The sequence below is a fragment of the Vitreimonas sp. genome (assembly GCF_035627415.1).
Lineage (GTDB): Bacteria > Pseudomonadota > Alphaproteobacteria > Caulobacterales > Aquidulcibacteraceae > Vitreimonas.
Genome location: NZ_DASPLU010000005.1, coordinates 168042 through 223569, shown reverse-complemented (window position 1 = coordinate 223569; position 55528 = coordinate 168042). Strand labels below are relative to the sequence as shown.

Sequence of the window (55528 nt, the reverse complement as noted above, 5' to 3'; positions counted from 1 at the left end):
ATGATCATCGCCGTCGACGGCCCCACCGCATCCGGCAAAGGCACGATCGCGAAGCAGCTTGCGGCGCGGTACGGGCTGAAGCGGCTCGACACCGGCGCGCTCTATCGCGCGGTCGGCCTCGCCGTGCTCGACGCTGGGGGCGATCCGGCGAACGAGGCCGCAGCCGTGGCCGCCGCCGAGGCGCTCGATCTGGAACGCATCGACGAGACCCGGATCCGGTCCTCCGCCGCCGGCGTCGCGGCTTCGCAGGTCGCGGCCATCCCGGCGGTGCGGACGGTGCTGCGCCGGGCCCAGCGCGCCTTCGCCGCCGATCCGACCGGGGCGGTGCTGGACGGGCGCGACATCGGCACCGTGATCTGCCCGGACGCGACGGTGAAGCTCTTCGTTACCGCCTCGCTGGCCGAGCGCACCCGCCGGCGCTTGGCGGAACTTCAGGCGCGCGGCGAGACCATCGGCTTCGCCGAATTGGAGCGTCAGATTTCGGAACGCGACGCGCGGGACATGAACCGCCAGGATTCCCCCCTGCGGCAAGCCGAAGGGGCTCACTTGCTGGATACGACGTCCCTATCTATAGAGGCCGCGGCAGAGGCCGCTTTCGCACTCGTCGACGCGGCGCTTTCGAGCTCCAAAACTTGATCGGGGCTCGTTTTCCTCCCCCGCTTGCGGGGGAGGTGCTGAGCGAAGCGAAGCGGAGGGGGACGTTGCACAACTCCCCCCTCAGTCAGCTTCGCTGACAGCTCCCCCGCACGCGGGGGAGCAAAAGATCGGACTAAGAGGACGGCGCCATGGTGGCGCCGAGACCGCCGGAGCCAACCGGCTGGCCCTTGTTGTTGTTGGAGTCAGTACACGTATGGCGTCTCAAGCCCAAGCAACCCTCAACCCCACGCGCGACGATTTCGCGTCGCTCCTGGACGAAAGCTTCACGTCCCGCGGCATGGTCGAAGGCCGCGTCATCCCCGCCACCGTCGTCGCCATCGAGCATGACTTCGTGGTGGTCGACATCGGCCTCAAGACCGAAGGCCGCATTCCGCTCCGTGAATTTCTCCTCGACGAAGCGCACGGCCAACCGAAGGCCGGCGACATCGTCGAAGTCTATCTCGATCGCATCGAAAACGCGCTCGGCGACGCCGTCGTCAGCCGCGAGAAGGCGCGCCGCGAAGAAGCCTGGACGCGTCTCGAAAAGTCGTTCGCCGCACAGGAAGCCGTGAACGGCGCCCTCGTCGGCCGCGTGAAGGGCGGCTTCACCGTCGATCTCGGCGGCGCCAACGCGTTCCTGCCGGGTTCGCAGGTCGACATCCGCCCGGTGCGCGACGTCGGCCCGCTGATGAACATCGTGCAGCCGTTCGCGATCCTGAAAATGGACCGCCAGCGCGGCAACATCGTCGTCTCGCGCCGCGCCGTGCTCGAAGAGAGCCGCGCTTCGGAACGCGCCGAGATCGTCGGCCAGCTGCGTGAAGGCGAAGTGCGCGAAGGCGTGGTCAAGAACATCACCGATTACGGCGCGTTCGTGGATCTCGGCGGCATCGACGGCCTCTTGCACGTCACCGACATGAGCTGGAAACGCGTCAACCACCCGAGCCAAGTGCTCAATGTGGGCGACACGGTGAAAGTCCAGATCGTCAAGATCAACCCGGACACCCAGCGCATCAGCCTCGGCATGAAGCAGCTGATGAGCGATCCGTGGGACGGCGTCGACGCCAAGTACCCGGCCGGCGGCAAGTTCACCGGCCGCGTGACCAACATCACCGACTACGGCGCGTTCGTCGAACTCGAACCGGGCGTCGAAGGCCTGGTGCATGTCAGCGAAATGAGCTGGACCAAGAAGAACCTGCATCCGTCGAAGATCCTGAGCACCAGCCAGGAAGTCGACGTGCAAGTGCTCGACGTCGACGGCGAAAAGCGCCGCATCTCGCTTGGCATCAAGCAGGTGCAAGCCAATCCGTGGGACGCCTTCGTCGCCGAGCATCCGATCGGCTCGATCATCGAAGGCGAGGTCAAGAACATCACCGAGTTCGGTCTGTTCGTCGGCCTCAACCCGGAGCTGGACGGCATGGTCCACCTCTCCGACATCGCTTGGGACGCCCAAGGCGAAGAAGCCCTCGCCCGCTACAACAAGGGCGATGTGGTGAAGGCCAAGGTGCTCGACGTCGACGTCGAAAAGGAGCGCATCTCGCTCGGCATCAAGCAAGTCGCCTCTGACCCGATGGCCGACGCCGACTACCGCAGAGGCCAGATCCTCACCGTCGAGGTGGTGGATGTGGCGACCGGCGGCATCGAAGTCGCCTTCGGCGAAGGCAACGCGCTGCGCAGCTTCATCCGCAAGTCGGACCTTTCGCGCGATCGCCAAGAGCAGCGCGCCGACCGCTTCTCGGTCGGCGACCGCTTGGACGCGATGGTGACGGGCTTCGACAAGTCGAGCCGCAAGGTGTCGCTCTCGATCAAAGCCATGGAACTGGCCGACGAGAAGGAAGCGATCGCGCAGTTCGGCTCGTCGGACTCGGGCGCTTCGCTCGGCGACATTCTCGGCGCCGCGCTGAAGAACAAGCAATAAAGCACACCGCCATCGGCGGCGGCTCGGAAAGCCCGGCGCTCACGCGCCGGGCTTTTTGCTTGCCTCAGCCGCGTCTCGGAACAGCGCCACCGGCGCCGCGTTTCATCGGCGCACCAGACGAGGAGCTCCCTATGAAACGCACCATCACGCGGCTTTACGACAACCGCACCGACGCGCTCGAAGCCGCACACGAACTCGAGCGTATGGGCATCGACGACGACGATGTCAGCATCATCGCCAGCAACAAGGACCGCTGGTACAACGCCAAATCCAAGCACGACCGCGACGCCGACGGACGCGACGATCGGGTCGAGGGCATGAGCAAGGGCGCGGCGACCGGCGGCGTGCTCGGCGCCGGCGCCGGCCTCTTGGCCGGTCTCGGCCTGCTCGCCATTCCGGGCATCGGCGAAGTCGTGGCGGCCGGCTGGATCGCGACCACTTTGACCGGCGCGGCCGCCGGCGCAGTCGCGGGCGGCGCTGTCGGCGGCCTGGTCGCGGCGCTGACCGAAGCCGGCGTGCCGGAGGAAGAAGCGCATGTGTTCAGCGAAGGCGTCCGCCGCGGCGGCACGCTGCTGACGGTGCGTGTCGATGACGACGACGCCCCGCGCGTCGAAGCCGCGCTCGGCCGCTACCGGCCGACCGACATCCGCACCCGTGGCGACGAATATCGCCGCGCCGGCTGGACCCGGTTCGATCCGAACGCGACGCCGCCGGTCTGAGCATTGCTGGTGCGCGACTAGGCCCGGCACGCTGACGCCGGGCCTTTTTCTTTCTGCTTTCAATCCATTCGCCAGTTGACGCGGGGCCAGCAGCAGTCCTCTATCTCCCTGGGCCGGAGAGGGGAATTTCCGCGATGCTGCGCTCGGAACTGGTGAGCCGCCTGCAGGAAGAGATGGCGCCGTTGAAGGCGGCCGAGATCGAGCACGCGGTCGATGTCGTGCTCGAGGAAATCGCCACCGCGCTCGCCACGGACGGCCGCGTCGAGCTGCGCGGCTTCGGCGCTTTCTCGGTGCGCAAGCGCGAGGCCCGCACCGGCCGCAACCCGCGCACCGGCGCGACCGTGAAGGTCGAAGCCAAGCGCGTGCCGTTCTTCAAGCCAGGCAAGGAACTCCGGCTCAAAGTGAATGGCGGCGAAGAGCCCTAGGCGCGGGCCGCACGCGGGGCGCGCTTCTTAAGCCACGCCGCCGCCTTCAGCAGCACGGCGCCGCCGAGCAGCGTGAGCGCCGGAATCGCCAGCCACGGCTTCGCATCGAGCCGGCCCAAGTACGACACCGTGAAGATCAGCGCGATCGCCAGCCCGCCGACCGTATGCAGCGTCTTCCAATTGCGCGGCCCCAGCGTGCGCACGGACCAATCGTTGGACGTGAGCGCCATTAGCGCCACGAACACGTAGCCCGCGCCGCCGCCGTAAATTGTCGTCGCTTTCGGCTCGGCCCCGAAGATCAGCACCACCACCAGCAACGCGGCCAAGTGAACGAAGTGCGCGGCCGCGAAACTGAGGCCGATCGCGCGCCGACGCCGCAGCATCACGCTGCGCCAGCCGCCCGGCCACAATGTCGCGAGCGCCGAAGCCGACCACGCCGCCACGAACAGCGGAAAAGAGAACCGCGCCGTGTAACGCGCGGCAGCGCCTGCTCCCTCCGCAGTCCAGCCGCCGAACTCGGCGTAGCCGTACGCCGCGATCAAGGCGGCGACGATTGCGGCCGTGGCGACGATCGCAACGGTGGAAACGGCCCGCGCTGACTGCATGCTCTCCTCCCGCCGAAGCCACTCCGCAGCGGACCCGCCTCGCGTTACGCCCCGCACTTGGCAAATCACGCCGCGCGCTGCATTCAATACCGCTATTCGGGAGTGCGCGCATGTCCGTGTTTAAAGAATTTCGCGAGTTTGCCTTGAAGGGTAACGTCGTCGATCTCGCTGTCGGCGTGATCATCGGCGCGGCGTTCAACGGCATCGTGCAGTCGCTTGTGAACGACGTCGTCATGCCGCCGATCGGCTGGATCACGGGCGGATTGGATTTCTCCGACCTCGCCGTGACGCTGCCGCGCTCGCCGCTCGCGCCGCCCGACGCGGAGCTGGTGACGATCAACTACGGCAAGTTCATCACGACGCTGATCAGCTTTCTCATTGTGGCTTGGGTGATCTTCCTCTTGGTGAAAATGATCAACCGGATGAAGCGCAAGGAAGAAGCCAAGCCCGCCGACGCGCCTGAGAAACCGGAAGACATCAAGCTGCTGGGTGAGATTCGGGATTTGCTGAAGGAGCGGAAGTAAGCTCGGGATTGGGCTTGTTGAACGGAGCGTCGCCTTCCTTCGTCATTCCGGACGCGCGAAGCGCGATCCGGAACCCAGGGGGTGACAAGGCGCCGTGCGTTTGCCCCTGGGTTCCGGGTTCATCGCTTCGCGATGCCCGGAATGACGACTACTGCGAAAGCAGCGTTTCGAGATAATCCTGTTTAGCTCAAGCCATAGGAGCAAGCGCCATGACCACCCGGATCGCTTCGTGCAGTTGCGGGCAGCTTCGCGTGACGTGTGAGGGCGAGCCGGTGCGCGTCTCCATCTGCCATTGCCTCGATTGCCAGAAGCGCAGCGGCAGCGTGTTCGCGACGCAGGCGCGGTTTCCGCGCGAGGGCGTGACGATCGAGGGCGACACACGCCAGTGGTCGCGGCGCGGTGACGGCGGCGGAACGGCCACTTTCAATTTCTGCCCGGTGTGCGGCTCGACCGTGTGCTGGAGCGCCGACTTTGCGCCGGACGTCTTCTACGTCACCGTGGGCGCCTTCGCCGACCCAAGCTTCCCGCCGCCGACCGTCTCAGTTTACGAAGAGCGGAAACATCCCTGGGCGCTGGCGGCGGGAGAGCTGCCGATGGAGCGGCAGTTTTAGGCGAGTCGAAATTTTCGCTATTGGCTGTGAGTTCAACTGCTGCGCTTGGGGACCACGCACTCAATCCGCGCTCAGCTTCGGATCGCCGCCTTTGCGGCCGTTCTCCAGCCAATCGTTCAACCCCGGCGGCAGTTCTTGCGCTGCATAGCTGCGATACGTCGCGATGTCCTCCGGCGTCAGCACGCCCTTCCAGCGCCCATTGACGCCCTTGTCCAAGAACGTCTGGTGCCCGCCTTTGACCGCGATCTCGATGCCCGGCAGCAACGAGGGGCCGTCGCTCTTCATCTTGTCGAATGTCGCCGCTTCCACGAGCTCCGGCCACAGCGCGTCCGGCGTGTCGATGTCGAGGAACGTCGAGATGCGTTTCATCTCGCCCAGCAAGTCGGCTTTCAAATCGTTAAAGTGCACCAGCAGAAGGTTCTCCCGTTGGCGTTCGCTCCAATAGCTGCGCTCGATATCGAAGACGGCATCCACCGTCGGCGTGCCGGGCGGTGTTTCGTTCGCGATCCAGGAGAGGAAGAAGTCGCGCGGATTTTCGGGCGTCGGCGGCGGCGTCACGTCGGCCTCGCCATCTGCTTCAGCGACGCGGGCGATGCCTTCGATCGCGCGCGGCGTGAAGTTCAGGAAGTGGTTGTGGAACGAGAAGCAGGCGTCGAGCCCGTCACGCGCCGTATGGATGTATTTCACGTCGTCATAGATCGGCAGCGCATCGAACGGCAGATGCGATTTCAGCGCCCGGCGATGCGTCTGCGCTTCCAGCATCGCAATCATCGCGTCGATCGGAATCTGGTAGCGGCAGTCGACCCACGGATGCGTCGTCATGATCGGCGCCGGCGCGGCCGACTGGAAGATGAGCATGCTGACGATGCGCTGCGTCCACGTCGTGCCGACTTTCGGCGCCGTGGCGACAACGACATCGCCGGGCCGTGGCGTGTAACGGTCCCAATGCTTGCTGTCGCGGACGCGGTCCTTGATGGCCCGTTGCGGTGCGCGCGCCAGCATCATGATAAATCTCCCCTTCGACCCGTCAGCTCCCCTCTAACTTCGTCTCCCGGCCAACTGTTCCGCCAAATGTCCCAGCAGGACGCTCCTGGCGAGCGGACTCTGGCTGCCAAGCCCTACACGGTCCGGTAAATCTGATCCGGGCGCTTCCGCCTTCGCTAAGAGCTGCAGCGGACAAAGCGTAGTCACCCACGATCCGCGACCACGGCGCCGTCACGCCCTATTGCCTTACTGCCCTACTGCCCTACTGCCTTCCCCCATGGCTGACGCGAAAATCTGCGGGATCACGACACCAGAGGCGCTCGACGCGGCGATCGAGGGCGGGGCGCGGTTTGTCGGCTTTGTTGTCTATCCGAAGAGCCCGCGTTTTCTGACACTGGATAAGCTCGCAGCGCTGGCGGCGCGGGCGCGCGGGCGGGTCGAGACCGTGCTCGTCACCGTCAACGCCGACGATGCGCTGATCGCGTCCGCCGCCGCCGCAGCGCAGCCGGACTGGATCCAGCTGCATGGGGTCGAGACGCCCAAGCGCGTGGCCGAGGTGCGCCCGTTCGCGCGGCGCGGCGCGATCAAGGCCGCCGGCATCGCCAGCCGGGCCGACCTCGAGACCACCCGGCCCTATGAGCCTGTCACCGACATGTTCCTGTTCGACGCCCAGGCCCCCAAGGACGGCCTGCCCGGCGGCAACGCCCTGGCCTTCGACTGGACCGTCATGTCCGGGGCCAGGATCGGCCGGCCCTGGCTGCTGGCGGGCGGGTTGACGCCGGGGAACGTCAAGCAGGCGATCGCCGTCTCCGGGGCCGACCTTGTGGATGTGTCCTCTGGCGTGGAGAGCGCCCCCGGCCTAAAGGACCCCCTTCTGATCGCCCAATTCCTGGCGGCCGCGGAAGTTTAAACTCGCCCCATGGACGTGCGCCGCAACTGGCAGGACTTGCCCGATTCCGAAGGCCGCTTCGGCCCCTACGGCGGGCGGTTCGTCGCCGAGACTTTGATGCCGCTGGTGCTCGACCTGGAGCGCGCCTATCGCGCCGCCCAGGCCGATCCGGCGTTCGCCGCGACCATGGCCAACTTCTGGACCCATTATGTGGGCCGTCCCTCGCCCTTGTATTTCGCCGAGCGCCTGACGGCACATCACGGCGGAGCGAAAATCTACTTCAAGCGCGACGAGCTCAATCACACCGGCGCTCACAAGATCAACAATTGCCTCGGCCAGGTGCTCTTGGCGCGGCGCATGGGCAAGACGCGGATCATCGCCGAGACCGGCGCCGGTCAGCACGGGGTGGCGACGGCGACAGTATGCGCGAGGTTTGGCTTGCCGTGCGTCGTGTTCATGGGCGCGACCGACATCGAGCGGCAGAAGCCCAACGTCTTCCGGATGAAGCTCCTGGGCGCGGAGGTGCGCCCGGTGACGAGCGGCGCGGCGACGCTGAAAGACGCGATGAACGAAGCGCTGCGCGATTGGGTCACCAACGTCGCCGACACGTTCTACTGCATCGGCACCGCGGCGGGCCCGCACCCCTATCCGGAAATGGTGCGCGATTTTCAAAGCGTGATCGGGCGTGAAGCGCGGGCGCAGATTCTGGAGCGCGAGGGGCGCTTGCCGGATGCTGTGATGGCGTGCATCGGCGGCGGGTCGAATGCGATCGGGCTGTTTCATCCGTTCATCGCCGACGAGGCCGTGCGCCTGATCGGCGTGGAAGCGGCGGGACGCGGGATCGATGAACGCTTCGAGCACAGTGCCGCCATCAACGGCGGCCGCCCCGGCGTGCTGCACGGCAATCGCACCTATCTGCTGCAGAACGAAGACGGCCAACTCCTAGAAGGCCACTCGATCAGCGCTGGATTGGATTATCCGGGCGTTGGGCCGGAGCATTCGTATTTAGCCGATATCGGCCGCGCGCAATATTTGAGCGCGACTGATGACGAAGCGCTGGAAGCGTTCAAGCTGTGCGCCCGTCTCGAAGGCATCCTCCCAGCGCTGGAGCCCTCGCACGCGCTCGCCCGCGTGGGAGATGTCGCCCGCGAAATCGGCAAAGACGGCCTCATCATCATGAACCTCTGCGGCCGCGGCGATAAGGACGTGTTCGCGGTGGCGGACGCCTTGGGGGTGAACCTGTGAGGCTTCGCGTCCTTGCATTCACGCTCGCCGCTCTCCTTCTTTGGGCGCCGGCAACAGCGGAAGCTGAACCGGAGGGGGTTCTGCTTCCCGGCCTTCTGGATCTGCACGTGTTGCCGGGCTCCGCAGTTGTGAGCTGCCCCGCCGCTACGACTAGCGCTGAAGCTGGCGCTGCTTGCGTCAGCATAGAACGAACGGCATTGGGTCACGCGACCTTGTTTGAGTATTTTTCCGCACTCGACGCGCGCGGTTGGAACGAAGGTCTCGAGTATGCAAATCGCTTCGCCCTCGACAAAGAAATCCCAGGAAGCGACTGTGCGCGACGGCTTATCCTCACGCTCCCCGACTATGAGACATCGCCAAGCTCAGAGCGCTTTCTGCTCCGTATCGCGGCGCTGGTAGAACCAGTGTGCGGCGACGAGAGGGACACGTGACCACCGGGCGCCTCTCCACCCGCTTCACAGCGCTCAAGCGCGCCAATCGCGCGGCGCTGGTGGCGTATGTCATGGCGTCCGATCCGGATCATGAGACGTGCTTGGAGATTCTGCGCGGCCTCCCAGCCGCCGGCGCCGACATCATCGAACTCGGCTTTCCCTTCACCGATCCAATGGCGGACGGCCCGAGCATTCAGCGCGCGGCGCTGCGGGCGCTCAAAGCCGGCGGCAGCTTGCGCAACACGCTCGAACTCGTGCGCCGCTTCCGCGAACACGACAAAGACACCCCGCTCATCCTGATGGGCTACGCCAATCCAATCGAAGCGATGGGCTACGCGCCGTTCGCGGAGGCCATGCGCGAGGCCGGCGCCGACGGCGCGATCATTGTCGACCTCCCGCCCGAGGAGGACGGCCCGCTCCGCGCCGCCTTCGCCGCCAACGGCCTCTCCATCATCCGCCTCGCCACGCCGACCACCGACGATAACCGCTTAACCAAGGTGCTCGAAGGCGCGTCCGGGTTCCTCTATTATGTCTCGGTCGCCGGAATTACCGGCGCCAAGGCTGCGGCGGCCGACGCCGTGCGCAGCGCCGTGGAGCGGCTCAAGCGCGCTACCGATCTGCCCGTCGCGGTCGGCTTCGGCGTGCGCGAACCGGAGGCGGCGAGAGCAATTGCAGAAACCGCGGACGCCGTCGTCGTCGGCTCCGCGTTTGTGGATGAGATCGCCGCAGCGCCTCCGGGCCAGGCGGCGGAACATGTCTTGCGCAAGGTGCGGCTTCTGAGTGAAGCTGTGCGCTCTGCCAAAGACAAACGCGCTTTGGAAGGAACTCCTGCATGAATTGGCTGTCGAACTTCGCGCGGCCCGGCCTCAAGAAAAAAGGCGACGAGGACAAGCGCGACACGCCAGACAATCTCTGGGTCAAGGACCCGCTCTCGGGCGAGCTGATCTATCGCGCCGAACTCGAGACCTCGTGCTGGGTGATGCCGTCCGGCTTTCACATGCGCATCGGCCCGGACGCGCGCTTCAAGCAGATGTTCGACGACGCCGCCTGGCAGGTGATCCCGCTGCCGAAGGTCGCCGCCGATCCGCTGAAGTTCAAGGACGACAAGAAGTACGTCGATCGCCTGAAGAGCGCGCGCGCGAAAGTGGGGCGCGAAGACACGATGGCGGCGGGCTATGGCCGCATCGGCGGCGCCCACGCTGTGGTGCTGGTGCAGGACTTCGAATTCATGGGCGGCTCGCTCGGCATGGCCGCGGGCGAAGCCTTCGTGTGCGCGGCGGAAGCGGCGGTGCGCCGCAAGGCGGCGTTGGTGATGGTGACCGCCTCCGGCGGCGCGCGCATGCAGGAAGGCATTTTGTCTTTGATGCAGATGCCGCGCACGACGCTCGCGATCCAGATGCTGCATGAGGCGAAACTGCCCTACATCGTCGTGCTCTCCGATCCGACCACCGGCGGCGTGACGGCGAGCTACGCGATGCTGGGCGACGTGCACATCGCCGAACCCGGCGCGCTGATCGGCTTCGCCGGCCCGCGTGTGATCGAGCAGACCATCCGCCAGAAATTGCCGGAAGGCTTCCAGCGCTCGGAATATTTGCACAACAAGGGCATGGTCGACATGGTGGTCGACCGCCGCCAGCTGAAGACGACGATCGCGACCTTGCTCTCGGTGCTGATGCACAAGCGGGCGATGGCGCTGAGCGAAGGCGGCGAGACGGTGGAGCTGGTCGAGCTCGCGCCGGAGGAAGAAGCGCCGAAAGCTAAGCGCAAACCGGCAAAGCAACAGCAGCCGCGCGCGAAGGCGGCGGAGTAGCTACTCACCCATTCCCGGATTGCCGAAGGCAATTCCGGGACCCATAAACACATAGGTTTTGTGGCGTCGCGCAGGCGCGCCCAAACTTATGACCTGGGTGTTTATGGGTCCCGGGCTCGGCGCTCCGCGCCGCCCCGGGAATGGGTAGTGTGTGAACGATCCCGTACAACACGCTTACGAACGCCTGTTCGACCCCGAATTCGGGCACGGCAAGCCGTTCGCGCGCGAGCCGCTACTGGCGGCGCTGGAGGCGCTTGGCTCGCCCCAAGCAAACTTAGGCGCGCCCGTTATCCACGTCGCTGGCACCAACGGCAAAGGCTCGACCATCGCCTTCATGCGCGCAATTGCGGAAGCGGCGGGGCTTCGCGTTCATGCCTTCACGAAGCCGCACTTGCTTCAGCTCAACGAGCGGTTCGTCGTGGCCGGCGAGACCGTCAGCGATGAGGCGCTGATCGATGCAGCACAGCGGGTGCATTCCGTCGGGCCGCAACTATCGCAATTCGACGCACAGGTAGCTGCCGCTTTCCTTCTGTTCGACGAGACTCGCGCCGATGTCGTCCTGCTCGAAGCCGGCATGGGCGGGCGTGACGATTCCACCAACGTCGTGCCTTGGCCCGCGATAACGGTCATCACGCCGGTCGCGCTTGACCATCAAGACGCACTCGGCGCCTCGCTCACCGAGGTTGCTGTGCACAAGGCGGGCATTATCAAGCGCGCTTCGCCGGCGGTCATCGCCGACCAAGAGGGCGCGGCGCGAGAGGTGATCGAAGAGTACGCAGAAGAGATCGGTGCGCCCCTCTATCGGAGAGGCGTGGAATGGGACGCCTACGCCAGCAATGGGCGTCTAATCGTGCAAACCGAAGCTCGCGCGCTAGATTTGCCGCTCCCCTCGCTTTACGGCGCACATCAGATTGACAACGCGGGGCTTGCCTGCGCTGCGCTGCTTGCGCCGTGGCGATACGATTTCAGCGACGAAGCATTCGCCGCCGGCGTAGCCAACGCGCGCTGGCCGGCGCGCCTTCAGCCGCTCACGCGCGGGCCGTTCAGCGCGCCGATCCGGGCGACTGGCGGCGAAGTGTGGGTCGACGGCGGCCACAATGCGCACGCCGCGCAAGCGCTGGCGCGCGCGTTGAAGCAGATGAAAGCTCGGCGCGTCGGCGAGAACGTCGTGATCGTCGGCCTGCGCAAACGCAAGGACACGGAAGCGTTCGTCGAAGCGATCGGCGCCGGCGCGGACCGCATCATCGCCGTGCCGCTCGCGGAAGAGCACGCCGCGCCGGAGGAGATCGCGCAGCTTGCGTCGAAGCGCGGCGTTGCCGCGCAGACCGCGCCCTCGCTCGAAGCCGCCATGCAAAACGCGGCGCAGTCGCCTGCGCCGCGCGTGCTGATCTGCGGTTCGTTTTTGCTAGCGGTCGAAGCGCTGGCGCTGGAGAGCGCTTAGAGCCGTTCGCTCGATCGCGCCGCTTACCCATTCCCGGGGCGACGCGCAGCGTCGAGCCCGGGACCCATAAAAACAACTGCCGCAGTTCACACTGAAACGGCCTTGTTTATGGGCCCCGGAATGCTCGCTTCGCGAGCCTCCGGGGATGGGTGAGTTCTTGCGTCAAATAGAAGGGCAAAGGCGCCGAGTGCGGGCGATATTAAACGCTCTCGTTCAGCCACTCGACGATCTTCGACTTCGGCATCGCGCCGACCTTGGTCGCGGCGACTTTGCCGTCCTTGAACACCATCAGGGTCGGAATGCCGCGCACGCCGTATTTGCCGGGCGTCATCGGATTTTCATCGATGTTGAGCTTGGCGACGGTGACGCGCTCGCCCATTTCGGCGGCGATCTCTTCCAGCGCCGGGCCGATCTGCTTGCAGGGGCCGCACCATTCCGCCCAGAAATCGACGAGCACCGGCGTGCCGGATTTCAGCACATCGGAATCGAAACTATCGTCGGTGATCTTGGTGGTGGCCACGGCAGAGTTCTCCTGCGGAATGTAGGAATCGTCGGCTTTAGGTAGGCCTGCCCGGGAGGCGTTTCAACTGGCCCGGAACGTCTCGAAAACAGCGTCGAGGCGCGCCTGCGGCAGCTCCATCAGGTGCGGCGTTTCGGTCCACAGCAGTGCGCAGGAAACGGTCTTGCCGGGGAAGATTTTGCGCAGCACTTCGCGGTAGAGCGCGAGCTGCAGCACGTAAGCGTCGGGCGTCTTGGCGACGTCGGTCGGCGACGGGCGGTCGGTCTTGAAGTCGAGCACGATCACGCGTTCGTCATCGACGACGAGACGGTCGACGATGCCGCGCACCGGCCGCCCCCCGGCGTCGCCGACGATCGGCGCCTCGGCCCGGCTCTTCGCTCCGAACACCGCGGCGAAGCGTTGATCCTCGATCACCGCGAGCGCTTCGCGCGCAAAAGCGTCGGCTTGATCTTCGTCGACGCCTTGCCGCTCGAGCCACGCGCGCGCGGCTTTCAGGCGCTGCGCCGGCGCGACCTCGGGCAAACGTTCGAGCAAACCATGGATCAAGCGGCCGCGCCGGAAGCGCTTCTGCCCGTCGCCGCGCGGCGAGAACAACGCTGGATCGACACGATGCAAACGCGACGGCGCCGCGATCTCGATGCGCTTGGCGCCCGGCGCCGGCGTCAGCGCCCAAGCCGGCAGCGCCGCCGCTTCACGAACGTGCGCCGCGCGCGCGTCCGCAATGAAAATTTCGCCGAGCCGTTTGCCTTTGCCGAACGGCGTCTCGATCTCCGTCGCGCCGAGATCGCCCAGCGCCTCCTCCACCGCCGCGCGCCAGCTCACATCGGGCGCTTCGCCGCTCTTCCATTGCGGGCCGCAGACGATCAGCCGGTCGCGCGCGCGCGTCATCGCCACGTAAAGCAGCCGCCAGTGCTCGCCCAGCGCGCGCTTCTTGTGCGCTGCGCGCGCTTCGGCGCAGGGCTTATCGTCGCCCTTCGCGCTCGTCGAGACGAACGGCCCTTCCTCGTCATCGAACAGGAGTCCATTGTCCGGCGCATCGCCGACATCGCCGGTCGTGTCCGGCAGGATCACCACCGGCGCTTCGAGGCCCTTGGCGCCGTGCACGGTCATCACTCGGATCGCGCCGGTTTCGGCTTCCAGTTCGCGCTTGATCTGGCCGGCGTCGGATTCGATCTCATAGAGGAAACGCTGCAGCGTCGGCGCGACGTGGCTCGACGGTCGCGCGGCGCGCTGCAGCAGTTCTTCGAGCGGATCGCGCGTTTCCGCGCCGAGGCGCGAGAACACGCGTTTCCAGCCGGACGGGCCGCCGCCGTGCGCGGTCTCCAGCGCCCAGCTCAGGAACGCGAACGCATCGGCGCCGCGTCGCGCCGTCAGCTCCTGCACGAACGCGCGCGCCGACGCGTACTTCTCGTCGCGCGCCTGCATCAGCCGATCGTAGAGGCGCGTGTGGCCGCGATCGTAGGCGAGCGGAAAGATGTCGTTATCGTCGTCGGCGAGATTGCACCACGGCCCTTTCAGAACGCACGCGAGCGCGAGATCGTCGGCCGGATCAAGCGCAACCTGCATCAGCGCCAAGCAATCCTGCACGACGAGTTCGTCGCGCAGAATCATGCGGTCGGCGCCGGCGACCGGCAACCGCTCACGCTTGAACGCCTTGATCAGCTCGCGGAACACCGCGCCGCGCTTGCGCACCAGCGCCAGCACGTCGCCGGCTTGCACGGGCCGGAGCTCGCCCTTGTCCCACACCGCCTCCCGCGTCTCGATCATCGCCTTCACGCGTTTGGCGATCTCTTTGGCGAGGATCGCCGGCGCGCTGGTCTCGCGCTCGACATCCATCGGCGCATCCCACGGCAGCGCCTCCTGCGCCTCGGGGCGCGGCGTGAACGGCCAGACCTCGACGACGCCGCCTTCGCCCGCGCGCGCGGCCAGGTGCTTCACTTCATCGTGCGCGCCCGGCCCCTCGATCAGCGGCTTGTCGCGCATCGTCTCGTCGACGACGTCGAGAATCTGTTGCGCCGAGCGGAACGAGGTGCGCAGCTCCGGCGCCACGAAGTTGGCGCCTGCCGCCTCGGCGCGGGCGAGCAGGTTCTGCGCTTCAGTGAGGAAGCGCGCCGGATCGGCGCCCTGGAAGCCGTAAATGCTCTGCTTCGGATCGCCAACCGAGAACACGGTGCGCGGCTTCTCGCGCGCGCCGAGACCGGCGAAGAACTCGTCGCGCAGCGGCGTGATCAGCTCCCATTGCGCGGGCGAGGTGTCCTGGCCCTCGTCGATCAGGATGTGATCGAGGCCGCCGTCGAGCTTGTAGAGCACCCACGGCGCCGCTTCCGAGCGCTGCAGCAGCGCCTGCGCATGTTCGATCAGATCGTCGAAATCGAGCGCCCCGGCGCGCGCCTTGGCCTCGCCGTAAGCTTCGTCGAGGCGCAGCGCGAGCGCCAGCGCCGCGACCGCGTCCTCGGCCCGCTCGATGGCGTTGAGCGTTGTGCGCGCGTCGGCAGCCGCTTCGGCCAAGCCGCGCACGAGCGGCTCAAGCCACGGATGCGCCTTCTTCGTCGCCGCGGTCGCAAAGCTGCCGCGCAATTCGCCACTGGCGTTCAGCGCGAAGTTGAAGCAGGCCTGCATCGCGCCGGCGCCGTCGGTGCGCGCGACACAGTCCAGCACCGCCTTCAGCCGTTCTCCCGTTCGGCAGTCGTTGACGCTTCCTTCGCAGAGTTTGGCGGTCGCCTCGCGCAAATCGTCCCAGCGCCAGCGCGCGAGGAAGTCACGGGTGAAATCCTCCGCCGTTTGCGTAACGCCGTGCCGGTCGCGCAGCGCACGAGCGGCGAAGAGTTCGCCCTGGTGCTTCTGCGCATAGCGGTGGAAATCGGCGCGCCGCAGCGCCAGCCGGTCGAGCAGACCTTCGAGGTGATCGCTGTAGAGCTTCTTGGCGAAGCGCCGGAACGCATCGCGCGGGCCGTCTTCGGACAGCGCCGCGGCCGCGCGCGCCTCGCCCAGCAGCGCCGCTGCGCGCGCTTCATCGGCGATGTCGAAGCCAGGCGGCACGCCGGCTTCCAGCGGGAAGCGCGCCAGCAGGCGTTCGCAGAACGCGTGGATGGTCTGGATGCGCAGGCCCCCCGGCGTCTCCAGCGCCTGCGCGAACAGCGCCCGCGCGTAGCCGAGATTGGCGTTCGGCGCGCCGAGCTTGTTCAGCTCCTGCGCAAGCGTCGCATCGTCAGCGACGCACCAGGCGCCCAGCCGCTCGAACAGGCGCCGCTGCATCTCGGCGGCCGCGGCCTTGGTGTAGGTGATGCAGAGAAAGGCCGAGGGCTTGGAGCCTTCCAGCAGCAGCCGCGCAATGCGGTCGACCAGGACCTTGGTCTTGCCCGAGCCGGCGTTGGCGGTGACGAACACCGAATAGAGCGGATCGGCCGCCCGCGCTTGCGCCAGTGTCGCTTCGGCGACGGGATCGAGGTCCTCGCTCATTCGTCGCCTGCCTCGTCGGCCCATTCTTTGCGCCGCGCGAGCAGGTCGTAATCGTCGTACGGCTTCAGGAATTGCACGCGCGGCTTGGAATAGAACGGCTGCTGGGGATCAGCGTATTTCGCCAGCAGCGCGCGCAAATTCGTCAGCGCCTTCTCCGCCGCCAGCACCGGCCCGCCTTCGGCTTCGACCATCTGCGGCGCCGGCTTGGAGCCGCCGAACTGCCAATAGACCAGCTCCGTCGGCGTCGCCTTCGGCACGTCCTTGATAAAGCCGCCCATCAACATCGCCGCTTCGAGCAAAAGCTGAGGCGTCAAGCCGCTATTGACCTGCTCGTTCGTCGGCGGCTTGCCGGTCTTGAAGTCGAGAATGGCGCCGTGTCCCGGCGCGATCTCGATGCGATCGGCGACGCCCGTCAGCAGCACGTCGCCGACCGGCATTTCGCCGCGCACTTCGCGATAGATCACGGCCTCGCGTCCGCGCCGCTCGGCGAACCAGGCGATCAGCGCCTGCACCGAAGCGAGCAGCCGCTCACGTTCCGCCGCACGGCGTTCCGGGGCGATGCCGTGCTTGCGCAATTCGTCGTCGAGCAGGCGCGACAGCTTCGCCGGATCGTCGCCATCGCCGAAGCTTTCGATCGCAGCGTGCACGGCAGTGCCGCGTTGGGCCGGGCCCGCCGGCGCGCCAATCGGCTCGAGCGCGTCGAGCTTCAGGATGCGCCGCGCATAGACCGCGTAAGGATCGCGGATCAGCGTCTCCACTTGCGTGACGCTGATCTGCGTCAGCCGCTTGCCGGCGGGCGGACGCGGGCAGACCGGCTTGGCCGGAGTCACTTCAGCCGGATGATCGAGCGCCTTGGCGTAGGCGATATAGTCGTCCGCCCGCGCGATCTCCGCCTCTGCGCCCTGCACCAAAGTCTTCAATCGCCACAGCCAGCGCGAGGCGAGCGTGGGCGAGCCTTCGCGGCGCAGCGCGCGCGTCATCACCACGTTCGGCGCATTGGCGAGCTGGGCGAAATCATGCGCCGCAAGGCCGATGCGCGCATCGAGCGACGGCAGACCGAGCTTGGCGCGCATGGCGCGCGAGAGGAACGGATCTTCGCCGGCCGGCGCGGGCCAGACGCCCTCGTTGAGACCGGCGAGAATCATCAGCTCGCGCCGTTGCAGCCGCGCTTCGAGCAAACCCCAGATGGCGATCGGCGCATCGGCCGCAGCCGCAGCCGGCGGGACCTCCCGCCCTTCCATGAGCGTCAGCAGCACGCGCGGGGCGGCGTGCGCCCGCATCGCCTCGAGTTCGCCGCCATAAAAGTTCGCTTCGCGCAGCAGCGCCGCCGCCGCTTCGCCGTCGCGCCCCTGCCAGATCTCGTGTTCGGTCAGCGTCTCGGCGCACTGGCTGAGCGCATCGGCGAACTCGGCGAGCGTCAGCTCCTTGTGCGTCATCAGCGTGCGTAGCGGCGCAAGCGCGTCGATCAAAGCTTCGACGATCGCCCGCGCGTGCGGCCAAATTTTCTCCAGCTTCTTCGGATCGCGCGCATCGAACCGGATCAGCTCTTCCAACTTCTCATAGCGCCGCGCGCCGCGCAGCGCATTGTGTTCGAGGATCGTCAGTCCGAACTGGTCGCGGCCGGTGATGACGCGCGGATGCTTCAACAGCGCCGCTAGGGCGACCTGATCGCCGGCGTCGCGCGCAAGTTCGCAGAGCAGCGCGATGAGGCGTCCGGCGTCGGTCTCGCGCAGCGGGCTGCCGTGCGACACCGCCGGCTCGATGCCCCAGCGCGCCAGCTTGGATTCGATCCGCCGCGCCAGCCGCGCATCCGGCGTGACAACGGCGGCCCCACCGCCCGGCTTCTCCAAAGCTTCACGCAGCATCAGCGCAATCGCGGTCGCTTCCTGCTCTTCCGTCTCGGCTTCGAGCAGCCGAAGGCCTGCGGCGCCTTCGGCAACGAAGCGCTTGCCGCCGGCAAGTTCGAGCCGCGCCAGCCAGTCGGCCGTCTTCTCCGCCGGCGCCAGCGCTTCGCGCATCAGCACGCGCCGCGCGCGGCCGCCGGCGGATTCGATCGCCAAAGCCGGGATCGCGTCGCGTTCGACGCCAAGCGCTTTCAGCGCGCCCTTCAGCGCATGCTGCGGGTGCTGATCGCCGACCAGCTTCCACGATTCCTCATCGAGATCGGTGTCGACGCCGGGCAGCACGACAACGCCGCGCGGCAGGCCCGCCACCACCCACATCAGCTCGCGCGTCGTCGACTGCGAGCCGGTCGAGCCGGCGACGATGATCGGCCGCTTCGGCGGGCTTTCGCGCCAGCGTTGCGCCAGCGCGCGGCGGAGCGCCGCCCCATGTGCGGCCGGATCGCTCTTCCCCCGCTCCTTCAGATGCTCGGGCCAATATTGGGCGATGATGCCGAGAAACGCCGCCGAACTCGCCCAATGCCGCGCGAGCTCGATCTCCTCGACCAGAGTCGGCAGCTTGTCCCAGGCGACGCGATCGACGGTGGCGGCGCTGTCGAGCAGCTTGCCGAGTTCGTCGGCCAGCGCGATCGCGCGCGCCGGATCGTCGTTCGCCGCCTCGGCGATGCCGCGGCGGCGGATCAGCGACGCGAGCTGCATGCGCCGCTCGATCTTTTCGATCGGCGGCAGAATGTCGGACGAAAGCGGATCGGCGCCCCACACATCCGGATCGTCGTCCGCGTGCGGATCGCCGAGCGGGCGGATCGTCGGCAGCAAAGCCGCGCCGCCCAAGCGCTTGGCGAGCGCATCGATGAGCCCGCGCGCGGCGCGCCGGTTCGGCAACAGCACCAGCGCGTCCGCCAGGGCGAACGGATCGTCGCGGCGCGCAAGCTCGGCGACCATCGCTTCGGCGAGCGTTTCCAAGAACGGCGCGGACGCGGGCGCGGCGCGGATGCGCGGCGCCGGGCCGCCGAACAGAGGTTCGGGCAACCCGAGCGGCAGCAAGCTCACGGACTGAGCGCGCCGGCGCTCAGCCGCGCTTCCGCCTGCACGCGCGCTTCGGGATCGCCGACATGCATCCAATAACCGCCGAGCGGCGCGCCATGGAGGCGTCCTTCGCCAGCAAGGCGCCGCCATATGCGCGTGAACGAGAACGGTTCGAGCGGCTCGCGGTCGACGATCGAAGGATCGATGATCTGCGCGCCCATATAGGCCCACGGCGTATGCGGCATCGCATCTCGGAAGCTGAGCGCGCCGTGCTCGTCCATGAAGAAGTCGCCGACGCCTTCATAGCCCAGCTGTTGGTCCATCGCCGCCAACATCAGCTTGGCGCCGCTCATCGCTGGATCGAAGCCTTGGCACAGACGGGCGACAGCGGAGCCATGCGGCTCGTCCCAGACGCTGTCGATGTTGCAGACGACGATCGGCGCATCGCCCAGAAGCGGCCGCGCCTGGCGCACGCCGCCGCCGGTTTCCATCAGCTGCGCGCGCTCGTCGGAGATGACGATCTCGACGTCGCCGCGGCGCTTCAAGTGCGCTTCCAGCATGTCGGCGAAGGCGTGCACGTTCACCACGGCGCGCTTCACGCCGGCCGCGACCAGCCGATCCAGCACATGATCGATCAAGGCGCGGCCGCCGACGGTGACCAGCGCCTTCGGTCGATCGTTGGTCAGCGGCTTCATCCGCGTGCCGAGCCCGGCCGCAAGCACCATCGCTGTGTGTGGAGTCACGCCGCTTTCTCCAGATAGGGCCGGGCGACGCTGGCGACGAAGTCGCGCGCATCGGCGAGCGCCGGATGTTCGAGCGTGCGGGCGAGATGGCCCCACTCGCGCGGCATGAAGGCGAGATAACGCTGCTTGCCGTCGCGGCCGGCGAGGCGCGCGAAAATGCCGAGGATGCGCATCGCATTAATAGCGCCCAGCACGGCGAGTTCGCGCTGGAATTCGGCCGCGCTCGCGCCGGTGGCTTCGAGATAAGCGCGGATGGCCGCGTCATGGGCGGCGGGGCTGACATCACGCCGCGCATCGTGCAGCAGCATGGCAAAGTCCCACGCCCGCCAGCCGCGCACCGCGTCCTGGAAGTCGAGCAGGCCGACGCGGCGCAAACCCTCACGCTCCGGCAGCCAGAGCAGATTCTCGGCGTGATAGTCGCGGATCGTGAACGCACGCGGAAATCCCAACGCCTTGACGATCAGCCCATCGCGCACCTGCTCCCATCGCGCGCGCGTCTTGTCGTCGATATGCACATCGGCCGCGCGGGGCAGCCAGTCGACGAACAGATCCGCATTCACTTCGAGCGCCAGCGCGTCGTAATCGAGCACGGGCCAGCTCGCATTGCCGGCGCCTTCAAGCCGCGCGGGCACAGCCGCCTGGTGCACGTGCGCGAGCACACGCGCGGCTTCTTGGTAAAGCGCGATCTCGTCGGCGCCGTTCGGGATGGCGTGGGCGTAGAGATTGTCGCCCAAATCCTCGATCACCGCGTAGCCGGCTTCGCAATCTGCGCCGTAGATCTGCGGCGGCGCGAGCCCCAAGCTTTCGAGATGATTGGCGACGGCGACGAAGGCTTCGACGCGCGAAGCGGCCAGGCGCGAGGTCGCGTTCCAGCCGAGTTCGCGCCGCTGCGCCGGCGTCGCGCTCGGCGGGCACGGCGCGCTCTCGGCGCTGCGCGGCGCGTCCATCAGCATCGCGCGGCGGCCGTCCTTGTTCAGCCGCTCGTAGCGGCGCGTGGAGGCGTCGCCCGGCAGCGGGTCGCGCTGGGCGCCGTCGAAGCCGGTCTCCGCCAACAGGCGCTGCAGCGCTTCAGATCGATCCAAGCTTCGTTCTCCATGCGCCGTGCGCGACAAGCGCTGCGCTGCGTCCCTCGCCTTGCGGCGTCAGTGCGATGTCCAATCGGTTCCGGGGCAAATGCCCTGCGAGCCGCTCCGGCCATTCGATCAGGCAGGCGGCTTCGGCGAATGCATCTTCGAGACCAAGCTCCCACGCGTCCTCGGGCTGCTTCAGACGGTAAAGATCGACGTGCCAGAGGTCGCCCTTCGCGCCCTCGTAGGTTTGGACCAAGGTATAAGTTGGGCTGGGCGCCTCTTCCTCGTGGCCGGTCCAGGCTTCGATCGCGCCGCGCGCCAGGGTGGTCTTGCCGGCGCCCAGATTGCCGGTGAGGCAGACGACGTCGCCGGGCCCGAGCCGGTCGCCCAGCCGGCGGCCCAGCGCCAGCGTCGCCGCCGCGTCAGGCAGCGCGATCTGGCGCGAATCGGTGGCGGTAGCGGCGGTCACGGGCGCGGATGCTGCCTTGCGCCCAGCGCGGCATCAAGGGCGCCTTGCGCCCGCTCCACAGAGGCTCCAAACACTAACCCGCTGTGACAACGGGCGAAATCAAACGGATCATCATCATCGGCGCCGGCCAGGCCGGGGGCGAGACGGCCCAGCGCCTCCGCCAAGGCGGCTTTGCCGGCGACATCACACTGATCGGCGAAGAGCCGGCGGCGCCTTATCAGCGCCCGCCGCTCTCCAAGGCCTACCTCAAGGGCGAACTGCCGATGGAGCGGCTGCTGCTCCGTCCGCCCAGCGTCTACGCCGAGGAGCACGTCACCTTCGTATCGCCGGTCAAGGCGGTGTGGATCGACCGCGCCAGCAGGAAGGTGCGCGTCGAAGGCGGTCGCGAATTGCCGTACGACGCTTTGGTGCTGGCGACCGGCGCGCGGCCGCGCAAGCTGCCGCTGGTCGGCGCCGATCTCGAAGGCGTGCATCTCTTCCGCACCGCCGCCGACGCCGACGCGGTCCGCCCGTCTTTGGTCGCCGGCAAGAAACTGATCGTCATCGGCGCCGGCTATATCGGCCTCGAAGTCGCGGCGGTGGCGCGCCAGCTCGGGCTCGAAGTCACCATCGTCGAGACGGCCGTGCGCCCGCTCGCGCGCGTGACCAGCCCGGAAGTGGCCGGCTTCTTTCTCGACGAACATACGCGCCAAGGCGTGCGTTTCGTGCTCGGCGGCCAGCCGGCTTTGATCAAGGGCAAGGACCGCGTCACTGGCGTTGCGCTCGCCGACGGCGGCGATCTGCCGGCCGATATCGTCATCGCCGGCATCGGCGTTACGCCGGAAACCACATTGGCGCAGCATTGCGGCCTCAGCGTCGACAACGGCGTCGTCACCGACGCCGCGTGCCGCACCTCGGACCCCAACATCTTCGCCATCGGCGATTGCGCCGCCCGGCCCATGGCGCATTACGACAACCGCGTCTGCCGGCTCGAGAGCGTTCACAACGCCGTCGAAGGCGCGAAGATCGTCGCCGCGATCATCACCGGCGCCAAGCCGCATGCCGTGGAGGCGCCCTGGTTCTGGAGCGACCAGTACGACCTCAAACTGCAGATCGCCGGCCTCTTCCAGGGTTACGACCACGTCGTGTTCCGCGGCGTCATGGCTGACCGATCCTTCGCGGCGTTCTACTACAAGGGCGATAGGCTGATCGCGGTGGATGCGGTGAACCGGCCGGGCGAGTATCTGGGGGCCAAAATGCTGATCCAGACCGGCCGGACGATTGCTCAGGACGTCATCGCCGATGAGTCGAAGCCGATGAAAGAACTGGTCGCCGCAGCGCGCTGAGAATTGAACAGGGTCCCATGCCGAAGATCACCTACATCGAGCACAACGGCAAAGAGCACGTCGTCGAAGCGCCGAACGGGCAGACCGTGATGGAAGCGGCGGTGAAGCACGCGGTGCCCGGCATCGACGCCGATTGCGGCGGCGCCTGCGCCTGCGCCACCTGCCACGTCTATGTCGATCCCGAATGGCTGGCGAAGACCGGCGAAGCCGGCTCGATGGAGCAGTCGATGCTCGATTTCGCCAACGACGTCGAAGACAATTCCCGCCTCTCCTGCCAGATCAAAGTGAGCGACGCGCTCGACGGCCTCGTCGTGCGGCTGCCGAAGAGCCAGCACTAGTGCGCCAGGTCCCGCCGCCGTTCTGGGCGCTTCTGCTGCTCGGCGCGACGTATGGCTTGAGCCTGCTGCCGGGATTGAACCAGCTGCCGCTGCTGGAGACGCGGACCATAGGTCTGATCGCAATCGCCGCCGCGCTTGGCGTGCTGTTCACGGCGATGCTGCAATTCCGGCTCGCGAACACGCAGCTCTTGCCGAATTCGCCCGTCAACAACAGCCTCGTCACCGGCGGCGTCTTCGCCCTCACCCGCAACCCGATGTATCTCGCCATGACGCTGTTCGCGCTCGGCGGCGCGCTCTGGTTCGGCCGCATTCCGATGCTGCTCGCGCCGGTGCTGATGTTCGCGGTGGCGAACTGGGTGTTCATCCCGTTCGAAGAAGCCAAGATGCGCCGCCAGTTCGGCGAGAGCTTCGACGCTTACTGCAAACGCGTGCGGCGCTGGATTTAGGGGCGCTCAGCGACACACCTGTCACACCAGCCACACCCGTCATCCTGGGGCAATGCGAAGCATTGAGCCCAGGATCCAGGGGATCAAAGAACTGGTCGTTTGCCCCTGGATCCTGGGCTCGCGCTACGCGCGCCCCAGGATGACGGGCGCACTCTCGAACTTGAGTTTGTCGCTCCGACCCTGTTCACTGCTCCCAACCACGGGGAGCCTCCATGCGCGCACTTTTCCTTGCTCTTGCGATCACAGCGTTCGGCGCGAGCGCGCAGGCGCAGGAGCTGACGCCGGAGCGCGCCGCGTTCCGCGCCATCTACGAAGAACTGGTCGAGATCGATTCCTCGCCCACCACCGGCTCATGCACACGCGCCGCCGAAGCGATGCTCGCGCACCTCCGCGGCGCCGGCTTCTCGGAAGCGGACGCCCGCGTGATCGTGCCGGAAGATCGCCCCGACGACGGCAATCTCGTCGCGGTGCTGCGCGGCTCCTCGCGCCGCGCCATGCTGCTGCTTGCGCACATCGACGTCGTCGACGCCCGGCGCGAGGACTGGGAGCGCGATCCGTTCACCTTGGTCGAAGAGAACGGCTTCTTCTACGGCCGCGGCACGGCCGACGACAAAGCCATGGCCGCCGTGTTCGTCGACATGTTCGTGCGCATGCGCCGCCAGAATTATCGCCCGCGCCGCACCATCAAGCTCGCGCTCACCTGCGGGGAGGAGACCTCGAACCGCGTCAACGGCGTCGATTATCTGCTGCGCAATCATCGCGACTGGATGCAGGCGGAGTTCGCCATCAACGAAGGCGCCGGCGGCGTGCTCGGCCCGGACGGCCGCCCGCAAGTGTTCAACGTGCAGGCGGGCGAGAAAATCCACCAGGTGATGTCGCTGACCGTCGTCAATCCCGGCGGCCATTCTTCGCGGCCAGTGCCCGACAACGCCATCTATCGCCTGAGCCGCGGCCTCGACCGGCTCTCGGCCTACAGCTTCCCGGTCGAACTCAATCCGGTGACGCGCGCCTTCTTCGAACGCATGGCCCCGATCGTCGGCGGCGACACCGGCGCGGCCATGGCGGTGATCGCGCGCAACCCGAACGACGCCGAAGCCGCCGCCGTACTGGCGCGCGATCCCTCCTACAACGCGATGATGCGCACAACTTGCGTCGCCACCCAGCTCGACGCCGGCCACGCCCCCAACGCGCTGCCGCAGCGGGCAACGGCGACGCTCTCCTGCCGCGTGCTGCAGGGGCACACGCCGGAAGAGGTGCAGGCCGAACTGCGCCGCGTGCTCGCAGACGAGCAGATCCAAGTCGAGATCGTCCGCCGCCGCGACGGCTCGCGCCCGCCGCAGCTCACGCGCGCCATTATGGGGCCAGTGGAGCAAACGGTGGCGCGGATGTGGCCGGGCACACCGATCGTGCCGGTGATGACCGTCGGCGCGACGGACGGCCGCTTCCTCAACAATGCCGGCATCCCGACTTACGGCATGAGCGGCATGTTCTCGGCGCCCGGCGAAAGCAACGCGCACGGCCTCAACGAGAAGATGCGCGTGCGCTCGCTCTACGAAGGCCGCGACTTCCTGGACACGATCGTGCGGGCCTACGCCGCGCGCTAGAACGCCGCGATTGAGACAGCCAGCTTGGCCTGCGCGAACTCGGGCGAGACCTCGTGCGCACAGGCCGGATCTCCGTCCGCGCACGCCGGCGCGATCGCGAGCGCCTGGGCATCGGCCACCGCGAACACCCGCGCGCGCTCCAGCGGCGGGCCGCCGAGCAGCTCGCCATCGGGCCCTCGCGCATCCTCCGCCAGCGTGAAGGCGATCGGCTGGAGCGGGATCAGGTGCACCGCGGATGCGGTCGAATACGGCGTGGCGCGCTCGAGTTCCGCCGCCGCCGCTTGGTCTCCGAACATGCTGGCGACCGTCGCCGTCATCGCCCGCGCCTCGTAGGCGGTCAGTCCGCCGCCAGTGACGCTCATCCCGAACGAGGAGCTGACCAGCGCCATCAGCGAAGTGAACGTCATGCCGCTATTGTTCCGCGCCGCGTCCAGGCTGCGCTTCAAAGTGGGCTTGATCGGGAACATGGCGCCCAACCAACGCGGTTCCCGCGTCGGCGTTGCGCGTACACGGAAATTTAATCGCGTCAGGCGGTCTCGGTCGGCGCCGCCGCGCAATGCTCAGCCGCCGCATTGGCGCCGGCGCTCTCGCAATAATCTGCGCGCAGCGCGTGCGCTTCGGTTTCCACCCGCGCCAGGAAACCGGCATAGGCGCCGCCGATCGCCTGCATTTCGTAGCTCTTGAGCACGCCCCCGCTCATCGCAAACGCGAACAGGCCGAACACGAAGATCGACATCGCGAACACCGCGCCGATCGCATAATCGGCGACTTGGACGAGGTGGTAAGCGCGCGGTCGCATCTGAACTTTGCTTTCGTGGTCGATGCGATGTGAACGTGCGCGCTCAAAGCGCCGTTGCGGGAACTCAAGTCACAGGCGCGTTAGTCTGTTCACGCTTTCCGTGAGCGCTTCGCGCGCGGGGCGAGATTCAGTTTGCGTTCAGGCCGCTTCGCGCGCCGCCGGCGTCGAGGCCGGCAAGTGGCACGTCACGGTGACGCCGCGGCCCGGTTCGCTCTGCAGCGCCACCCAGCCGCCGTGCATCTCCACGAACGAACGCACCAAAGCAAGGCCCAGCCCCGCGCCGCGCCGGTCGCCCGACTGGAAGCTGTCGAACGCGCGCGCCTGCGCGTCGAAGCCCATGCCCTTGCCCGTGTCCTGCACCGTGAGCCGCACCACGCCGTCGAGCCGCTCCGCAGACACCGTGATCGTGTCGCCGCGCTCGGTGTGCCTGAGCGCATTCGACAACAGGTTCACGATCACCTGCGTGATGCGCTTCTGGTCGGCGTTGATCGCGCCGATTTGCGGATCGCACTTCACCCGGATCGGCACCTCGGTGTCGCGCGCCTTCGACGCCGCCATCTGCACGCTTTCGCCGATGGTCTCGTAAATATCCATCGGCGCGATATCGAGCGCGACATTGCCGGCTTCGACCATGGCGACATCGAGAATGTTGTCGATCAGCTTCGAGAGATTGCTCGACGCTTCGATGATCGAGCCCACCTGCTCCACTTGGCGGTCGTTCAGCGGGCCGAACACGCGCGCCTGCAGCAGCTCGGCGTTGCCGTAGATCGCCTGGAGCGGATTGCGCAGCTGGTAGGAGACGTTCTCGACGAACTGGCCCTTCAGCTGATCGGCTTGCTCGAACGCTTCCGCGCGTTCGCGCAAAGCTTCTTCGACGCGGCGATCGGCAGTGATGTCCTGGAACGCGACGAGCGTCGCGCCGTCCGGCAGCGGCCGGGTCAGGAATTTCAGCACGCTCTCGTCGCTGCGGCGCATCTCGCCGCGATACTCGGTGCGCGCTTCGGGCGAGGGATCGGTGATGCGGCCGCGCACGCGCGCCCACTCGGCCTTGTCGTGGAAGAGCTGCTGGCAAAGCTCGACCACTTTTTCGAACGCCATGTCGTTCTCGAGCTGCGGCGCTTCCAGCTTCCACATGGCGTGGAACGCGGCGTTGGAGAGTTTGAGGCGCCCGTCGAGGCCGAACACGACGATGCCTTCGTGCAGCTTGTCGAGCGCCGCCTTCTGCGTCTGCACCAGTGCGTCGTACTGGCTCTTTAGCGCCACTTCGTTGGTGATATCGGAGAAGATCATCAGCATGCCGCCGTTCGGATGCGGCTGGCGCGCCACGCGCAGCATGCGGCTGTCCGGCAGCACCCAGAGGTCTTCCGGCAGATTGTTGTGCTCTTGGTAGAGCGCGAGTTCACGCGCGCGCCACTCGGCGTAGTTGGCGTGCGCCGGCAGCTTGCGCTTTTCTTTGAGGTGATCGAGCCAAGCGGCGTGCACCGGCTTGTCGGCGAGGAATGCCGGCTCCAAGCCCCACATCGCTTCGAACGCGCGGTTGTAGAACACGAGCCGCTTGCCGGCGTCGAACACGGCGATGCCTTCAGCCAGGTGGTTCAGCGTCTCGTCGTACGCGCGCTGCTGCTTCGCCAGCTGATCGCGCGCCGCTTCGCTCTCCGTCACATCGATGGCGATGCCGGCCGCGCCGCCGGCCACCGGGCTCATGCGGATGCGCAGCGTGCGCAGCTGGCCGCCGACCACGGCCGAGCGCGTCTCTTCCACCGCTTCGCCCAGCTCGATCGCCTTGCGCGCCAAATCAGTCGCGCTTTGATCCAGCTGCAAGTTGCGCGCGAGCGCCTGATCGAGCCCCTTGGCCTCGAGCGCAGCGAGATAGTTCGGGTTCGCCCATTCCAGCTTCAGCGCGCCGTTGACGCGCCAAGCCATGAACGGCGCACCGTTCCACATTTCCAGGAACGCCGCCGGATCGCGGGCGATCACTTCGTGGCCGCCGCTGCCGATGCGCCCGCCGGCCGCGCCCTCTTCGACGCCACGCACGCTCGCGTCCAGGATCCACGCCACCGCGCGCGAACCGGCGGTGCGGCCGTCGATTTCGACATAGACGCCGTCAGGCGTGGAAATCTTGATCGAGAACGCGGCGCCATCGCGGCGCAAGCGCGTGATCGCCGGCGACAGGCGCGTGGCGGCGCCAGTTGCGTCCGTGCCGTCAAAAACCGAAAGGCCCTGCAGGATGCGCACGGCGGGCTCGGCCGCGACCGCCTGATCGGAAAAGCGCAGCAGGCTCGCGAGCGCGAGCGGCGAGCCGTAAATGCGCGGCTTGCCCCAGTCGCCCTCGCCCGGATTGGTCAGCGCGTCTTCCCAGATCAACACGACGCCCGGGTGCGCGCCGAAGATGGCGTCGGCCCAGGCGATCTTGTCCTCGAGTTCGCGCGCGCGCTTCTTCCATGCATCGACGCCGCCGCGCGCGCCATCGGTGACGCGCAGCGCCCAGAGCAGCGCAGCGATGGCGATTGACGCCGAGCCGCCTGCCACGAGCAGGCTTGCGAATCCGCCGTCCAAGATGCCGACCCCTAATTCCATCACAGCGGCGAAACGAATCGCCGGACCCCGACGACCAGTCTCCCGCGTTGCGCGCGCGTTTGCACCCCGCACGCTGACGAGAACCGTTAACAAGCGCTTAAAAAGATTTACGCGCGGTTAAGTTACTAAAGTTTCAAGGCGTTAACGCCCGGCGCTGCCGCCGGCCAGGCGTCCTTGCGAATCAACCGCCGCCCGCCCGGGTGTAGTGGAACGGCATCGGCGACGAGCGCGGGATCGTGCGCACCGTATCGAGTGCCGTAGCGCTGCAAGTGTAAGTATCGGTGACGCTCTCCGGCGGCATCGAAGGCAGCGTCATGGTGCGCCGATCGCCGTCCCTCGTGGTCACGGTCGCGTGCCCGCCAAACGATTGGGCATCGGTGCAGAAATTCAATCTGCCGCCATCGGTCGACCAGCGGCCGCTGGCTTGCGCGCGCGCTTCGCCCTCGCCGCGGGCGCTGTCGTACTCCATCTCCAATTGCGCCTGGACCGCGCCAGTGACGAAGGTGCCATCGGCGCGGAAGGTGACCGTCGTGTTGGCGGTGGACGCATTGGTGATCGGCACGCCGTTGGCGCGCATCCACTCGATCGGCCCGCCGCCGGTCAGCTGCCAGTGCCCGACAACGCAGGCGTCGAGCGTGCGCACGCCGGCGCAATCGCCGCAGCCGCTTTCCATCACGCCCTCGATGTTCAGCGTGACGCGCGAGGCTGTCGCGTTGATGGCGGCGACGCGATAGCGGCCGCCGCTGCCGGAACTGGCGTCGATTTCCTCCGGCAACGTGGCCCAGCTGCCGCCCGCTTCGTCGCGGGCGCCGTGCGCCGATGCAGGGCGAACGGACGTACGCCAACGTCCGCATTGGAACGTTGCGGTCCCGCGCGCCAGCACGAACGGCTCCAGCGGCAACGCCTGCGTGCGCGTGGCGCTCCAGTCCCAGGCATCGCCGTCCGCCGGATCGAGACCGATGTCGAGGCCATGGGGATGGCGAATGGCGCGATCGAGATACGCTTCGGCGAAAGCGAGCCAGCGTTCCTGCGGAAGCGCGGCCGTCATTGCGGCGTGCTGAGCGGCGGGCGCATTTGAATCCGCCATGCCGCGAAGAAACGCCATCACGCCGGGCGGGTCTGCCTCGGCGCCAAGCCACAGGAAGAAGACGCCGGCCGAATAGGCCAGCTGATTGAGAGGCGTCGTCGGCGAGAGTTCGTCGAACGCGTCGGCGTTCGCCGGCATCTGCCCCGGTTCGGGCACAGCCAGCGCCGCGAACCACTCGGCCGAACCCTCGAGCCACCAATCGCCGCCCGCGCCCGTGCCGTTCGCGCCGGAAGCCATTTGCGCCGCCGTCAAATTGGCCACTTGCACGCAATGGAAAATCTCATGCGCGGTGAGCGATGCGGCCAATGCCGGATCGCTCGCCGGACCGATCAGGTAGAAAACAACGTGGCACTCGCCGTCGCGCGTGAACTCCGCGAGCCCGGCGATGTCGCTGAACGTCTCCGCGGTCGATCCGGGCGGGAGATCGTCCGCGAGCAGGATCGTAACGTCTTCGAGCGCCACGCCGCCGAGTCTTCCGATTGCGTCGGCCGCGCTGCGCACGCCGCGCTCGAACGCCGCCATGGTCGCATCGTCGGCGATCCAGTCTGCGTTGAGATCGTGGATGATGCGAATGTGCCGCGTGCCGCCGCTGGTTGGGACGGGAACACGCAACCGTTCAACGCAATCGAAGTCGAGGAAGCGGGGCTCAGCGTAGCGTTCGTCGAACAAGCCCCGGTAGGCCGCCGAAGAACACTCGCCGAACGCCGCCTGCGCCGGCGACATCGGCGCCAGCAGCGAGAGCGTGACGAGAACGAGCGTCCACCGCAGCCATGCGCGCATCGCAGCCTCCCCGCTTGTCGCGGCATTCAGAGACTCGCAGCCGCAAAGGTCAAGCGGAACCCGGCCCCGAGGCGGCGGAGCGGGGATAGGCGCCTGATCTATCCCCGCTTCTTCGGCGCAAAAACCGAGCCTCATCAACGCTCCGCGAAAAAATTCAGACAATCAATCCGACCGCGCCCGAACGGACGGATAATGCGCCACAGACATGACCCAAACCGCCCAACCCGCCACTCGCCACGCGCCGCTCGAATTCTGGCGCATTGCCGAATGGTTCCTGCGCACGCTGCACGGCTTGTTCGGCGCGCCGGAGGAGATCGCCGCGCAACACACGCTCACGGCCAAGGCCTACAAGCTCATGGCCCCGTGGTTCAGCGTTGGCGAGGCGATCCTGCGCCGCCTGCTGCTGATCGAAGCCGCCGCGTACGACGCTCCGGCGCCGCGCCGCATCCCGCGCGCCAAGCGCCCGCGCAAGCGTCGCTTGGTGACGTTCTACCCGGACGACGCTGCGTCCTGGCGCGTTCACTTCCGCTGCATGCCGGCGGCGGAGCGCGCCGTCGGGACTGGCGCCGCACAGCGTCCGCAGAACGCGAGGGCTTCCTTCGGCTTGCAGTTCCGATCGGCCTGGCCGCTCGCGCTGCGTTTCGAAGCGATGCTGCGCGTCTTCAATGCGCCGCAAGCCTACGCCAAGCGGCTGGCGCGGCGGCTTCGCGGCAATCCCAACGCCGTCGAGGCGGTGCTGCGCGCGCCGCCCGAATACGCGCATCGCGCCGATCGCGCCGAAGAGCTCACCGAAGCGGCAAAATCCGCGCAGCAGCGGCGCGATTCAAGTTGAGCTCGTTTTCGCTCTCGACACGATCGAGCCTGGGCGCGCCCGCGTTCCGGGATCGCGGCCGCGCGCCCCAAGCGAACGTTCAGCCAGCGCGGCGCAGCTTCTTCACCGCTTCGCTCGCCTTGTGCAGCGTCGGATTGTAAGGCCGCGCGCGGCGGCCCGGCTCTTTCAGCTTCGTCGAGCCCTCGATGCGGAACACGAACGGCATCTTGTAGCTCGCGCCGAAACGCACATGCACGTCGTATTTGGGCTGGAAGCGCGCCAGCGTCAGCGCTTCCTTGGCGGCGGTGTAGAACACATCGGAAGGCCAGGCGTCGACGCAATTGATGTTCTTGGCGCGGCCGTTAGCGCCGACTTCGAACTCGACAATCGCCATGCCCTCGACGCCGAGCCTGCGGGCCGATCTCGGATAACGCGCGCGGATCGGTCCCGCCGGCTCCCACGGCATCCCGCCCTCGCCCTCTTCTTCGTCCTCGGGCGCCTCAGGCGCACGCCAGACGACGCAGCACGGGCCCGACGGCAGACGCAGCCGCACACGCTGCATCTCGCGCCGCTCCTCGACCCAGCCGCGGATCCAGTCGGCGAGGTTCACCAGCAGCAGCACGAGCGCGAGCACCACCCCGCCCGAGGCGGTAAGCGCAAGGCCCCCGTTCCAGCCGAATTCGCGCAGCGCCCCGGTGATGGCGAGATGCACGATGACGACGAACAGAAACAGCCCGCCGTAAAACAGCGCGCGCAGCGTGAACGCCGATGCCGTCCGTGTCGCTCTGACCAGCATGTGCGCTTCAGGCCCTCCAGTGCCGCGTTCATGCCCGCCAGCGGACCGCCGCGCAATGCGGCGAAGCGGTTCCGGCTGCGCGCGGGGGGCCGCGTTGAACCGAGCGCCGCCGAATCTATCTTGTGGATTGCCGGCGTTCGCGCGGCGAAGCCGGCGCAAGGCATTCACGGAAGGAGCAAGCGATGAATAACCTCGTTCCAGGCCGTCGCTCCCGCCCCGGCGCCATGAGTCCGTTCCTGGCGCTGCAACAGGAGATGAACCGGCTGTTTGACGACGCTTTCACCGGCGCGCTGTCGCCGTTCGGCGAAGACGGACGCAGCTTCGGCTGGCCCTCGGTCGAAGTCTCGGAAACCGACAAGGAGGTGAAGATCACCGCCGAACTTGCCGGGCTCGAAGAGAAGGACATCGAGATCAGCGTCGATGACGACACGCTGACGCTTTCGGGGGAACGCCGCACCGAGACGGACGACAAGGAGCGCCGCTACAGCGAACGCTATTACGGCCGCTTCGAACGGCGCCTGACTCTGCCGGCCGCCGTCGACGACCAGAAAGCGAAGGCGACATTCAAGAACGGCGTCCTCACGGTGACTCTGCCGAAACGCGACAACGGAGGCGCGAAGACGAAGCGAATCCCGATTCAGGCATGAACAACCAAGAGGGAGCGGAACGGGCGCCGCTCCCTCCAGTCACGCGCTTCAGCGGACTGCGTAGTAAGCGCCGACGCCGTAGTAGCAGGGGTTTTGCGCGCAGGTGTACATCTTGGCCCTCAACCGATACGTGCGGCCTTCGAGCGCCCCGAACGTCACCGTCGGGCTTGCGTCGACGGACGCGTCGGATGCGACCGTGTTTCCGTCCTCATCGATCACGTACAGATCGAGATCGGTGCAATTCTGGTCGCAGAAGCCGCTGACGGTCACCGTTCCTTGCCAATCGCCGATCAACGGCGACACCCGCTCTTCGTCGTCGTTCAGCGAACCCACTTCGCCTTGATAATAGGTGTGTCCTTCGCCCGCTGGACGATCAGTCTCGCGCCGCACCGTCTCCTGCGCCAGCTGCTCGAGCATCGATACAACCTTGGCGCTCACCTGCGCCTGCGCCGCCCCGGCCGTCGCCATTACCGCTGCGGCTACGGCGGCGATGATCCATCCCCGCATCTTACGCCTCCACCAGTCCCTGCATCGGGCAGCAGAAAGCAAAATGACGAAGCTGGCAACCCTGCGCGCGCGATCGCGCGTGCATTGGATGCGTTTCTGACGCCGCGACGAAGCAAAGTCCGGCCGACGCAGATGCGCCGGCCGGTGGTTCAGCATCAGTAGCGATAATGATCCGGCTTGAACGGGCCGGCTTGTGGCACGCCGATATAATCGGCCTGCTCTTTGCTCATCTTCGTCAGCTTCACGCCGAGCTTGTCGAGGTGAAGCGTCGCCACCTTCTCATCGAGGTGCTTCGGCAGCGTATAGACCTGGTTCTTATAGGCCTTGCCGTTGGTCCAGAGTTCGATCTGCGCCAGCGTCTGGTTGGTGAACGAGGCCGACATGACGAAGCTCGGGTGACCGGTCGCGTTGCCAAGATTCACCAGGCGCCCTTCCGACAGAAGAATGATCTTCTTGCCGTCCGGAAACTCGATGTGGTGCACCTGCGGCTTGATCTCGTCCCACTTGTAGTTCTTCAGGCCAGCGACCTGAATCTCGGAGTCGAAGTGGCCGATATTGCAGACGATGGCGTTGTTCTTCATCGCCCGCATGTGATCGACGGTGATGACGTCCTTGTTGCCGGTGGCGGTGACGAAAATGTCGGCGTGCGGCGCCGCATCTTCCATCGTCACGACTTCATAGCCTTCCATCGCCGCCTGCAGCGCGCAGATCGGATCGACTTCCGTCACCTTCACGCGCGCGCCGCCTTGGCGCAGCGAAGCGGCCGAGCCTTTGCCGACATCGCCATAGCCGCAAACCACCGCGACCTTGCCCGAGAGCATCACGTCGGTGCCGCGGCGGATGGCGTCGACCAAGGATTCACGGCAGCCGTAGAGATTGTCGAACTTCGACTTGGTGACGCTGTCGTTGACGTTGATGGCCGGGAACGGCAGCTCGCCCTTCTTCGCCATTTCATAGAGGCGATGCACGCCCGTCGTCGTTTCTTCCGAAACGCCCTGCACCGAAGCACGGATCGCTTCGTAGAAGCCGGGCTTGGCCTTCAAATACTTCTTGATCGTCGCGAACAGCGCCTGCTCTTCTTCGTTCGAGTGGTGCTCGAGGAAGTCAGCGTCCTTCTCCGCCTTCGGACCCATGACGCAGAGCAAGGTCGCATCGCCGCCGTCGTCGAGGATCATGTTGGCGTACTGGCCGTTCGGCCACTCGAAGATGCGGTGGGCGTAATCCCAATATTCGTCCAGCGTCTCGCCCTTCACCGCGAACACCGGCGTGCCCTTCGCTGCGATCGCGGCGGCGGCGTGGTCTTGGGTCGAGAAGATGTTGCACGAAGCCCAGCGCACTTCGGCGCCCAAGGCTTGCAGCGTCTCGATCAGCACCGCGGTCTGGATCGTCATGTGCAGCGAGCCGGCGATGCGCGCGCCTTTCAGCGGCTGTTTCGGCCCGAACTCTTTGCGCACCGCCATGAGGCCCGGCATTTCGGTCTCGGCGATCTCGATTTCCTTGCGGCCCCAATCGGCGAGGCTGATGTCTTTAATGACGTAATCTGTAGCGCTCATCGCGCGCCCTCCTTCGAAAGCTCGCGAGCGTCGTTTCCAAACCTGGAAGTCCGTCGAGCCTGGCGGCAATTGCCGTCGCAACGCTCCTCGGCGAACGCGGCGCTTCTAGCAAAGCGCGCAGCGGGCTGTAAACGTGCCCGGGCGCCCAAAAGAAGAGCCGCCGGGAGTTCCCCGGCGGCCCAATGTTTTCAGCCTGTTAGCTTCGCCGCTTACGGCATGCCGGGCGGCGGGCTCGGATTGCTCCAGCGCTCCAGCAGCCGCTTGGCCGCATCGCGTCCACCGATGCCGAAGGCAATCGCCACCGCCACCGCCACCGACCCCAGGATGAGGCCGAACGCCAGCACGATGATGTCGTTCGCGAGGCCCATGAACCGCAGCCCCACCGCGGTCGCGAGCGCGATCACGCCCCAGCGCACCAAGGTCGAGATGATCTCCGATGTCGGCTTGCCTTCGCGCCGCGCCGCAGCGGCAAGGATGTTCGCGAGCAGAATGCCGAGCGCAATGATCACCGCGCCGAACAAGACCCGGCTCGCCAGCACCAGCACTTCGCTCAGCATCCCGGCCATCGCGGCGAAACCGAGCAACCGCGCCGCTTCGACGGCCGCGAACAGCACGATGCCGATCAGCACCGCAAGACCGATCATGCGCGAAGGCGGGAACGCGCCGAAGCGGGCGCCGGTCGTATCGACGCCCGGCGTCAGGTCCATGCGCTCGCGCCCGACCCGTACCGGCTCGGCGTTGGCGATCGAAGCGATGATGTCGTCGAAGCCGATCGAACGCAGGCCTTCTTCGGTCAGCATCATGATCCAGCGGCCGATCAGATACGCGATGAAGATGATCAAGGCCGCGCCTATTACGCGCGGGATCGTCTCGAGAATCTCCCGCAGCATCGCCGTCGCCGGCTCCGAAATCGCGCGGATGCCGAGCGCTTCGAGCGCGGCGATTGCGACCGGAATGATGATCAGCGTGAAGACGAGGATGCCGAGCAGACGGGCAAGGCCCGGCCCGCGCGGCGTGTGGGTGAGCCCGGCGTCGACCAGGCGACGATCGAGCTCCGCCGCTTCGACCACCGCTTCCACCATCCGGCGCACGATGGTCGCGAGCGCGAAGCCGATGATGAAGATCAGCAGCGCGCCGACGATGTTGTCGATATAGGAGAAGAAGCCGGCCACCATGCCGTTGAGCGGCGTGATGACGGGGCTTGCCCAAGGCCCAAGTTGCGCGAGCGCGGCCATCAGGCCCAGCAGCCAGATCAGCCAATAGCCGACCTCACCGATGCGTTCGCCGAGATCGACTGTCGGCTTCGTTCCCCCCGCGCCGTCACGGCGCGACAGGAACGGAACGCGGTCGACGCCTTTGGCGATCGCCCACTTCACCGCCTTGGCGGCAAAGTGCGCGACGACGATGATCAGGATCGCGAGCAGAATGCGCGGGCCCCACTCTTGGAGCCAGCTCAGGACGGCTTGTTGGTTTGCGTAGGTCATGGGCGATTCTCCCCTCCCTCCGGGGGCATGAAGCATCGCCCGATGTTCAGCGGACGCAACGGCAATTCATACAGATTGCACGCGGCAGGCGTGCGCGGACCATGTTGCGTCCGCGAGATATTCGCCTGCCGCGCTTGTCGCGAGCCTCTAGTTCAACGCCTCGGGGAAGCGCGGCAGCGAGTCGAAGTCCTCGATCACGTGCTGGCGGATCACCCGCGCATTGGCGGCGTGGCCGATCTCCTCGACCCGGTCCATCGACTGCAGCGTCTGTTCCCGATCGGTATTGAAGCGCGGCACCGTGCGGCGCTCGCGGCTTTCGGCGAGGTGGTACATATCGCCCGTCAGCAGCACGGCGCCCGCATTCGGCAATTGCACCAGCAGCACAGTGTGCCCCGGCGTGTGGCCCGGCGCCTGGAATATCTTCACCGAGCCGTCGCCGAACACATCGTAAGCGTCGCTCTCGATCAGCCGCGTCTGCGCGTTCTCGAGTTGCGAATAGCCGGCGAACGCCTGGCCGCCGCGCGCCTCTTCGCTGAACATGTACGCGCGTTCTTCCGGGTCGACGAGCCAGGTCGAGCCGGCGAACAGATTGCCGTTGCCGGTGTGATCGCCGTGCTGGTGCGAGAACGACACGAACTCGATGTCGGCCGGCGTGAGGTCGAGCTGCGCCAGCTGCGACTGCAGGCTCGCGCGCATCACCACGGTCGCGCCCATCTCGGGAAGCTCCCGGCGGCCGCCGGGCATCGCCGCGACCGCATCGGGAAAGCCCGTATCCCAGATCAGGTCGCCCTCGGGATGGCGGATCAGATAGCATGGCACGATCAGTTCGCGGCTCTGGCCCGCGAACGAGCCGTCATCGGCGAACATGTCGACATTCGGGAAAGTCGCGCGGCCGCAATCCATCGCATAGAGCTGAACGGCTGGCGCCGCTTCGGTCTCCGTCGCTTGTTGCTGGTTGCAGGCTGCGAGCGCGCTAAGCGCGACGGCGGCGGCGAGCAATTTCTTCATGACGTCCCTCCCGGAGATGCCGTTCAACCGCTCCCGCCGCCAAAACGCAAGCGCAGGACGAAAATTATCGAAACGAGCACGAGGCAGATCGCGTTGGCCAGCGTCACCGGCCAGGACTGGCTCAAGACGCCGAAGACGGTCCAGCAGATGAAGCCGACGATTGTCACCGCATACATACGCAGCGAGACGCCGGTGGCGTCTCTGGTGCGTGAAATTTTCCAGATCTGCGGCACGAAGCTCGTCATCGAGCAGAGGCCCGCGACCACGCCGAACGTATTGATCAGCCAAAGCGGCGCGCCATCCATGAGCCTTAGAACGGCGACGCGCCTAGTCTGGTTTCGTCAGCCCCGGCGAAGCCGATTCGCTCACGCTCCGCCGAGCACCGCGACGCATTGCGCCAGCCGTTCGCCTTCGAGATGATCTGCCAGCACAAGCTGTTGCTGCGCGAACAGCCCATGCCCGCGCGGCATATACCGGAAGGTGCGCTCGGTCTCGCCGTCGCGCATGACATAGGCGATCTCCTGGCTCGAATCGCCGATCGCGCCGGCGTCGCGGCGGACCAGCACCATACCGTCGCGGACGCCGGCGGCGTACGCAGGCAAAGTCGGGTCCGTGCCGGCGACGATGTTGTTGTTCGCACTCGTAGCTTCGATGTCGAAGCCGCGGTGGAACGGCACGAGATTTTCGGTGACGACGCGCCCGCACGGCGCGAACGCATCCTCCGGCAGCAACACGGCCTCGCCGCCGATCGCGAACCGTTCGATGTCGTCGCTCACGTCGACTCCGAACTGGCGGGCCAAAATCGGCAGCAGCGCGGACGCGCGGCTCTCGTCGCCGCCGGCGACGCGATCACGCATACCGAGCACGACGTCATCGAGATCATTTGCGCCGCCGGCGCGCAGCCGCGAATCCCAGAGCGTCGCGAGCAAGCGCCCGCGCTGGTACGGCAGCTGCTGCACCGGCTGGCTGTTCCAGAAATCAGCGAGGATTCGCGCGTTCGGCGCGGTTCTCACCGGCGACTGCGCATAGGCGCGCAGCATCTGGTTCAAATCCGCCGCGAACTCCGCCGGCGTCCACAAGCCTTGCCGCACCAGCACGCGGCCGGTGTAGAAATCGGTGAAGCCTTCGGAAAGCCAATAATCGGCCGCTTCGTTCTCCTCCGGCATGGCGCCGATGCGGGCGGGAATCCAGCTGTGCAAGCCCTCGTGCGCGAGCGTGCGGGTGATCGGCTGCGCTTCGGCGTTGGCGGTCGCGAAGAACGCGAATGCGTCGCCGAGACCGGTGCCGCCGATGGAAAGCCAACCCTCCTGCGGGCTTTCGAGCTGGATCACAGTGACGAGATAAGGCGAGGCGCCATCGCCGAAGAAGCCGCGCTGACCGGCGATGACTTCGGAAACGCGGGCGCTGAACTCCGCATCGGAGAAGCTCCAGGCGCCGCGCAAGGCGACGCGCACCTCATTTTCCGGATCGCGCACGATACGAAAATCGCCGCCGACGCTGATACTCGACCAGACGTCGCCAAGCACGAGATCGTCGTGTTCGAGATCCGATGCGAGCGCCCAGTCCCGCGGCATGTTGCGCGCGCGCCAGCGTACGGGCGTGCGCTGATCGGCGTCGGTCGGCGTCACCATCGAAGCTTCGCCGATCAAATGAAAATAGGTCGGTTGCACCACCGGCCGATAGGCGTTGCCTTCGCGGGCGTTCGGCGCGCCTTCGAAATCCTGAATCACGCGATAACGCAAATGGATGCGGGCGCCCGGTCGGTGCCGGAGCAGCCGACGCGCCGGGCCATCGCCCGCGCCCAGTTCGGCCCCGGACACCGCTTCCAGGCGGTCGATGCTGCGCCAAAGCTCATCACGGCCGCCCCAAGAGCTGGGCAGCGAAATCGAGGTCTCGCCATCCGCCTCGCCGCGGAAGCGCAGATCGTACTGCACCGCGATCAGGGCGCCGTCGGCCATGACCGGCGTCAGCGTGTAGTCGATCCGATCCGGCGCGGCCTGGCCCATACAGAACAGAGCGCCGACGCCGGCCGCCAACATGCGCATCCAAGTCCGCATGCGTCTCCCCTCGAAATGTCTTCGATCGGCAGATGCAGCCCCAGCGCCCGGCGGATGCAGGGCCCGCTACTCGTCCTCGTGAAACTTGGCCCGGATCAGCGCCTCGATCTCGTCGAGCGCCTTTTCGGCCTCGGGGCCGTTCGCTTCGAGCTCGACCTCCGAGCCGATGCCGGCGCCGAGCATCATCAGGTCCATGAGCGAGCGGGCGTCGGCCTCTTCATCCTCGCGGCGCACCATGATGATCGTGTCTTCGTAATTGAGCGCCAGCTCCGCGACCTTGCGCGAGGCGCGCGCGTGGAGGCCGCGGATGTTGGTGATCGGCACCGTTCGCTTCAGCCCCAACACCCGTCCCCCAACGACCTGCTCTCAGGTGGACGGCCCGCCCGCGAGCTCCACCGACGCGACTCGGATGTAGCGCCGGCCGGCATCTTGAGCGGCCAGCGCCGCTTCGGGAAGCTTCATCCGCTCGCGAACCTCGGCGAGCTTGATCAGCATCGGCAGGTTCACGCCGGCGATCACTTCGATCTTCACCTGGTTGATCACCGAGATGGCGAGGTTCGAGGGCGTGCCGCCGAACATGTCGGTGAGAATCACGACGCCATCGCCGCGATCGACGCCGCGGACCGCGTCGAGAATATCGGCGCGCCGTTCTTCCATATTGTCGTAGGGGCCGATCGCGACCGCGCGCATCTGCTCCTGCGGCCCAAGTACGTGCTCCGCCGCGGCGACGAATTCATCCGCCAGACGGCCGTGGCTCACCACGACGACGCCAATCATTCCACGCTCCCGCCACCCGCCAGTGGGCTGGTAAGGGGGCGTACAATATCCCTTCGCAGCTGCGAGAAAAGCGAAAGCAGCACGCTCGCTACAGTTTTCGACGGACGGTCAGTGGGGCTTGGCGGCGCTGGCGTGCGGCAGTTCGACCACGAAACGCGCGCCGGCGCGCTGATTTCCGCCGCTGTCGATGTTCTGCGCGTAGATGCGGCCGTGGTGGGCTGTGACAATCTGTCGGGCGATCGACAGCCCTAGCCCCGAATTGGCGCCGAACGCAGCGCCCTTGGGCCGCTGCGTATAAAAGCGCTCGAAGATGGTCTCGAGGTTCTCCGGCGGGATGCCGGGGCCCTCGTCTTCAACCAAGGCGCGAACCATCGGCCCGTCTTTCCCCTTCGCGGCCTCCATCGACACCACCACCCGGCCGCCGGCTTGGCTGAACGAGCGGGCGTTGTCGATCAGGTTGCGGAAGACCTGGCCGAGCGGCCCGGCCTGACCGACGACGTGCAGACCCTCCGGCTTCGGCCCTTTGAACAGCACGTGCACGCCGGTGCGATCCTCCGGCGAGTAGGCGCGGGCAAGTTCGAACAGCAAGGCCCCGAGATCGACGTCCTCCAGATCGCCGCGGGCGGTTTCGGTTTCGATGCGGCTGGCGCGGGCGATGTCGGTGATCAGGCGGTCGAGCCGGTGCACGTCCTGGGCGACGATCGCCAGCATCTGCTTTTGCTGTTCGGGACTGGTCGCGCTCTGCGCCGAGGTCACCGCCGATTGGATCGACGCCAATGGATTCTTGATCTCGTGGCTGACGTCTGCGGCGAAACGCTCGTTTGCATCGATGCGATCCGCCAACGCGTGAGTCATCTCCTCGAGCGAGTGGCTGAGCGCGCCGATTTCATCCTTGCGCTTGGAGACTTCGCCGAGGCTGAGCCGCGTCGCGCCGGTGAGGCGCAGGCTGTCCGCCGCGCCGGCGAGGCGCCGCAGCGGCCGCGCGATCGACAAGGCCAACAGCAAGGAGGAGAGAATGATGGCGATGGTGGCGCCGATCACGAACGGGATCATGCTGACGCGTTCGGCGAGCAAGATGCGCTCGACATCCGCGCTCTCGATCGTGACCGTGCCCATCACCTGCTGCACGCGCCGGAGCGGCAGCGTCACCGTGACGACGCGCTCGCCTTTCTCGTTCAGCCGCTCGCCACGGACGATCTCGCCCTGCATTGCGCGCTGGTGCTCCGATTCCAGCGTCACCGTCGGTCGCCATGGCGTGAGGCGGATATATTCCAGCCGCCGCGTCGCGCTCTGGATCGATTCACCGATGCTCGGCGCGTCGGCGATATCGGGCAGCGGACGCTCCTCTACCCCGCCATAGATGACGTCGGTGTCGGCGATCAGACGTCCCTCGGCGCCGAACACGCGCACGCGCGGCTGGCCAACCCCCGGACGCGCGCCTTCAGCGATCGGCGGCAAGATGCGTCGTAGCACGGTGCGCACCGCCGGCTCGTTGATGTACGGGAACGGATCGCCTTCGACCGTGCCGGTCTCGATCAGGAGATTGGTGATCAGCTCGCCTTGCGTGCGCAAGTTCCGGAACTGCGCCTCGGTCAAGCCCGCTCGCATTTCGGTAAGCAGCAGCACGCCGAGGATCAGGATCGCGAGCCCGGCGAAGTTGAAGAAGAAGATCGTCCGCGTGATGCGCGAGCGGAAGAACGCGCGCAGGCCGTGCGGGCGATCAGGCTTCGTTGTAGCGATAGCCGACGCCATAGAGGGTTTCGATCGCGTCGAACTCCGTGTCGATGTCGCGGAATTTCTTGCGGAGCCGCTTGATGTGGCTGTCGATTGTTCTGTCGTCGACATAGACCTGATCGTCATAGGCCGCGTCCATCAGCTGATCGCGGCTCTTCACGTAGCCGGGGCGCTGGGCAAGCGCCTGAAGAATGAGAAATTCGGTGACGGTGAGCCGGACCGGCTCGCCTTTCCAGGTGCAGGCGTGGCGGTTGGGATCGAGCGTGAGCTCGCCGCGCACGATCGGCTTCTTGTCGCTCGTCGCCTCCGTGCCCGGCGCCCCCACGCGGCTGCGGCGCAGCAGCGCCTTAACCCGCTCGGAAAGCAGGCGTTGGGAGAATGGCTTTTTGATGTAATCGTCGGCGCCGACATTGAAGCCGACCACCTCGTCCATCTCGTCGTCCTTCGAGGTCAGCAGGATCACGGGCAGGTTCGAGCCCTGGCGCAGCCGGCGCAGCACCTCGACCCCGTCCATGCGCGGCATCTTGATGTCGAGAATGGCGATGTCCGGCGGCGTTTCCGCCAGCGCCGCCAGTGCGGCCGCGCCATCGGTGTAGGTGCGGACGCTGTAGCCCTCGCCTTCGAACAGCATTTTCAGCGAGGCGAGGATGTTTTCGTCGTCGTCGACCAGAGCGATGGTAGGCATGGGAGGGCCGGACTTCCTGACTTAGCCGTAATGAAGTGGTGATGGCTGTCTTAGCCGTCAATTAGCGGCTTGAAAACAGGTTCCGGTTCCGCCGAGCGGACCTCGCTCGAATTTGACCAGCCTCTCCACAGCTCCATTTGGCGTTCTATGGCGCAAATCTATCACCGCGGCCGGCTGATCGATCACGTGCATCTGCGCGTCGCCGATCTCGCCGCCGCCAAGCGCTTCTATCGCGCCGTGCTCGGCGCGCTCGGGCGCGAACCCACGTACGAAAGCGAAAAAGCGATCAGCTTCGACGAACTCTGGATCGACGCCGCAGACAAGGCCGGCCCCAGCCGCGTGCACCTCGCCTTCCAGGCCGAGGACCACGACGCGGTGGTGCGCTTCTACGAGGCCGGCCTCGCCGCCGGCGGACGCGACAACGGCCCGCCGGGAGAGCGCAGTTATCATCCCGGCTACTTCGCGGCCTTCCTGTTCGATCCCGACGGGCACAACGTCGAAGCCGTGCATCACGGACCGGCGACGCGGAGCGCGGAATCGGTGGAGGTGAAAGCTCAGTTGTAGGGCAGTCTGCCGAGCGCCGAATAGCGCTCGTTCAACGCTTCCAGATCCTTCATCTCGGCGCGGCTCAAGTCAAAATCGAACACGTCGATGTTTTCTTCAAGGTGCGCGCGCCGGTTCGCCTTCGGCACCGGCACAACGCCGCGTTGGATATCCCAGCGGATCAGCACCTGCGCCGGCGACTTCCCGTGCCGCGCGGCGATATCGCGGAGCGTTGGATCATCGAGCCGGGTGTCGCGCGTGAGCGGGCTATAGGCCTGCAGCACGATGTTGTTCTCGCGCGCATAATCCAGCATCTCTTCGCTGAAACCGAATGGACTCCATTCGATCTGGTTGACCGCCGGCGTTTCGCCGGTGGCCTCGACCAGCGCGTCGATCTGCTCCGCGGAATAGTTGCTGACGCCGATATCGCGCACCAGACCCTCGTCGCGCGCCCGGATCAGGCCGCGCCACGAAAGTTCGCCGACGCCGTCGTCCGGCGGCCGGTGGATCAGCATCAGATCGGCGTAGTTCGTATCGAGTTCGCGCAGGTTCTTGTGGGTGGCGTCGTAGGCGTCCTCGTCATCCTCGACCTTGCTGACGATGTAGATTTCCTTGCGCGACCGGCCGCTCTTCTTGATGCCCTCGGCGATGCCTGGCTGCGTGCCGTAATCGCCGGAGGTGTCGATCATCGGATAGCCGAGCTTCAGCGCCGCGGCGACGGTTCCGGCGGTGTCGTGGGTGAGCTGCCAGGTGCCGAGGCCCATCACGGGCATCCTGCGGCCGGTGTTGAGATGCACGGTGGCCAATGAGTCGAGATTTGCCATGACTTACCTCGCGCGCTTTGCTGGCGAACGCGAGGACCGGTGGCCTGTTCCAAATTGGCGGCGGGTCCGGTAACGGCCAGATGCGCGCACGCTCGCCGTTCACACTCGCTTCTGCAGACCAGGAGCGAATGATGAAATCTTTGGACGGCAAATCCGCCATCGTCACCGGCGCGAGCTTCGGCATCGGCCGCGCCACGGCCAAGCTGTTCGCTCGCGAAGGCGCCCGGCTCGTTCTGGTGGCGCGGCGGCGCGAGCCGCTGGAGGCGCTGGCGCAGGAGATCGCCGCCGCTGGCGGCGAGTGCCTGCCCTTCGCCGGCGATGTCGCCGACGACGGGACCGCAGAAGGCGTGGTTGCAGCCGCGACGCGCGCTTTCGGCGGGCTTGATATCGCCTTCAACAACGCCGGCAGTCTCGGCGAGATGGGCGCCGTCAGCGACATCTCGGTCGCGGGCTGGCGCGAGGCGATCGAGACGAATCTCACGAGCGCCTTCTTCGCCGCACGCCATCAGATTCCGGCGATGCGCGCCCGCGGCGGCGGCTCGCTCATCTTCACGTCGACCTTCGTCGGCCACACGGCCGGCTTTCCCGGCATGAGCGCTTACGCCGCGAGCAAGGCCGGCGTGATCGGGCTCGTGCGCAATCTCGCCGTCGAGCACGGCCAGCACGGCGTGCGCGTCAACGCGCTGCTGCCCGGGGCGGTGGACACGCCGATGGGCCGCAGCGTCGCGACGAGCGACGAGATGCGAACCTTCATCGCCGGGCTCAACGCGATGAAGCGCATCGCCGAGCCGGAGGAGATCGCGCGCGCGGCGCTCTTCCTCGCCTCGGATGCGTCCAGCTTTATGACCGGCGCGGCGATGTTGGTCGACGGCGGCGTTTCGGTGAATCACACCTGACGCGCGCCGCACGACTGTAATCGCGACAACACTCTTCGCGTGCACGTTTCGCGCGCGATCGCCGTTTCGCGCGTCGCTTTGCTTGTTGGGAGGAGCCGACAAGAGTACATCTGCGGCGCGATCAGACATGGGACCGCTGCGCGCGCATGCACGCCTCGTCCAATGGAGAACAGCAATGGCCAGATTCGCCACGCTTGCGTACGGCGCCGTCGTGTACGTCTTCTTCCTGGCGACGTTTCTCTACGCCATCGGCTTCGTCGGAAACCTCCTCGTACCGAAATCGATCGACAGCGGCGCCGCGGCGCCGCTCGCCGAAGCGCTGATCGTGAATGTTCTGCTGCTCGGCCTGTTCGCCGTTCAGCACTCGGTGATGGCGCGGCCGGCGTTCAAGCGCATGTGGACCAAGATCGTGCCGAAAGCGGCCGAGCGCAGCACGTTCGTCTTGTTCGCAAGCGCGATCCTGGCGCTCATGTTTTGGCAATGGCGCCCGCTACCGGCTACGATCTGGAGCGTAGCCGATCCGCTATGGTCGACGGTGCTCTGGGCGCTGTTCGCCGCCGGTTGGGCGATCGTGTTGATCTCGACCTTCCTGATCAATCACTTCGATCTGTTCGGCTTGGCGCAGGCGTACAATCACTTCCGCAACCGCGAGAGCTCCGCGCCGAGCTTCGTGACGCCGCTGTTCTACCAGCACGTGCGCCATCCGATCTACCTCGGCTTCATCCTCGCGTTCTGGGCGACGCCGGTGATGAGCATGGGGCACCTGCTGTTCGCCATCGCCACCACGGGGTACATCCTCGTCGGCATCTTCTTCGAGGAACGCGATCTGGTGGCGCTGTTCGGCGAACGCTATCGCCAATACACGCGCGATGTTGGCATGCTCGTGCCGAAACTGAAGCTCGGCGGGAAGACGACGAAGCAGGCTTGAGCGTGCGCCTCCCGGGGAAGCACGCCTCACCCGTAGCGGCTTTTCGGGAATTTCGGCAGGCCATCGCCGAACCGCACCCAGGCGTGATCGTGCCTGAGCCAAGAATGATGCGTTGGTGGAAAGGCGTTGGGGTCGTCGAGCGTTGTTGTGGCGATATCGATGTAGTCCGCATCGTCCGCACGCGCGCAGGTGAGCTGCGTGCCGCACTCGCCGCAGAACTGACGCGTGACGCCTTCGGAGGACGCATACGCTCTTGGGGTCCCCTTCGTCACCTCGAACGCATCAAAGGCGACAGTCACCCACGCCACCACAACGCCGCCGGAGACGCGCCGGCAGGTCGCGCAATGGCAAATCATGCTGGCTTCGTGCTCATCGAAGAGCGCGTAACGCACGCTGCCGCAATGACAGCCGCCTTCAATGCTCATCGAGCGCTCACCGTAATCTCGCGACGATCTGAACGATACGCCGGACCCATTGTCACTTCGATCTCGTGCGTCACCGAGCGTGTGACGCCAGTTGCGAGATCGACGACACATTCGGCGCGGGTGTCATGAATCAGGGTCATGCCATCGAACATGCGCTCGATCTCCTCGGCGGAGTGCCCACCTTGACTCGCAAGGTTCACGAGCGCCTCGCGGATCGCGACGGTGGCAGACTCCGGATTCAGCGCGCGCGAGTAGGTCAGGCGCGCAACGCCCGCCGCACCATCGACACTGTCCAATGTAAGCGATTCGGTTGCGGCGATCGGCGGGCCTCCAAGTGCGTTCGGCAGGTGAGTCGACGCCGATACGGGCTCGCCCACTCTGAGGCCTGTGCCTTGGCAGATCGACATCACCGCGATGGATGACGCCAACAACTGCGCGGCATGAGAGGCCTCCCATTGCGCCATTAGATTTTGCAGCGCCGTCATGGATCGGCGCCAGCCTTCAGTTCTCTCGGCTGGAGGCGTAATCGCTTCCACTGTCGAAAAAATATTCTGCCTGAAGCGCGGCCAATCCTGAACTGAAACCGGCGTTCCTACCTCATCTAGCGATAGACGCATATCGACGCCGATTAGGAGTTGCGGTTCATCTGTGATCGTGACGCCGGCGGCCTCGATTCGATTCATTGTCCAGATCGCGTCGAATCCGTCGGGCGTGCGGGCGCCAATCGCCAGCGTGCCTCGCGTCGTCGCAACGTTGGTTTGGTCTTGCCCCTCGCCGCGCGCCACACGGGTGCGCACCTCCGTCACATTCCACGCCGAATTGGCTGCTGGCGCAAACGGTATATCGGTGGGCGCCGATTGCGCAAACGCCGCGCCGGAAGAAAGGGCAAAACAAACGGTCGCCAGCAGAGTTTTCATGATGCGCTCCATCAATGCGCCGCGCCCCATGTCGCGCCGGCTTTCGCTTCCACCGTCAGCGGCACGCTGAGAACCACCGCAGGCTCGGGCGCCGTCTCCATCGTTTCGCGCGCGACGTTGCAGAGGGTTTCCGCTTCGTGCTTCGGCGCTTCGAACACGAGTTCGTCATGCACCTGCAGTAGCATGCGCGACTTCAGGCCCGCGCGCTCGATCGCCGCCGGCAGGCGCACCATGGCGCGTCGGATGATGTCGGCGGCCGCGCCCTGGAGCGGGGCGTTGATGGCTTGGCGTTCGCCGAACTGACGCTCTTGCGGGTTCTTCGATTGGACGCCTTTGACCCAAATGCGTCGGCCGAAGATGGTTTTCACATAGCCATTTGCGCGCGCGAACGTTTTGGTGGCTTCCATGTAGTCGCGGATGCCGGGGAAGCGTTCGAAATACTTCTTGATGTAGGCGCCCGCCTGTTCGCGCTCGATGCCGAGATTGCGGGCGAGACCGAACGCGCTGATGCCGTAAATGATGCCGAAATTGATCGCCTTGGCGTTGTTGCGAATTTCCTTCGGCATGCCTTCGACCGGCACGCCGAACATTTCCGACGCGGTGCGGGCGTGAATGTCGACGCCGTCGGCAAAGGCTTGCTTCAGCTGCGGGATGTCGGCGACGTGCGCCAGTAGACGCAGCTCGATCTGCGAATAATCGGCCGAGACAAGCACATTGCCCGGCTCGGCCACGAACGCCTCACGGATGCGCCGGCCCTCCTCGGTGCGGATCGGAATGTTCTGCAAATTGGGATCGTTGGAGGAGAGGCGCCCGGTCGTGGTCGAAGCGAGCGCGTAGCTCGTATGCACGCGGCCGGTGCGCGGATTGATCGCCTGGCCGAGCGCTTCGGTGTAGGTGGAGCGGAGCTTCGAGAGCTGGCGCCAGTCCAAGAGCTTGCGCGGCAGTTCGTGCTCTTCGGCAAGCTCTTCGAGGATGGTGGCGTCAGTGGACCAGGCGCCGGTCTTGGTCTTCGAGCCGCCCGGCAGCTTCATTTCGTCGAACAGGATTTCGCCGAGCTGCTTGGGCGAGCCCATGTTGAACTCGCGGCCGGCGAGCGCATACGCCTCCTGCTCGTACTGCAGCATGCGCTGGGCGAAGTCGCCGGAGAGCCGCGAGAGCATCTGTGGATCGATCTTGATGCCCTCGCGCTCCATCGCCGCGAGCACCGGCGGCAGCGGCCGCTCGAGCGTTTCGTACACGGTGGCGAGCTTCTCGCGCCCCAGCTCGGGCTTCAGCTTGCGCCAGAGGCGGAGCGCCGCATCGGCTTGTTCGCACGAATACGCCGATGCGCGCTCGATCGGCACCAGATCGAAGCTCACCTGCGCCTTGCCCTTGCCGGCAACGTCGCTGAGCGGCGTCAAGCCGTGACCCAGATGCTTCTCGACCAGAAAGGTCTTGTCGTGCGGATCGAGCCCGCCATAGAGCGCGTAGGAGATCAGCATCGGATCGTCGTACGGCGCGAGCGCGATCTTGTGCTTGGCGAAGAGCGCAATGTCCCACTTGATGTTGAGGCCGACCTTGAGGACGGATGGGTCCTCCAGCAGTTCGTGCACGGCCGCGAGCGCGGCAGCGCGCGGAATTTGCGGCCCGGCGTCGGCCGCAAGCGGCGCATCTGGCGTCTCACTCGCGAACAATTCACCGGCGCGCGGATCGGCGCCGCGATGGCCGATCGGCACGTAGATCGCATCGTTCGGCCCGAGCGCGAGCGAAAACCCCACCAACTCCGCGCGCGCCGCATCGATCGCGTCCGCCTCGGTGTCGATACCGACGATGCCGGCGCGCTTGGCGCGGGCGACGAACGCTTCCAGTTCGGCGAGATCGCGGCCGCACTTATAGGCCTCGCGCTTGAACTCTTTCTCGACCTCTTCGACCACCGGCCCGGCAGCCGGCGCCGCTGCGGCGCCGGCTGCGTACGACGCGACGATCTCCGCGCCCTTCTCGCGCGCGTAGAATTCGCGCACCCGCCGGCTCAAGGTGCGGAATTCCATCGCATCGAGGAATTGCAGCAGCATGGACGGATCGGGTTCGCGCACGGCGAAGCTCTCCCAGCCTTCCTCCACCGCCACATCGTCACGCAGCGTGACCAGTGTTTTCGACAGCCGGATCTGATCGGCGTGATTGATCAGAGTCTCGCGCCGCTTAGGCTGCTTGATCTCGTTGGCGCGCTCCAGGATCGCCTCGAGCGAGCCGAACGTCGCCATCAGCTCCGCCGCTGTCTTAGGCCCAATGCCGGGCGCGCCCGGCACGTTGTCGACGCTGTCGCCGATCAGCGCCTGCACATCGATAACCTTGTCGGGCGTCACGCCGAACTTTTCGAACACCGCTTCGGGGCCGAGCGCGCGGTTCTTCATCGGATCGTAGAGGTTGATGACGCCGTCGACGATCAGCTGCATCAGGTCCTTGTCGGAGGAGACGATCTTCACCGTCGCGCCCTTGGCCGCCGCCTGGCGGGCATAGGTGGCGATGAGATCGTCCGCCTCGAAGCCGCCCATCTCGATGCAGGGGAGATTGAACGCGCGTGTTGCGTCGCGGATCAGCGGGAATTGCGGCGCGAGATCTTCCGGCGCCGGCGGGCGATGCGCCTTGTATTCGGGATAAAGTTCGTTGCGGAACGTGACTTCGCTCTTGTCGAAGATGACGGCGAGGTGCGTCGGCGCTTCGCTGCCCTTCATCTCCGAGAGGAATTTCCACAGCATGTTGCAATAGCCGGCCACCGCGCCGACGGACAGCCCGTCCGACGCCCGCGTCAGCGGCGGCAGCGCGTGGTACGCGCGGAAGATGTAGCCGGATCCGTCGATGAGGAAGAGGCGGGGCGCGTCGTTCTTGGCCATGGCCGCCATATAAGGGATCGGAGGCGCGCCGTCTCTAGCTGCTCGGTGTCGGATGCCCCGCTCAGCCGCCGAACAGCTTGTTGTAATCGGGCGGCGCGCCGCGGCGCGACCAGAGCGTTTCCGAATTGCCGGTGGCGAGGAAGTCTTCCGTCGCTTCGCGCACGCCGGCCATCGCCGCGTTGAATATGGCGGTGGCGGCGCTGAGGCGTTTCACGCCGAGCGCCTTCAGCTCGGCGGCGTCCGGCAGACCCGGGCGCGCCATCACGTTGAGCGGCATGCCTGCGCCTTCGGCCACCGCGGCGATGTCCGCCGGCGTGACGATCGCTGGCGCGAACAAACCGCTGGCGCCTGCGTTCTTGATCGCCGCCGCGCGCCGCAGCGTCTCGGCGACGGCGGCCTCCGGCGGCACGAGCTGTTTCAGAAACACATCGGTGCGGGCGTTGATGAAGAGATCGACGCCGGCCTTGTTCGCCGCATTGCGCACGGCTTCGATCTTGCGCAGGTGCAACTCGTGCGGCTGCTTGCCATCTTCGAGGTTGATGCCGACGGCGCCCGCATCGATCAGCGCGCGCACATTTTCGGCGACCTTGCCGATGTCGTCGTCATAGCCGCCTTCGGCGTCGGTGGTGATCGGCACGCTGACGGCGCGGGCGATCTCCTCCACGGCGGCGATCAGCTTCTCGACCGGGAAGTGATGGCCGTCGGCGTAGCCGTGCGCCCAAGCCACCGCGGCGCTGGAGGTGGCGATCGCCTTGGCGCCCGCGTCCTGGGTGACGCGCGCGCTGGCGGCGTCCCATGCGTTGGGCAGGACGAGGAAATCCTTGTGCAGGGCGTGGAAAGCGGCGGCGCTTGCTTGGCTGGATGTCATGATCGGCTCCCTCTCGCACCCAATGTAGTGAGCCGCTGCCGCAAGCGCATGCCGGAATCGGACCTCACCGCCAAGGCGCGTTGTGGCCGGCGCCCTTTGCGGCTAATCACGAGGCGAGGCGGCGGGACATGGATCAAGAGCACCTAGCGCACCGCGAGATCACGCCCGGGGCGCGGGTAGCGCCGCCGCCGCCATGGGCCGATCTCACGCCCTATCCGATCCCGGCCGAGGCGAATCCGCATTTCATCAGCGCCGGCGTCTGCGTGCTGCTGGATGATTCCCAGATCGACCTCTGCGGCCCCGAACGGTCGTGGTACTACCGCCGCGCCGAACTGGTCACGGCCTCGGCGGGCGCCGAGCGTGTCGCCCAATTCAGCGTCAGCTTCGATCCGGCGTTCGAACGCCTGGAGGTCCACTCGATCGCTGTGATCCGCGGCGAGCGGCGCATCGAGCACACCGGTACCGCGTTCTTCGAAGTGCTCCGGCGCGAGCGCAACATGGAGCGGCTGCAATTCGACGGCCGGCTCACCATCCACGTCACACTGCCTGACGTGCGCGCGGGCGACGTGGTCGAAACCTCCTACACGCTCTACGGCATGCGCAAATCGCTCGGCGGGCGCCACGCCGGCTGGGTGCCGTTCGAATGGAGCGTCGGCATCTGCGAAACGCGGCTGCGGCAGCGCACGCCGGTCGGGCGCGAGGTCGCCGAGCGCGCGTTCCTCGGCGTGCCCGAAGCGACGCAGACTGAAACGCAAGGCGTGGTCGATCGCCGCTGGCGCACCGAGGAACGGCAGGGCGTGCGTTTCGAGTCGCTCGCGCCGCCATGGACGGTGCAGAGCGCCGGCATCCAGTTCTCCGAATGGCGCGATTGGGCCGAAGTCGCCGCCGCGTTCACCCCGCTCTACGAAGAGAGCGAGCCGTTGCCCGCCGACGTCGAAGCGGAGATCGCGCGGATCGAAGCGGAGGAAGAGACCGCGTCCGGCCGGGCCGCCGCGGTGCTGCGCTTCACGCAGAACGCGGTGCGCTATCTCGCCATCTCGATCGGCGAAGGCGGCTTCACGCCGCGGACGCTCGATGCGATCTGCGCCACGCGTTATGGCGATTGCAAAGACAAGTCGAAACTCTATGTGGCGATGGCGCGCAGGCTCGGCCTCGACGCCTGCCCGGCGCTCGTCAACACGCGCGACGGCTATGGCATCAACACTTGGCTGCCGAGCGGGGTCGTGTTCGACCATTGTATCGTCCGCGTCGTCGCCGACGGCGCGGTGCATTGGCTCGATCCGACGCGGATGATGCAGCCAAGCCCACTCGGCTCGCTGAACAAGTGCCATTTCGGCTGGGCGCTGCCGCTTCGGCCGGGCGCGTCGGCGCTCGAGCGCATGCCCGACCCGTCGCCCGCGCACACGCTGGAGACGGAAGAGCATGTCACGCTCGGCAAATCGCCCGAGCACGTGGTGCGCTACGAATGGCGCTTCATTTCGCGCCGCGGCCGCGCCGAATGGGTGCGCGAGCACATTGCGCGGGAAGGCGAAGTCGGCCTGTTCAAGCTCTATGCCGAAGACATCTCGCGACGTTACGCGGGCGCGCGGCCGGTGCGGCAGGAGATCGAGCGCGACGAACTCGGCGCCAACGAGATCACCGCCGTCGAGGTCTACGAAATCGCCAGCGCCTGGAGCGCCGCGCAGGGCAAGACGCGCACGTTCAGCACCTACGATCTCACCATCCGTTCGCAACTCGCGGCGCTCGACGCCGGACCACGGCAGCATCCGATCTATCTCGGCCAGATGGGCAAGGTCTCGCGCAAGGTGACGATCGAGACGGCCTATCCGATCAAGTTCAGCGGCTGGAAGCGCACGATCGAGAGCACGGCGCTCGTCTACACCAACGAACTGCGCAAGGAGGGCAAGCGCACGTTCGTGCTGGAACAGAGCCTCGTCTTCCGCGGCTTGATGCTGCCGGCGAGCGAGGCGGACCAATACCGCGCGATCGTCGCCGAGATGGACCAGTCCGACTTGAACATCACCGGCAAGGTCGGCAAGCGCGGCATGTTCATCGGCGCGGACACGAGCGGCGAGGCCGATGACTGGTCGGAGCGGAGTTGGGTCGACTGGTTCTGGCGCCTGGCGCCGCTGGCGGCGATTCTCGGCTATTGGGCCTGGCGCTATTTCAGCGAAGCGCCTTAGTGGCCGCCGGCGCCTGCGGCCAGGACGAAGCGCCGGTCGCAATAACCGCACTCGACGAAATCTTCTTCGCCCATGTCGTAGAACACGACCGGGTGGCCGAGCGCGCCGCCGCCGCCATCGCACTTCACGCGCTTGGACGCCACCGAGATCACCTCCGGCGGCGGCAAGGCGTCGGCCTCGCCCGGGGTGGCGGACTCTTTCTGGTTGTCCTTCGGCGAATAAGACATGGCATCCGGCTTGAAGCTGACTGGGCGCGCCCGTACCTAAAGCGCATCGCGCGCCCGCGCAATGCGCCCTTCCCAGGTTCTACATGCTCGCACCCCACTCTCCTCCGCCGGAGTTCGCCATCGAAGCGCGAGGCCTCGACAAGACCTACCGGGCGCAAGGCAAGGGCAAACCGACGCACGCGCTGAAAAGCGTCGATCTCGCCATTCCGCGCGGCTCGTTCTTTGGGCTGCTCGGCCCGAACGGGGCCGGCAAATCCACCTTCATCAACATCCTCGGCGGCTTGGTGGTGAAGAGCGGCGGCGCCGCCTCGATTTGGGGCCACGACATCGAAACCGATCCGATGAATGCGCGCGGCGCCATCGGCATCGTGCCGCAAGAATTGAACATGGATCCGTTCTTCTCGCCAGCCGAGGCGCTCGAGATTCAGGCCGGCTATTACGGCGTGCCGAAGGGCGAACGAAAGACCGAGGAGATCCTCAAGGCCGTCGGCCTCTGGGACAAACGCGACGCCTATGCGCGCACGCTCTCCGGCGGCATGAAGCGGCGCCTGCTGGTGGCCAAGGCGATGGTGCATTCGCCGCCCGTGCTGGTGCTCGACGAGCCGACCGCCGGCGTCGACGTCGATCTTCGCCGCCAGCTCTGGGACTATGTGCGCTCGCTGCACGCGCGCGGCGTTACCATCGTGCTGACGACGCACTATCTCGAAGAAGCACAGGAGCTCTGCGACACGATCGCGATCATCAACCACGGCGAAGTGATCGCCTGCGAGCCGACGCCGAAGCTGATCTCGCGGCTGGACCAGAAGACGCTGGTCGTCACTCCCCAAGCGCCGATCGCGCTGCCCTTTCCCGGTTTCGAAGATCTCGTCTTCGCCATGAAGCCCACCGGCGCCTTCACGCTGACCTACAGGACCAACGAACACAGCGTCGAAGAATTGCTCGACCGCATCCGCGCCGCCGGGGTCGCCATCAAGGACCTTTCGATCGAAGAGCCGAACTTGGAAGACGTGTTCGTGGAGCTGACGGCATGAGGCGCGGCGGTTCCGGCGTGAACGGGTTCGAGGCTTCCCCTAGAGTAGAATCCATCTGACGAGGCCACCCATGTGCCGCAACATCAAGACCCTGTTCAATTTCGATCCGCCGGCCACGGACGAGGAGGTGCGCGCCGCGTCACTGCAGTTCGTGCGCAAGCTCTCCGGCTATAACGCGCCATCGAAGGCCAATGAAGCGGTGTTCAACGCCGCCATCGACGAAGTCTTCGCGGCGGCGCGTCGATTGATCGACTCGCTCGAAACGTCGGCGACGCCGCGCGACCGCGAGATCGAAGCCGAGAAGGCGCGCGCCCGCGCCGCCGAGCGCTTCGGCAAACCGGCGGAAGCGTGAGCCATGCCGTACGTCAACATCAAGATCACCAAGACCGGCGCGACGGCGGAGCAAAAGGCGGAGCTGATTCGTGGCGCGACCGAACTGTTGCAGCGTGTGCTGAACAAGAATCCCGCGACGACCGTGGTCGTGATCGATGAAGTGGACACCGACAACTGGGGCGTGGGCGGCGAAACCGTAACCGCCCGCAACGCCAAGGCGCAGCGTTAGAGCCAGCGGCGGACGCGCTTGCAGTAAGCGGCGTAGGCTTCGCCGAACTGCGCCGCGGCGGCGCGTTCTTCGAACGGCACGTACCAGAAGTTCGCGGCAAAAAAGAAGAGCAGCGGCGCGGCGAGCGCGCTCGCGGCGTTGCTGAGGATCGCAGCGCCCAGCAGCGTCAGCGTGAAGCCGAGATACATCGGATTGCGGGTGAAGCCGAACAGGCCATCCGCGACCAATATGTTCGGATCGCGGAAGGTGTTGATATTGGTGCGCACACGCCGGAACTGGCCGGAGGCCGCGAGCAAGAGCCAGACGCCGAATGCGACGAACGCGGCGCCGCTCCAATGCCAAGGCGGCGGCGCAACCGGCCGCCAGGGCGCGAGCGCCGCCAGAGCGATCACGGCGGCGAGCAGAACGAGCCACAGAACTGGCGGCAACAGCCACTTCATTGCGGCCCTCAGCGCGGGGCTTCAGCGACGATGCTCACCGCGAGCAGACGCGCGCCGTCCGGTACGCAGCGTTCATCGATCATGCGCCAGCCTTGCGTCTTCAGCAGCGCGCCGGCTTGCGCGATCCGCTCCATGCCGGCCGCGGCGCCGGCGAAGGTCGTGGGGTTGTCGAGACTGGACGCCCGCTGGGTGACGACGAGCCGCCCGCCCGGCGCCAGCACCCGCGCGATCTCCCGCAACGCCCGCGCCGGATCTGGCCAAAACTGAAAGCTGTTCACGGCGAAGGCGCGGTCGAACAGGTGTTCGCGAAACGGCAGGTCGGCGGCATCCGCGCGCATGATCACGGCGCGCCCTTGCCGCACCGCGTCGTGAACCG

55 protein-coding genes and 1 riboswitch (1 of these 56 running past the window's edge) are annotated in these 55528 nt (G+C 66.5%); of the genes, 24 read left to right on the top strand and 31 right to left on the bottom strand.

Translation table 11 applies throughout. The features are described 5' to 3' along the window. The 4 genes from cmk (at position 1) to ihfB (ending at position 3695) form a co-directional block, all read left to right on the top strand. Positions 1-636: a (d)CMP kinase gene (gene cmk, locus VEA80_RS03000; protein WP_325059207.1), complete on the top strand. Its 636-nt coding sequence runs from the start codon at positions 1-3 to the stop codon at positions 634-636. 214 nt (positions 637-850) lie between these two features. Further along, on the top strand, positions 851-2551 hold the full coding sequence (gene rpsA / locus VEA80_RS02995) for a 30S ribosomal protein S1 (RefSeq protein ID WP_325059206.1): 1701 nt from the start codon (positions 851-853) through the stop codon (positions 2549-2551). A 131-nt stretch (positions 2552-2682) separates the two neighbouring features. Then, a complete protein-coding gene (locus tag VEA80_RS02990; protein ID WP_325059205.1) occupies positions 2683-3270 on the top strand; it encodes a hypothetical protein in 588 nt (195 codons plus the stop codon). 134 nt (positions 3271-3404) lie between these two features. After that, complete coding sequence (ihfB, locus tag VEA80_RS02985; protein WP_325059204.1) at positions 3405-3695, top strand: integration host factor subunit beta; 291 nt, start codon at positions 3405-3407, stop codon at positions 3693-3695. Here the strand turns inward: ihfB and VEA80_RS02980 are convergent. Then, positions 3692-4300, bottom strand: a complete 609-nt coding sequence (locus VEA80_RS02980; RefSeq protein WP_325059203.1) for a hypothetical protein — start codon at positions 4298-4300, stop codon at positions 3692-3694. The genes ihfB and VEA80_RS02980 overlap by 4 nt on opposite strands. A gap of 110 nt (positions 4301-4410) precedes the next feature. On the opposite strand from VEA80_RS02980, the gene mscL reads away from it, so the two are divergent. Together mscL and VEA80_RS02970 are read left to right on the top strand one after the other, a co-directional pair. Next, positions 4411-4824 carry a large-conductance mechanosensitive channel protein MscL gene (gene mscL / locus VEA80_RS02975; protein WP_325059202.1) on the top strand — a complete coding sequence of 138 codons (414 nt, stop codon included), beginning with the start codon at positions 4411-4413 and terminating at the stop codon, positions 4822-4824. Between the two features lie 209 nt (positions 4825-5033). Continuing rightward, on the top strand, positions 5034-5435 hold the full coding sequence (locus VEA80_RS02970) for a GFA family protein (RefSeq protein WP_325059201.1): 402 nt from the start codon (positions 5034-5036) through the stop codon (positions 5433-5435). A 60-nt stretch (positions 5436-5495) separates the two neighbouring features. Here VEA80_RS02970 and VEA80_RS02965 read toward each other — a convergent pair whose 3' ends face one another. Further along, positions 5496-6440 (bottom strand): sulfotransferase domain-containing protein, encoded by a 945-nt coding sequence (locus VEA80_RS02965; RefSeq protein ID WP_325059200.1) that lies wholly within the window; start codon positions 6438-6440, stop codon positions 5496-5498. Between the two features lie 256 nt (positions 6441-6696). On the opposite strand from VEA80_RS02965, the gene VEA80_RS02960 reads away from it, so the two are divergent. From VEA80_RS02960 to VEA80_RS02940, 5 genes are all read left to right on the top strand, one after another. Further along, positions 6697-7329 carry a phosphoribosylanthranilate isomerase gene (locus tag VEA80_RS02960; protein WP_325059199.1) on the top strand — a complete coding sequence of 211 codons (633 nt, stop codon included), beginning with the start codon at positions 6697-6699 and terminating at the stop codon, positions 7327-7329. 9 nt (positions 7330-7338) lie between these two features. Continuing rightward, the gene (trpB, locus tag VEA80_RS02955; protein WP_325059198.1) at positions 7339-8553 is read left to right on the top strand and encodes a tryptophan synthase subunit beta; all 1215 of its coding nucleotides are present in this window, start codon (positions 7339-7341) and stop codon (positions 8551-8553) included. Positions 8554-8980: 427 nt separating this feature from the next. Then, the gene (gene trpA / locus VEA80_RS02950; protein ID WP_325059197.1) at positions 8981-9820 is read left to right on the top strand and encodes a tryptophan synthase subunit alpha; all 840 of its coding nucleotides are present in this window, start codon (positions 8981-8983) and stop codon (positions 9818-9820) included. Then, positions 9817-10794, top strand: a complete 978-nt coding sequence (gene accD, locus VEA80_RS02945) for an acetyl-CoA carboxylase, carboxyltransferase subunit beta (protein WP_325059196.1) — start codon at positions 9817-9819, stop codon at positions 10792-10794. The genes trpA and accD overlap by 4 nt, the downstream gene beginning before the upstream one ends. Positions 10795-10945: 151 nt before the next feature. Continuing rightward, positions 10946-12235, top strand: coding sequence for a bifunctional folylpolyglutamate synthase/dihydrofolate synthase (locus VEA80_RS02940; RefSeq protein ID WP_325059195.1), 1290 nt, complete (start codon positions 10946-10948; stop codon positions 12233-12235). Positions 12236-12434: 199 nt separating this feature from the next. Here the strand turns inward: VEA80_RS02940 and trxA are convergent, their stop codons facing one another. The 6 genes from trxA to tsaE form a co-directional block, all read right to left on the bottom strand. Then, positions 12435-12755 (bottom strand): thioredoxin TrxA, encoded by a 321-nt coding sequence (trxA, locus tag VEA80_RS02935; protein ID WP_325059194.1) that lies wholly within the window; start codon positions 12753-12755, stop codon positions 12435-12437. A 63-nt stretch (positions 12756-12818) separates the two neighbouring features. Next, positions 12819-16214: a double-strand break repair helicase AddA gene (addA, locus tag VEA80_RS02930; RefSeq protein WP_325059193.1), complete on the bottom strand. Its 3396-nt coding sequence runs from the start codon at positions 16212-16214 to the stop codon at positions 12819-12821. Next, positions 16211-19165: a double-strand break repair protein AddB gene (addB, locus tag VEA80_RS02925; RefSeq protein WP_325059192.1), complete on the bottom strand. Its 2955-nt coding sequence runs from the start codon at positions 19163-19165 to the stop codon at positions 16211-16213. The genes addA and addB overlap by 4 nt, the downstream gene beginning before the upstream one ends. After that, positions 19162-19884, bottom strand: a complete 723-nt coding sequence (locus VEA80_RS02920) for a nucleotidyltransferase family protein (protein WP_325059191.1) — start codon at positions 19882-19884, stop codon at positions 19162-19164. The genes addB and VEA80_RS02920 overlap by 4 nt, the downstream gene beginning before the upstream one ends. Continuing rightward, positions 19881-20966, bottom strand: coding sequence for an aminoglycoside phosphotransferase family protein (locus VEA80_RS02915; protein ID WP_325059190.1), 1086 nt, complete (start codon positions 20964-20966; stop codon positions 19881-19883). The genes VEA80_RS02920 and VEA80_RS02915 overlap by 4 nt, the downstream gene beginning before the upstream one ends. Beyond that, positions 20953-21423 (bottom strand): tRNA (adenosine(37)-N6)-threonylcarbamoyltransferase complex ATPase subunit type 1 TsaE, encoded by a 471-nt coding sequence (gene tsaE / locus VEA80_RS02910; RefSeq protein WP_325059189.1) that lies wholly within the window; start codon positions 21421-21423, stop codon positions 20953-20955. The genes VEA80_RS02915 and tsaE overlap by 14 nt, the downstream gene beginning before the upstream one ends. An 83-nt stretch (positions 21424-21506) precedes the next feature. Between tsaE and VEA80_RS02905 the strand changes: the two genes are divergently transcribed. From VEA80_RS02905 to VEA80_RS02890, 4 genes are all read left to right on the top strand, one after another. Further along, on the top strand, positions 21507-22748 hold the full coding sequence (locus VEA80_RS02905) for an NAD(P)/FAD-dependent oxidoreductase (protein ID WP_325059188.1): 1242 nt from the start codon (positions 21507-21509) through the stop codon (positions 22746-22748). Between the two features lie 17 nt (positions 22749-22765). Further along, positions 22766-23086 carry a 2Fe-2S iron-sulfur cluster-binding protein gene (locus tag VEA80_RS02900; protein ID WP_325059187.1) on the top strand — a complete coding sequence of 107 codons (321 nt, stop codon included), beginning with the start codon at positions 22766-22768 and terminating at the stop codon, positions 23084-23086. Beyond that, positions 23086-23532, top strand: a complete 447-nt coding sequence (locus VEA80_RS02895) for an isoprenylcysteine carboxylmethyltransferase family protein (protein ID WP_325059186.1) — start codon at positions 23086-23088, stop codon at positions 23530-23532. The genes VEA80_RS02900 and VEA80_RS02895 overlap by 1 nt, the downstream gene beginning before the upstream one ends. A gap of 212 nt (positions 23533-23744) precedes the next feature. Beyond that, complete coding sequence (locus VEA80_RS02890; protein ID WP_325059185.1) at positions 23745-25136, top strand: M20/M25/M40 family metallo-hydrolase; 1392 nt, start codon at positions 23745-23747, stop codon at positions 25134-25136. Here VEA80_RS02890 and VEA80_RS02885 read toward each other — a convergent pair. From VEA80_RS02885 to VEA80_RS02870, 4 genes are all read right to left on the bottom strand, one after another. Further along, the gene (locus VEA80_RS02885) at positions 25133-25603 is read right to left on the bottom strand and encodes a hypothetical protein (RefSeq protein WP_325059184.1); all 471 of its coding nucleotides are present in this window, start codon (positions 25601-25603) and stop codon (positions 25133-25135) included. The genes VEA80_RS02890 and VEA80_RS02885 overlap by 4 nt on opposite strands. 59 nt (positions 25604-25662) lie before the next feature. After that, positions 25663-25935: a hypothetical protein gene (locus tag VEA80_RS02880; RefSeq protein WP_325059183.1), complete on the bottom strand. Its 273-nt coding sequence runs from the start codon at positions 25933-25935 to the stop codon at positions 25663-25665. Between the two features lie 138 nt (positions 25936-26073). Next, entirely contained in the window at positions 26074-28491 is a 2418-nt protein-coding gene (locus tag VEA80_RS02875) for a sensor histidine kinase (RefSeq protein ID WP_325059182.1), read from the bottom strand. A 202-nt stretch (positions 28492-28693) separates the two neighbouring features. Then, positions 28694-30379: a hypothetical protein gene (locus VEA80_RS02870; protein WP_325059181.1), complete on the bottom strand. Its 1686-nt coding sequence runs from the start codon at positions 30377-30379 to the stop codon at positions 28694-28696. A gap of 205 nt (positions 30380-30584) precedes the next feature. On the opposite strand from VEA80_RS02870, the gene VEA80_RS02865 reads away from it, so the two are divergent. Continuing rightward, positions 30585-31211 carry a hypothetical protein gene (locus tag VEA80_RS02865; protein WP_325059180.1) on the top strand — a complete coding sequence of 209 codons (627 nt, stop codon included), beginning with the start codon at positions 30585-30587 and terminating at the stop codon, positions 31209-31211. Positions 31212-31290: 79 nt separating this feature from the next. On the opposite strand, the gene VEA80_RS02860 is transcribed toward VEA80_RS02865, so the two are convergent. Further along, positions 31291-31986: an energy transducer TonB gene (locus VEA80_RS02860; protein WP_325059179.1), complete on the bottom strand. Its 696-nt coding sequence runs from the start codon at positions 31984-31986 to the stop codon at positions 31291-31293. A 182-nt stretch (positions 31987-32168) separates the two neighbouring features. Here VEA80_RS02860 and VEA80_RS02855 point away from each other — a divergent pair, with 182 nt between their 5' ends. Next, a complete protein-coding gene (locus VEA80_RS02855; protein ID WP_325059178.1) occupies positions 32169-32633 on the top strand; it encodes an Hsp20/alpha crystallin family protein in 465 nt (154 codons plus the stop codon). 48 nt (positions 32634-32681) lie between these two features. On the opposite strand, the gene VEA80_RS02850 is transcribed toward VEA80_RS02855, so the two are convergent. The 10 genes from VEA80_RS02850 to VEA80_RS02805 all read right to left on the bottom strand — a co-directional run bounded on the left by VEA80_RS02850 (position 32682) and on the right by VEA80_RS02805 (position 42438). Then, positions 32682-33140, bottom strand: a complete 459-nt coding sequence (locus VEA80_RS02850) for a hypothetical protein (protein ID WP_325059177.1) — start codon at positions 33138-33140, stop codon at positions 32682-32684. A gap of 155 nt (positions 33141-33295) precedes the next feature. Further along, positions 33296-34693 (bottom strand): adenosylhomocysteinase, encoded by a 1398-nt coding sequence (gene ahcY, locus VEA80_RS02845; RefSeq protein ID WP_325059176.1) that lies wholly within the window; start codon positions 34691-34693, stop codon positions 33296-33298. Positions 34694-34711: 18 nt separating this feature from the next. After that, positions 34712-34788: riboswitch (S-adenosyl-L-homocysteine riboswitch) on the bottom strand. A gap of 114 nt (positions 34789-34902) precedes the next feature. Then, entirely contained in the window at positions 34903-36177 is a 1275-nt protein-coding gene (locus tag VEA80_RS02840) for a mechanosensitive ion channel (protein ID WP_325059175.1), read from the bottom strand. 147 nt (positions 36178-36324) lie between these two features. Continuing rightward, a complete protein-coding gene (locus VEA80_RS02835; RefSeq protein ID WP_325059174.1) occupies positions 36325-37185 on the bottom strand; it encodes an N-acyl homoserine lactonase family protein in 861 nt (286 codons plus the stop codon). Between the two features lie 23 nt (positions 37186-37208). Then, the gene (locus VEA80_RS02830) at positions 37209-37490 is read right to left on the bottom strand and encodes a SemiSWEET transporter (RefSeq protein ID WP_325059173.1); all 282 of its coding nucleotides are present in this window, start codon (positions 37488-37490) and stop codon (positions 37209-37211) included. Between the two features lie 60 nt (positions 37491-37550). Then, positions 37551-39242 carry a hypothetical protein gene (locus tag VEA80_RS02825; RefSeq protein WP_325059172.1) on the bottom strand — a complete coding sequence of 564 codons (1692 nt, stop codon included), beginning with the start codon at positions 39240-39242 and terminating at the stop codon, positions 37551-37553. Positions 39243-39308: 66 nt separating this feature from the next. Continuing rightward, positions 39309-39584: an HPr family phosphocarrier protein gene (locus VEA80_RS02820; protein ID WP_325059171.1), complete on the bottom strand. Its 276-nt coding sequence runs from the start codon at positions 39582-39584 to the stop codon at positions 39309-39311. 24 nt (positions 39585-39608) lie between these two features. After that, on the bottom strand, positions 39609-40019 hold the full coding sequence (locus VEA80_RS02815) for a PTS sugar transporter subunit IIA (protein ID WP_325059170.1): 411 nt from the start codon (positions 40017-40019) through the stop codon (positions 39609-39611). Positions 40020-40127: 108 nt separating this feature from the next. Continuing rightward, positions 40128-41771 (bottom strand): ATP-binding protein, encoded by a 1644-nt coding sequence (locus VEA80_RS02810; RefSeq protein WP_325059169.1) that lies wholly within the window; start codon positions 41769-41771, stop codon positions 40128-40130. After that, positions 41740-42438, bottom strand: coding sequence for a response regulator transcription factor (locus tag VEA80_RS02805; RefSeq protein ID WP_325059168.1), 699 nt, complete (start codon positions 42436-42438; stop codon positions 41740-41742). Before VEA80_RS02805 ends, VEA80_RS02810 begins: the two co-directional genes overlap by 32 nt. A 147-nt stretch (positions 42439-42585) precedes the next feature. On the opposite strand from VEA80_RS02805, the gene VEA80_RS02800 reads away from it, so the two are divergent. Beyond that, a complete protein-coding gene (locus VEA80_RS02800; RefSeq protein WP_325059167.1) occupies positions 42586-43002 on the top strand; it encodes a VOC family protein in 417 nt (138 codons plus the stop codon). Here VEA80_RS02800 and VEA80_RS02795 read toward each other — a convergent pair. After that, positions 42993-43805: an aldo/keto reductase gene (locus VEA80_RS02795; RefSeq protein WP_325059166.1), complete on the bottom strand. Its 813-nt coding sequence runs from the start codon at positions 43803-43805 to the stop codon at positions 42993-42995. The two genes, VEA80_RS02800 and VEA80_RS02795, sit on opposite strands and share 10 nt — an antisense overlap. 131 nt (positions 43806-43936) lie before the next feature. Here VEA80_RS02795 and VEA80_RS02790 point away from each other — a divergent pair, with 131 nt between their 5' ends. Together VEA80_RS02790 and mddA are read left to right on the top strand one after the other, a co-directional pair. Continuing rightward, on the top strand, positions 43937-44701 hold the full coding sequence (locus tag VEA80_RS02790) for an SDR family oxidoreductase (RefSeq protein ID WP_349257200.1): 765 nt from the start codon (positions 43937-43939) through the stop codon (positions 44699-44701). 175 nt (positions 44702-44876) lie between these two features. After that, on the top strand, positions 44877-45629 hold the full coding sequence (gene mddA / locus VEA80_RS02785; protein ID WP_325059164.1) for a methanethiol S-methyltransferase: 753 nt from the start codon (positions 44877-44879) through the stop codon (positions 45627-45629). A 26-nt stretch (positions 45630-45655) separates the two neighbouring features. Here the strand turns inward: mddA and VEA80_RS02780 are convergent, their stop codons facing one another. From VEA80_RS02780 to VEA80_RS02765, 4 genes are read right to left on the bottom strand one after another with little or no spacing between them, the layout of a single operon-like run. Continuing rightward, entirely contained in the window at positions 45656-46054 is a 399-nt protein-coding gene (locus VEA80_RS02780) for a GFA family protein (protein ID WP_325059163.1), read from the bottom strand. Then, positions 46051-46971 (bottom strand): hypothetical protein, encoded by a 921-nt coding sequence (locus tag VEA80_RS02775; protein ID WP_325059162.1) that lies wholly within the window; start codon positions 46969-46971, stop codon positions 46051-46053. The genes VEA80_RS02780 and VEA80_RS02775 overlap by 4 nt, the downstream gene beginning before the upstream one ends. Before the next feature lie 11 nt (positions 46972-46982). After that, positions 46983-49850, bottom strand: a complete 2868-nt coding sequence (gene polA / locus VEA80_RS02770; protein ID WP_414731490.1) for a DNA polymerase I — start codon at positions 49848-49850, stop codon at positions 46983-46985. A 52-nt stretch (positions 49851-49902) separates the two neighbouring features. Further along, a complete protein-coding gene (locus VEA80_RS02765) occupies positions 49903-50709 on the bottom strand; it encodes an isocitrate lyase/phosphoenolpyruvate mutase family protein (protein WP_325059160.1) in 807 nt (268 codons plus the stop codon). A 128-nt stretch (positions 50710-50837) separates the two neighbouring features. Between VEA80_RS02765 and VEA80_RS02760 the strand changes: the two genes are divergently transcribed. After that, positions 50838-52892: a DUF3857 domain-containing transglutaminase family protein gene (locus tag VEA80_RS02760; RefSeq protein ID WP_325059159.1), complete on the top strand. Its 2055-nt coding sequence runs from the start codon at positions 50838-50840 to the stop codon at positions 52890-52892. Here VEA80_RS02760 and VEA80_RS02755 read toward each other — a convergent pair. Beyond that, positions 52889-53119, bottom strand: coding sequence for a zinc-finger domain-containing protein (locus tag VEA80_RS02755; protein ID WP_325059158.1), 231 nt, complete (start codon positions 53117-53119; stop codon positions 52889-52891). The two genes, VEA80_RS02760 and VEA80_RS02755, sit on opposite strands and share 4 nt — an antisense overlap. Before the next feature lie 83 nt (positions 53120-53202). Between VEA80_RS02755 and VEA80_RS02750 the strand changes: the two genes are divergently transcribed. The 3 genes from VEA80_RS02750 (at position 53203) to VEA80_RS02740 (ending at position 54712) form a co-directional block, all read left to right on the top strand. After that, on the top strand, positions 53203-54150 hold the full coding sequence (locus tag VEA80_RS02750) for an ABC transporter ATP-binding protein (protein WP_325059157.1): 948 nt from the start codon (positions 53203-53205) through the stop codon (positions 54148-54150). A 70-nt stretch (positions 54151-54220) separates the two neighbouring features. Then, entirely contained in the window at positions 54221-54502 is a 282-nt protein-coding gene (locus tag VEA80_RS02745; RefSeq protein ID WP_325059156.1) for a DUF2277 domain-containing protein, read from the top strand. A 3-nt stretch (positions 54503-54505) separates the two neighbouring features. Beyond that, positions 54506-54712: a 4-oxalocrotonate tautomerase family protein gene (locus VEA80_RS02740; RefSeq protein ID WP_325059155.1), complete on the top strand. Its 207-nt coding sequence runs from the start codon at positions 54506-54508 to the stop codon at positions 54710-54712. On the opposite strand, the gene VEA80_RS02735 is transcribed toward VEA80_RS02740, so the two are convergent. Both VEA80_RS02735 and VEA80_RS02730 read right to left on the bottom strand, forming a co-directional pair. Beyond that, on the bottom strand, positions 54709-55152 hold the full coding sequence (locus VEA80_RS02735; RefSeq protein WP_325059154.1) for an isoprenylcysteine carboxylmethyltransferase family protein: 444 nt from the start codon (positions 55150-55152) through the stop codon (positions 54709-54711). The genes VEA80_RS02740 and VEA80_RS02735 overlap by 4 nt on opposite strands. A gap of 8 nt (positions 55153-55160) precedes the next feature. Then, positions 55161-55528, bottom strand: the 3' portion of a protein-coding gene (locus VEA80_RS02730; RefSeq protein ID WP_325059153.1) for a class I SAM-dependent methyltransferase. The gene runs 295 nt beyond the window's last position; only the last 368 of its 663 coding nucleotides appear in the window; its start codon lies beyond the right edge, outside the window — the gene reads right to left on this strand; its stop codon occupies positions 55161-55163.

What these genes read in the sequence shown, in the direction of transcription:
- VEA80_RS02780 (WP_325059163.1), bottom strand. Translation starts at nt 46,054, where the DNA reads ATGAGCATTGAAGGCGGCTGTCATTGCGGCAGCGTGCGTTACGCGCTC.
- VEA80_RS02990 (WP_325059205.1), top strand. Translation starts at nt 2,683, where the DNA reads ATGAAACGCACCATCACGCGGCTTTACGACAACCGCACCGACGCGCTC.
- VEA80_RS02800 (WP_325059167.1), top strand. Translation starts at nt 42,586, where the DNA reads ATGGCGCAAATCTATCACCGCGGCCGGCTGATCGATCACGTGCATCTG.
- VEA80_RS02980 (WP_325059203.1), bottom strand. Translation starts at nt 4,300, where the DNA reads ATGCAGTCAGCGCGGGCCGTTTCCACCGTTGCGATCGTCGCCACGGCC.
- VEA80_RS02810 (WP_325059169.1), bottom strand. Translation starts at nt 41,771, where the DNA reads ATGGCGTCGGCTATCGCTACAACGAAGCCTGATCGCCCGCACGGCCTG.
- VEA80_RS02885 (WP_325059184.1), bottom strand. Translation starts at nt 25,603, where the DNA reads ATGTTCCCGATCAAGCCCACTTTGAAGCGCAGCCTGGACGCGGCGCGG.
- mscL (WP_325059202.1), top strand. Translation starts at nt 4,411, where the DNA reads ATGTCCGTGTTTAAAGAATTTCGCGAGTTTGCCTTGAAGGGTAACGTC.
- VEA80_RS02870 (WP_325059181.1), bottom strand. Translation starts at nt 30,379, where the DNA reads ATGCGCGCATGGCTGCGGTGGACGCTCGTTCTCGTCACGCTCTCGCTG.
- mddA (WP_325059164.1), top strand. Translation starts at nt 44,877, where the DNA reads ATGGCCAGATTCGCCACGCTTGCGTACGGCGCCGTCGTGTACGTCTTC.
- ihfB (WP_325059204.1), top strand. Translation starts at nt 3,405, where the DNA reads ATGCTGCGCTCGGAACTGGTGAGCCGCCTGCAGGAAGAGATGGCGCCG.
- accD (WP_325059196.1), top strand. Translation starts at nt 9,817, where the DNA reads ATGAATTGGCTGTCGAACTTCGCGCGGCCCGGCCTCAAGAAAAAAGGC.
- VEA80_RS02860 (WP_325059179.1), bottom strand. Translation starts at nt 31,986, where the DNA reads ATGCTGGTCAGAGCGACACGGACGGCATCGGCGTTCACGCTGCGCGCG.
- VEA80_RS02790 (WP_349257200.1), top strand. Translation starts at nt 43,937, where the DNA reads ATGAAATCTTTGGACGGCAAATCCGCCATCGTCACCGGCGCGAGCTTC.
- VEA80_RS02805 (WP_325059168.1), bottom strand. Translation starts at nt 42,438, where the DNA reads ATGCCTACCATCGCTCTGGTCGACGACGACGAAAACATCCTCGCCTCG.
- VEA80_RS02865 (WP_325059180.1), top strand. Translation starts at nt 30,585, where the DNA reads ATGACCCAAACCGCCCAACCCGCCACTCGCCACGCGCCGCTCGAATTC.
- VEA80_RS02750 (WP_325059157.1), top strand. Translation starts at nt 53,203, where the DNA reads ATGCTCGCACCCCACTCTCCTCCGCCGGAGTTCGCCATCGAAGCGCGA.
- VEA80_RS02795 (WP_325059166.1), bottom strand. Translation starts at nt 43,805, where the DNA reads ATGGCAAATCTCGACTCATTGGCCACCGTGCATCTCAACACCGGCCGC.
- VEA80_RS02855 (WP_325059178.1), top strand. Translation starts at nt 32,169, where the DNA reads ATGAATAACCTCGTTCCAGGCCGTCGCTCCCGCCCCGGCGCCATGAGT.
- VEA80_RS02840 (WP_325059175.1), bottom strand. Translation starts at nt 36,177, where the DNA reads ATGACCTACGCAAACCAACAAGCCGTCCTGAGCTGGCTCCAAGAGTGG.
- VEA80_RS02890 (WP_325059185.1), top strand. Translation starts at nt 23,745, where the DNA reads ATGCGCGCACTTTTCCTTGCTCTTGCGATCACAGCGTTCGGCGCGAGC.
- VEA80_RS02740 (WP_325059155.1), top strand. Translation starts at nt 54,506, where the DNA reads ATGCCGTACGTCAACATCAAGATCACCAAGACCGGCGCGACGGCGGAG.
- VEA80_RS02815 (WP_325059170.1), bottom strand. Translation starts at nt 40,019, where the DNA reads ATGATTGGCGTCGTCGTGGTGAGCCACGGCCGTCTGGCGGATGAATTC.
- polA (WP_414731490.1), bottom strand. Translation starts at nt 49,850, where the DNA reads ATGGCGGCCATGGCCAAGAACGACGCGCCCCGCCTCTTCCTCATCGAC.
- VEA80_RS02735 (WP_325059154.1), bottom strand. Translation starts at nt 55,152, where the DNA reads ATGAAGTGGCTGTTGCCGCCAGTTCTGTGGCTCGTTCTGCTCGCCGCC.
- VEA80_RS02835 (WP_325059174.1), bottom strand. Translation starts at nt 37,185, where the DNA reads ATGAAGAAATTGCTCGCCGCCGCCGTCGCGCTTAGCGCGCTCGCAGCC.
- ahcY (WP_325059176.1), bottom strand. Translation starts at nt 34,693, where the DNA reads ATGAGCGCTACAGATTACGTCATTAAAGACATCAGCCTCGCCGATTGG.
- trpB (WP_325059198.1), top strand. Translation starts at nt 7,339, where the DNA reads ATGGACGTGCGCCGCAACTGGCAGGACTTGCCCGATTCCGAAGGCCGC.
- VEA80_RS02960 (WP_325059199.1), top strand. Translation starts at nt 6,697, where the DNA reads ATGGCTGACGCGAAAATCTGCGGGATCACGACACCAGAGGCGCTCGAC.
- VEA80_RS02765 (WP_325059160.1), bottom strand. Translation starts at nt 50,709, where the DNA reads ATGACATCCAGCCAAGCAAGCGCCGCCGCTTTCCACGCCCTGCACAAG.
- VEA80_RS02755 (WP_325059158.1), bottom strand. Translation starts at nt 53,119, where the DNA reads ATGTCTTATTCGCCGAAGGACAACCAGAAAGAGTCCGCCACCCCGGGC.
- VEA80_RS02775 (WP_325059162.1), bottom strand. Translation starts at nt 46,971, where the DNA reads ATGAAAACTCTGCTGGCGACCGTTTGTTTTGCCCTTTCTTCCGGCGCG.
- VEA80_RS02850 (WP_325059177.1), bottom strand. Translation starts at nt 33,140, where the DNA reads ATGCGGGGATGGATCATCGCCGCCGTAGCCGCAGCGGTAATGGCGACG.
- addA (WP_325059193.1), bottom strand. Translation starts at nt 16,214, where the DNA reads ATGAGCGAGGACCTCGATCCCGTCGCCGAAGCGACACTGGCGCAAGCG.
- VEA80_RS02825 (WP_325059172.1), bottom strand. Translation starts at nt 39,242, where the DNA reads ATGCGGACTTGGATGCGCATGTTGGCGGCCGGCGTCGGCGCTCTGTTC.
- VEA80_RS02900 (WP_325059187.1), top strand. Translation starts at nt 22,766, where the DNA reads ATGCCGAAGATCACCTACATCGAGCACAACGGCAAAGAGCACGTCGTC.
- rpsA (WP_325059206.1), top strand. Translation starts at nt 851, where the DNA reads ATGGCGTCTCAAGCCCAAGCAACCCTCAACCCCACGCGCGACGATTTC.
- VEA80_RS02830 (WP_325059173.1), bottom strand. Translation starts at nt 37,490, where the DNA reads ATGGATGGCGCGCCGCTTTGGCTGATCAATACGTTCGGCGTGGTCGCG.
- VEA80_RS02970 (WP_325059201.1), top strand. Translation starts at nt 5,034, where the DNA reads ATGACCACCCGGATCGCTTCGTGCAGTTGCGGGCAGCTTCGCGTGACG.
- VEA80_RS02760 (WP_325059159.1), top strand. Translation starts at nt 50,838, where the DNA reads ATGGATCAAGAGCACCTAGCGCACCGCGAGATCACGCCCGGGGCGCGG.
- VEA80_RS02745 (WP_325059156.1), top strand. Translation starts at nt 54,221, where the DNA reads ATGTGCCGCAACATCAAGACCCTGTTCAATTTCGATCCGCCGGCCACG.
- cmk (WP_325059207.1), top strand. Translation starts at nt 1, where the DNA reads ATGATCATCGCCGTCGACGGCCCCACCGCATCCGGCAAAGGCACGATC.
- VEA80_RS02965 (WP_325059200.1), bottom strand. Translation starts at nt 6,440, where the DNA reads ATGATGCTGGCGCGCGCACCGCAACGGGCCATCAAGGACCGCGTCCGC.
- VEA80_RS02880 (WP_325059183.1), bottom strand. Translation starts at nt 25,935, where the DNA reads ATGCGACCGCGCGCTTACCACCTCGTCCAAGTCGCCGATTATGCGATC.